Here is a 57,671-nt window from a genome sequence, read left to right on the forward strand (position 1 = left end):
TGGGGCGCTCTTCATTGCGTGCCCGGAACCCGTATGCGGCGTCTTGGAATATGCCGAATGTGCCAGCCCGCGCTGCGCGCCTACAATCGGCGGACACGGGTGGCCGCGCGGCCGCCGCAACACACTGGGGGCACGCATGATCGACCACCTGGACCATCTGGTCCTGACTTGCACCGACCCGGCCGCCACGGTCGATTTCTACACTCGCGTCCTGGGCATGCGCCTGGAAACGTTCGGCCAGGGCCGCCAGGCGCTGCGCTTCGGCAACCAGAAAATCAACCTGCATGTGCGCGGCAGCGAATTCGAACCCAAGGCGCACCTGCCGGTGCCCGGCGCGCTCGACCTCTGCTTCATCGCCGACCGCCCGCTGGACCAGGCCATCGAGCATCTCGCAGCCGCCGGCGCGCGCATCATCGAAGGCCCTGTGGCGCGCACGGGCGCCACAGGCAAGATCCGCTCAGTGTACTTGCGCGATCCCGACCTGAACCTGATCGAAATCTCCGAGCTGCAGGCTTGATCGCAAGCCGGCCCGCGGCGGAATCTTGATACGATCGCAGGCATGAACCGCCACTTCCCTCATCGCAACCCGCCCCATCTGTTGCTGTGTGCGCGCGAGGCCCTGATGGCGCATTTCCGGCCCATCCTGAACCAGGCCGGCGGCACCGAACAGCAGTGGCGCGTGCTGCGCACGCTAAGCGACCAGGAGCCCATGAAACCCAACCGGATCGCCGCCCGCTCGCGCCAGATCGATCCCGACAGCAGGCGTCCGCGCAAGGTGTTCGACACCGCCGACAATGCGGCCAACGCGGGCGTGGCGCTGGACGGACGCCCGGTGCGCATCCATGAAGTAGACCTGCGCTGGGTGGGCGCCATTCTGTCGCGCAACGCGGTGGTCAAAGAAACCGACCTGGCCGCGGGCGTACTCCACCATCCCGCCAACGGCGTGGTGTGGCTCGCCAGCAAGCTGGGGCCGCTCGCGCGGCGCATGCTGAACCATTGACACCGATCAACATGGATATCCTGACCAATCAATTCAAGCGCGCGCTGCGCGCCGGGCAACCGCAGATCGGCCTGTGGGCCGGGCTGGCCCACCCCTACACGGCGGAAATCTGCGCCGGCGCCGGCTTCGACTGGCTGCTCATCGACGGCGAGCATGCGCCCAATACGCTGCAGACCATGCTCGGCCAGTTGCAGGCCGTGGCGGCCTACCCGGTCGCACCCGTCGTGCGGCCGGCCTGGAATGACTTCGTCCAGATCAAGCAGATTCTCGACGCGGGCGCGCAAACCCTGTTGGTGCCCATGATCCAGTCCGCCGAAGAAGCCGCGGCGGCGGTGTCGGCCATGCGCTATCCGCCGCATGGCGTGCGCGGTCTGGGCAGCGCCCTGGCGCGCGCGTCGCGCTGGAATCGCATTCCCGACTACGCGCAGCGCGCCAACGACGAAATGTGCCTGCTGGTGCAGATCGAAACGCCCCGGGGCCTGCAGGCGCTCGATGAGATCCTCGCGCTGGAAGGCGTGGACGGCGTCTTCATCGGGCCGGCCGATCTGTCGGCCAGCATGGGGTACCTGAGCAATCCGGACCACCCCGACGTATGCGCCGCCATCGACGACGCCATCGTGCGCATCGCGCGCGCCGGCAAGGCCGCCGGCATCCTGCATGGCGACCCCGCGCAGGCGCGCCATTACCTGGACCTGGGCGCCACCTTCGTGGCCGTCGGCGTCGACGCCACGCTGCTGGCCCGCGCCGCCGAGAAACTGGCCCAGTCGTTCAAAGACCAGCCCGCCGCGCAGGCCAGGCCTGGCGGGCCCTATTGATATTGATATCGGCCCCGGGCCAGGTGTCTGACTCCCGCAGGGTGTCAGACACCGTATACGTTGAGACAGTCCCGGCACACTTCGGTGTCTGACACCCTGCGGGAGTCAGACACCAGACCTGCAACAGGCGCGCCCTGCCCGATCAGGAATCGCCGCTGGTGCGCGGCATGGCAGTAGTGGCGGCCGCCTCGCTCGATTGCATCAGCTTGCTCGCGCACAGGTCGGCGGCGCCATCAACCGGCGCCTTGGCGTCGGCGAACGTCACCCAGCCGCCCTTTTCTATTATCGAGTCGCGCTTCCAGGAATCGGCGCTCTTTAACGCCGCCAGCTTGGCCTGCGCATCAGGGGCGGCCATGAAGCGGTGCACGCAAATGCCCGCCGCCAATTGCGCCACGGCGGCGCTGGTGGAAGCCTCGGCCTGTTTGGCTGCGGTGTTTTGCGTCACCCAGCCTCCGGCCGTGAAACCGACGATCATGGTCAAGACCGCCGCGCCCACGCACGACCACAGCCAGATGGTTTTGCTTGGTTTGTAATCGCTCCATGCCTTCATAGGGCTATTGGACATATTCTGCTCTCCTTGGTGGTTGCGCCGTGAACAACACGCACGGCGCAATTCACTGTAGTGCAGTCGGCCAGCCAAAGTAGGACGGAATTACCCTTACTTGATGTAACCGAACACAGCGCACCGTAAGCGCGCCGAGGCATGGCAGATCGTCACGGCCGCAGCCACGCACGCGCGCTTCTTATCTTGCATCAACAGAACATCATCTCGGCCTTGTCCGGGCCGATGCGTCGGAGTCTGATGACTTTTTAGACTCATCCAAACCCAAGGAGACCGCGCATGACCGCCATGATGAAAGCCGCCATATTCGTCGAACCCGGCCGCATCGAACTTGCCGACAAGCCCATTCCCGAGGTGGGCCCCAACGACGCCTTGCTGCGCATTACCACCACCACGATCTGCGGCACCGACATCCATATTCTCAAGGGCGAATACCCGGTGGCCGCCGGCCTGACGATAGGCCACGAGCCGGTCGGCATCATCGAGAAACTGGGCAGCGAAGTGGCGGGATACCAGGAAGGCCAGCGCGCGATCGCCGGCGCCATCTGCCCCAACTTCAATTCATACGCGGCGCAAGACGGCCGGGCCTCGCAAGACGGCAGCTACCTGATCCCGCGCGGCCTGTGCGGCTGCCATGGCTACAAGGCCACGGCGGGCTGGCGCTTTGGCAACATCATCGACGGCACGCAGGCCGAATACGTGCTCGTGCCCGATGCGCAGGCCAACCTAGCGCCGGTTCCCGACGGCCTCACCGACGAGCAAGTGCTGATGTGCCCCGACATCATGTCCACCGGATTCAAAGGCGCCGAGAACGCCGGCATCCGCATCGGCGATACCGTTGCGGTCTTCGCCCAGGGTCCCATCGGCCTGTGCGCCACTGCCGGCGCCCGGCTGTCGGGCGCCACCACCATTATCGCCATCGACGGCAACGATCACCGGCTGGACATCGCGCGCAAAATGGGTGCCGACGTCACCTTGAACTTCCGCCAATGCGACGTGGTGCAGGAAATCATGAAGCTCACGCGCGGGCGCGGCGTCGATGCGGCCATCGAGGCGCTGGGCACCCAGGCAACGTTCGAATCGGCCCTGCGCGCGCTGAAGCCGGGCGGCACCCTGTCGAGCCTGGGCGTGTATTCCGAAGACCTGCGCATTCCCATCGACGCCTTTGCCGCGGGCCTGGGCGACCACAAGATCGTCACCGCGTTGTGCCCAGGGGGCAAAGAGCGCATGCGGCGCCTGCTCAATGTGGTCGAGGCAGGACGGGTCGATCTGGAATTGCTGGTCACGCACGAATACCGGCTCGACGACATCGTGGCAGCCTACGACCTGTTCGCGAACCAGCGCGACAACGTGCTCAAGATTGCGGTCAAGCCGTAGCGCAAACAGGGCCTGAAATTGAAAAGGCCGTTAGTGATTGCTATCACTAACGGCCTTGGAACTACTGGTCGGGACGGCGGGATTCGAACTCGCGACCCCTTGCACCCCATGCAAGTGCGCTACCAGGCTGCGCTACGCCCCGAAAGAAAAAGAGTATATCAGAACAAAAAAAAACCTGCACCGGATGGGGCAGGTTTTTTGATGTGGCAGACGACTTTTTTCAGCGCGCCGGGTCTGCCGATGGCGGCGTGCCCAAGGCCTCGGCCAGCATGGCCGACACATTGCCCAGTTCGGCGCGCAGCGCCTGGATTTCGGCGCCGGAAAGGCGCACGGCCGCATCCTGGTCGTGCGGCGTATCGCGCGCGTCGCCCAACCGGTTACGCGCGCCGCTGATGGTAAAGCCCTGTTCGTAAAGCAGCGAGCGGATGCGGCGGATCAGCAGGACTTCGTGATGCTGGTAATAGCGGCGGTTGCCGCGGCGCTTCACCGGCTTGAGCTGGGTGAATTCCTGTTCCCAGTAGCGCAGCACATGCGGCTTGACTCCGCAGAGGTCACTGACTTCGCCAATGGTGAAATAGCGTTTGGCGGGAATAGGCGGAAGCGCAACGGTGGATTCGGGACGAGTCATGGAAGGATTTTATGCCGTGAGGCGTCATGAGCCGATAACAATTGCCGACAAAGCGTATCACTCCCCGCTATTGTTCGCACTGTCGGCCTGCTCGACCACGCTCTTGAGCTTCTGGCTGGCGTGGAAAGTGACCACGCGCCGAGCCGCAATGGGAATGGTCTCGCCCGTTTTAGGGTTGCGACCCGGCCGCGGCGGCTTGTTGCGCACCTGGAAATTGCCGAAGCCCGACAGCTTCACCGAATCGCCGCGCGCCAGGGCATCGCGGATTTCCTCGAAAAAAGTATCGACGATATCTTTGGCTTCGCGCTTGTTCAGCCCTACCCGCTCGAACAGCAATTCGGCGAGTTCGGCCTTGGTCAGGGTACGCGGCTCGGCAAGCATAGTAGTCCCCATGGTCAGGTGCGCTGGCGTGCGCCGTGGGCGCTGGCCAGCGCCTGGTTGATGCGGGCCAGGCAGTCGGCAACGCGGACTTCGTCCAGCGTGACCTCAGTGTCCTGTAGCCAGAAACGGAACGCAAGGCTTTTTTCCGTGACCGGCCGGCCGTCCTGGGGTCGGTCGCGCCATACGTCGAACAGGCGAACGTCTTGCACCACCGCCAGTTGCGGATCGGCCGCGATGGTGGCCGCCACCGTGTCCAGCATGGCCTGCGCGTTGACCGACAGGTCGACCCACAGCGCCAGGTCGCGCACCACCACCGGCTGGCGCGACAACTCGCCCACCTGCGGCAGGCTGGCCTGCGACAAGGCCTGGACATCGACTTCGAACACCACGGGCGCGTGCGGCAGGTCGGCCTGCTGCGCCCAGCGCGGATGCAGCTCGCCGATCCAGCCCACCGGCTGCCCGTCGAGGTCGATGCGCGCGCTGCGGCCCGGGTGCAGCGCCGGGTGCGCGGCCGGCTCGAAGCGCAGCTGGGCCGCGCGCGCGCCAAACAGCGCCTGCACGTCCATCTTGACGTCGTAGAAGTCCACCTGCCGCGTCGGCACGCCCCACTGCTCTTCGACCGCCGGCCCCCAGGCCGCCCCGGCCAGGCGCAGCGGCTGGCGCACGCCCGCGACTTCGAGCGGGCCATCCTGGTGCGCGGCGTCGCGCAGGAACACGCGCCCAAGCTCGAAGACACGCACGCGCGCCTGCTTGCGGTTGGCGTTATAGCGGATGTTGGCGACCAGGCCGGCGATCAGGCTGGAACGCATCACCGACAAATGGCTGGCGATGGGGTTCAGCAGGCGCACGGGGTTGTCGTTGCCGGCGTAGTCGCGCTCCCAGTCGGCCTCGACGAAGCTGTAGTTGACGACCTCTTGGTAATCTTGCGCGGCGGCCAGGCGGCGCAGCGCGTGCGGGCCGCGCCGCACTTCCGGATGCGAGAACATCTGCGCGCGCGCCATGGGCGGCACGTCGGGCAGGCGCTCGAATCCATGGATGCGCGCCACTTCTTCGATCAGGTCTTCTTCGATCGACAGGTCGAAGCGGTACGACGGCGGCTCGACGATGAAATCGTCGCCCTGCACTTGGTACGGCAGGCCCAGGCGGGTGAATATCTGCGCGACTTCGGCCTGGGGCACGGGCACGCCCAGCACGCGGTGGCAACGCGACAGGCGCATGCGCACCGGCTCGCGGCTCGGCAGGTTGACTGCCTGGTCGTCCACGGGGCCTGCCTGGCCGCCACAGATGTCGATAATCAGGCCCGTGATGAATTCCAGGTGCTCGGGGATGCTGGCGTAGTCGACGCCGCGCTCAAAGCGGTGGCTGGCCTCGGAACTGAACTTGTAGCGGCGCGCGCGGCCGGCGATGGCTTCGGGCCACCAGAAGGCCGCCTCGACGTAAATGTTGGTGGTGTCCAGCGTGACGGCGGTTGCCTCGCCGCCCATGATGCCGGCCAGGCTTTCGACCTGGTCGCCGGCGGCCACGACCCCCACCTTGCTGTTGAGTTCGACCGTCTGGCCGTTGAGCAGCTCCAGGCTTTCGCCCTCGCGCGCCCAGCGCACTTCGATGTTGCCCCGGATTTTGTCGAGGTCGAACACGTGGGACGGGCGGCCCAGTTCGAGCATGACGTAGTTGGAAATGTCGACCAGTGCCGACACCGAACGCTGGCCGGCGCGTTCCAGGCGCGCCGTCATCCAGGCCGGCGTGGCGGCGCGCGCATTGACGCCGCGGATGACGCGGCCGGCAAAGCGGCCGCACAGCTCGGGCGCCTGGATGGCGACCGGAATGCGATCGTCGAGGGTCACGGGCACCGCCTTGGCGGTGGGCACCGACAGCGGCGCCCCGGTCAGGGCGGCCACTTCGCGCGCCACGCCCAGGATGGACAGGCAATCGGCGCGATTGGGCGTGAGCTTCAGGGTGAAAAGCGTGTCGTCGAGATCGAGCGCCTCGCGCAGCGACTGGCCGGGCGTCAGCGTGCCAGGCAGTTCGAGCAGGCCGGCGTGGTCTTGCGACAGGCCCAGTTCGCGCGCCGAGCACAGCATGCCGGCCGATTGCACGCCGCGCATCTTGGCCACGCCGATCTTCATGCCGCCGGGCAGTTCGGCGCCCACGCGCGCCAGGGGAACCGTCAGGCCTTGCGCGGCGTTGGGCGCGCCGCAGACGATCTGCAGCGGTTCGCCCGAGCCGTCATCGACCTGGCAAACACGCAGCTTGTCGGCGTCGGGATGCGGGGCGATGGCGGTGATGCGCGCCACCACCACGCCGGTGAACGGCGGCGCGACGGGCGCGGTTTCTTCGACTTCCAGGCCGGCCATGGTGAGCCGGTGCGCCAGTTCGTCGGTTGCGATCGGAGGATTGACCAGGGCGCGCAGCCAGGATTCGGGAAATTGCATGATCAGCCGTCGGTTATTCGTTGAACTGGCGCAGGAAGCGCAGGTCGCCTTCGTAGAACTGGCGCAGGTCGTTGACGCCATAGCGCAGCATGGTCAGGCGCTCGAGGCCGGAGCCGAACGCGAAGCCGATGTAGCGTTCTGGGTCGAGGCCAAAATTGCGCACTACTTGCGGGTGCACCTGGCCCGAGCCGGAGATTTCCAGCCAGCGGCCGCGATTGGGGCCGGAGGTGAACATCATGTCGATCTCGGCCGACGGCTCGGTGAACGGGAAGAACGACGGGCGGAAACGAACGACCAGGTCGTCGCTTTCGAAGAAGCGGCGCAGGAAATCGGTGTAGACGCCTTTCAGGTCGGCAAACGAGATGTCTTCGGCGATCCACAGCCCTTCCACTTGGTGGAACATGGGCGAATGGGTGGCGTCGCTGTCGACGCGGTAGGTGCGGCCCGGGGCGATGACCTTGATGGGCGGCTGGTGCATGCGCGCATAGCGCACCTGCATGGGGCTGGTGTGCGTGCGCAGCAGCAGCGGCAGGCCGTCGCCGTCCTGCAGGTCTACATAGAAGGTGTCTTGCATGGACCGCGCCGGGTGGTCCAGCGGATTGTTCAGCGCGGTGAAATTGGTCCAGTCGTCTTCGATCTCGGGGCCGTCGGCCACGTCGAACCCGATGGAGCGGAAGATTTCCTCGACGCGTTCCCAGCTGCGCGCGATGGGATGGATGCCGGCCGGAGCGCGGCCGCGGCCGGGCAAGGTGACGTCGATGGTTTCAGCGGCCAGGCGGGCGTCGAGCTCGGCCTGGGCCAATTGCGCGCGGCGCTCGTTCAGCAGGGCCTCGATGCGCTGCTTGGCCTGGTTGATGCGCGCGCCGAGTTCGCGCTTCTGGTCGGGGTCGAGCTTGGCCAGCCCCTTGAGCAGCATGGTCAGCGCACCCTCTTTGCCCAGGAAGCGCGCCTTGGCGTTTTCCAGGGCAACGGCATCGGGCGCCGCGGCGAAGCGTTCTTGGGCCTGGGAAACCAGGTCGTCTGCCAGTAGATTCATGGAATCTCACAACCTAAAAACAATACCCCCGCATTCTGCCTTGGGGGCGAACCCTACGCCAAAACGCAAACGGGGCCTACAGCCCCGTTTGCAGCGATGCGCGATGCGACCTGCGCTATCAGGCGGACAACGCCGCCTTGGCCTGCTGCACGATGGCAGCGAAGCCGGCCTTGTCGCGCACGGCCAGGTCGGCCAGCACCTTGCGGTCGAGGTCGATCGAGGCCTTCTTCAGGCCGGCGATGAACACGCTGTAGCTCATGCCCTGCTCACGCACGGCGGCGTTGATGCGGGTGATCCACAGGGCGCGGAAGGTGCGCTTCTTGTTGCGGCGATCGCGGTAGGCATATTGCCCGGCGCGCATGACCGCCTGCTTGGCGATGCGGAATACATTGCCGCGGCGGCCACGGTAACCCTTGGCGGCAGCGATGACTTTCTTATGACGAGCACGGGCGGTAACGCCGCGTTTGACGCGAGGCATGGTGGATCTCCTTTATCAAGCGAAAGGCATCATGGCCTTGACAGAGGCCACGTTGGTTTCATGGACCGCCGCCGAACCGCGCAGCTGGCGCTTGTTCTTGGTGGTTTTCTTGGTCAGGATGTGGCGCTTGAAAGCCTGGCCACGCTTGATGGATCCGCTGCCGCGAACCTGAAAGCGCTTCGACGCGCTTTTCTTGGTCTTCATCTTGGGCATGATGATTCCTACGTTGAATTTAAGTACATGAACCACAGGTGCTTGGCCCTTTTCCCCCAGGCCCCCATGCGGCAAAGCAAGGCTTCGGCGCAAGGCTCGGGTTCAGGACAAGGCTTGATGTACCTGGATCCACTTCTGGTTTACTTCTGGTTTACTTCTGGTCTTTTCCCAGCAACCTTCCGGCAAACCTTCTGGCGAACCGGGAAAAGCCCTTGATTATATGGTGATTTCGGGTTTTTTGTCGAATCGGCCGAAAGCCTCGCTTCAGCGCAGCGTGCAGCGGTATTGCAGGGCCTCGGCCACATGGCGCGCCTGGACGCGATCCTGGCCGTCCAGGTCGGCCACCGTGCGCGCCACCCGCAAGGTCCGGTGGGTGGCGCGAGCCGAGCCGTGCAGCCGCTGCATGGCCTGCCGCAGCAGCGCCTGCCCCTCTGCATCGAGGGCGCAGCTGGCATCGAGATCCGCCCCCTGCAGCCCGGCGTTCGGGCCGCCCTGGCGCTGCTGCTGGCGCTCGCGGCAGCGGGCCACGCGGGCGCGCACCGCCTCGGAGGGCTCGCCGGGCGGCGCATCGAGCCAGTCGGGCGCGACGGCTGGCAACTCTATCGCCAGGTCCAGACGGTCCAGCAGCGGCCCCGACAGCTTGCCGACGTAGCGCGCCACCTGGTCGGGCGTGCAGCTGCAGGGGCGCGCCGGGTGCCCGCGCCAGCCGCACGGGCACGGGTTCATGGCGGCAACCAGCTGGAACCGCGCAGGATACTGCACACTATGCCGGGCCCGCGCGATGGCCACGCGGCCTGTTTCCAGGGGTTCACGCAGCGCCTCCAGCGCCCGCCGGTCGAATTCCGGCAACTCGTCCAGGAACAGCACGCCGTGATGCGCCAGGGTCGCCTCCCCCGGACGCGGGCGGGCCCCGCCCCCCACCAGCGCGGCCGCCGACGCCCCGTGGTGCGGCGCACGGAACGGCGGCTGGCCCTGCAGCGCCGCAGCCATGCCCGCAGGCCCGGCCAGCCCGGCCAGCGCGGCGGCCTCGAGCGCCTGGGTGCGCGACAGCGGCGGCAGCAGTCCCGGCAGGCGCTGGGCCAGCATGCTCTTGCCGGCGCCGGGCGGCCCCACCATCAGCAGGCTGTGCGCCCCGGCCGCGGCCACCTCGAGCGCGCGGCGCGCCATGGGCTGGCCGCGCACGTCCGACAGACAGGGCGACGCAGCCGCGGCAGGCCAGGCGCCAGGCTCGGCGCGCGGCAGCGGCGCCGCGCCGGACAGGTGCGCGGCCACCTCGGCCAGGGCGCCGGCGGCCAGCACCTGCAGCCCCGGCACCCAGGCGGCCACCGTCGCGCTGTCGGCCGGCAACACCAGCGTGGCGTCGGGCTGCTCGCGCGCCACCGCCAGGGCCAAGGCCAGCGGCGCTCCCACGGGAACCAGGGCGCCCGTCAGCGACAGCTCTCCGGCCAGCACCAGGGCCTGCAGGCCCGGCGGCGCCACGCCGCCCCCGGGGCCGGGCGCGGCCACCTGGCCAGAGGCCAGCAGCACGCCCAGCGCAATAGGCAGGTCAAACCGGGCCGAGGCTTTGGGCAGATCGGCTGGCGACAGGTTGACGGTAATGCGGCCGTTGGGAAACTCGAAACCGCTGCTCAGGATGGCCGCCCGCACCCGCTCGCGGCTTTCGCGCACCTCCGTATCCGGCAAGCCCACCACGGTAAAGGCCGGCAACCCCGGCCCGAGATGTGTCTCGACGCGCACGGCGGGCGCATCCGCGCCCGACAGGGCGCGGCTGGCAAGAATGGCGAGTGTCATGGCGGCCCCAGGAATGGATCAGCCGCCAGTATGCGGGCAGCCGGCGCGCCTCGAAGAGCGCCGGTGCGATGGGAATGTCGCGCCGCGCGCGCGCGCGCCGGCCTACTGCCTGGTTTCCAGCGCGGCTACGCGCGCCTCGAGCTGGCGGACCTGCGCGTCGAGCTGCTCGACCCGCTCGCGCGCGCGCGCCAGCAAGTCGGCCTGCACGTCGAATTCTTCGCGCGTGATCAGATCCATTTTCGTGAACGCCTGGCCCATCATGGCCTTCACGTTGCGCTCGAGATCGGCCGCAGGGCTGCGAGCGATCAGGTCGGACAGGTTTTTCTGGAAATCTTCAAGCCATTGCGTGCGGTTCATGACATCCTCGCATTCGTGTTCGATGCCCACAGTGTAGACGCTGTAGACGCACACGCGCGCGTTCGCCACGCACAAAAAAAATGGGCGGGCCGCACGCGGCACCGCCTCAAAGCACAGGAGAAAACCGAATCGCCACCTGGCGACTCCCAGAAGCATTCGCACCCGGGGGGGTGCTGGCCGCACGCATGTACGGCATGGCTTGATTCTTCCTGAGCCGGCGACGTGTCACAAGCGGCTGCATGTAATGCCGCGTTTCAGACGACTCGATACATTTATGTCGAAAATTGGCTGAATTCTGACGCACATGAAATGGGCTGAATGGCTGCTCCCCCTTGCATGCAGCACGCGCAAGCGCTCGCCGGTTTTTTCAGGCCGGGCCGGGCAGTGACGGCGCGCACGCCTTGGGGGCGGGCGACGCGCTGCAATTAGATACAACAAGCGCGCGGACAAAATATTCTGTTGCAACCCTCCCCGTCCCGGTGCCGCGCACCATCACGGGGACTCACGCACGAGTTCATGCACCTATATGGCGCATGCAGGCACGATAACGGCGCACCGCCCTGCCCGCTGCCCACGCGGGCCAGCGTGCGCGAAATTTGGCATGGATATTGCTTGATTGGGCATGCCTGAGTGCAACCACGAGAGGAATTGCCATGAAACTCATCATCGCCATCATCAAGCCCTTCAAGCTCGACGAGGTGCGGGTGGCTCTGTCCGGTATCGGCGTCCAGGGCCTGACCGTTACCGAAGTAAAAGGCTTCGGCCGCCAGAAGGGCCACACCGAACTGTACCGGGGCGCGGAATACGCCGTCGACTTCCTGCCCAAGCTGCGCGTCGAAGCCGCCGTGCCCGATCACCTGGTCGACCAAGTCATCGACGTCATCGAACAAGCGGCGCGCACCGGCAAGATCGGTGACGGCAAGATTTTCACCGCGCCGCTGGAGCAAGTGATCCGCATCCGGACCGGCGAGTCCGGCGAAGCTGCGCTGTAACGACAACGATAAAGAAAGATGCATTGGAGCTTGAAAAATGGATAAAGCGGATATCTCCTGGTTGCTTGTTTCCACCCTGCTGGTGCTGATGATGGCAGTGCCGGGCCTGGCGCTGTTCTACGGCGGCCTGGTGCGCAGCAAGAACGTGCTGTCGGTGCTGATGCAGGTGCTGTGCACCTTCGCGCTGGGCCTGGTGCTGTGGTTCATCTATGGCTACTCGCTGGCGTTCACCGAAGGCAACGCCTTCTTCGGCGGCCTGTCGCGCGCCTTCTTCGCGGGCATGTTCACCCCGGCCGACGGCTCGTACGCGCTGTCCGGCTCGTTGACCGAACTGCTGTTCGCGTCGTTCCAGGCCACTTTCGCGGGCATCACCTGCGCGCTGATCGTGGGCAGCTTCGCCGAGCGCGCGCGCTTTTCGGCGGTGCTGGTGTTCACGGTGATCTGGTTCACGTTCGCCTACGTTCCCATCGCCCACATGGTCTGGTTCGCTTCGGAAACGGCGCCCGGCCTGCTCAATGCGCGCGGCGCGCTGGACTTCGCCGGCGGCACGGTGGTGCACATCAACGCCGGCGTGGCCGGCCTGGTGGGCGCCTATGTGGTGGGCAAGCGCGTGGGCTACGGCCGCGAAGCCATGCAGCCGCACAACCTGCCCATGACCTTCATCGGCGCCGCCCTGCTGTGGACCGGCTGGTTCGGCTTTAACGCGGGTTCGGCGCTGGCCGCCAACGAAGGCGCGACCCTGGCCTTCTTCAACACCATGATCGCCACCGCGGCCGCGGTGCTGGCCTGGCTGTTCACCGAATGGGCGCTGAAGGGTAAGCCCTCGATGCTGGGCGCTGCGTCGGGCGCCGTGGCCGGCCTGGTCGGCATCACTCCGGCCGCCGGCCTGGTGGGTCCCGGCGGCGCGCTGGTCATCGGCGTCGCGGCCGGCATCGTGTGCGTATGGGGCGTCAACGGCCTGAAGCGGCTGCTGCGCGCCGACGACGCACTGGACGTGTTCGGCGTGCACGGCGTGGGCGGCATCATCGGCGCCCTGCTGACCGGCGTGTTCAACGCCCAGGCGCTGGGCGGGCCGGGCCTGGCCGATGCGGGCGAGATCCTGGCCCAGGTGTGGGTGCAGCTTGAAGGCGTGCTGCTGACCATCGTGTGGTCGGGCGTGGTGGCCTGGGTGGCCTACAAGATCGCCAACGCCCTGTGCGGCCTGCGCGTGCCGGAAGACCAGGAACGCGAAGGACTGGATGTGACCAGCCACGGCGAATCGGCCTACCACAGCTGATCGCGCTACAAGGGCAAACAAGCGCCTGGCACCCGATGGGTGCCGGGCGCTTGTGCATTGCGGGATCCAGGCAGGCTTGCGCTTCAGGCGCTTTTCTTGCCGCCCGCGCGCCGCCGCACGCTGGCGTCGATCAGCCGGCCGGCGGCCTCGGGCAAATGGCGCGCCGGGCCGCCACGGCCGAACAGCTGGCCCGACACGAACGCGCCTTCCAGCAGCAGCAGCAAACCGTCGGCCAGCATGTCGGCGTCGTCGGCATCCATGGCGCGCGCCAGCTCTACCATGCGCGCGCGCAATAGCGCCTTGTGCTCCACTGCCACCAGGCGGGCCGGATGGTCGGACTCGGGGTATTCCACCGCCGCGTTGGTCAACCCACAGCCGCGGTAGCCGTCACTGCTGGCGGCGCGCTGGGCCAGGCTCCCGAAGTACACCATCAGCGCGGCGCGCGGATCGTCGGGATGCTGCTGCCAGCCAGCCTCGAACTTGCTCCAGAACTCGGCCTCGTAGTCGCGCAGATACGACGCGGCCAGTTCGTCTTTGGACGAGAAACTGCGGTACAGGCTCGGCTTGGTCACGCCGGCTTCGGCCACCAGCGCGTCGACCCCCACGGCCCGGATGCCATCCTGGTAGAACATGCGGCGCGCGGTTTCACGGATGCGGTCGGCCGCCAGCTTGGGCGGCACGGCCGGCCGGACGGGCGGCGTGGCGGTGGAAGGGGTCTTGCGGGCCATGGCGGTGCTCCTGACATCGAATCAAAATTTCACTTGACGATGTTACTGACCGGTACGTAGCATACGAGTTCCTTTTACGTACCGGTCAGTAACATGAGTATATCCCAGCTTCCCCGCCCCTTCCGGCGCAGCGGCCAGGCATACGCCTTCGTGGTTGTTGCCGTGATTTTCCTGGCGCTGCTAGTGTCCGCCGGATTGCGCTCCACCCCCAGTGTGCTGCTGGTGCCCCTGGAAGAATCGTTCGGCTGGAGCCGGGCCACCACTTCGTTCTCGGCGGCAATCGGCATCTTCCTGTACGGGCTGGTGGGCCCGTTCGCCGCGGCCGCCATGGAGCGCTTCGGCCTGCGCCGCGTGCTTATCGGCGCGCTGGCGCTGATGGCCGCGTCGACCTTCGCCAGCAGCTTCATGACAGAGCCCTGGCACCTGTTGCTGACCTGGGGCGTGTTCTCGGGCATTGGCTCGGGCGCCGTGGCCGTGGTGCTGGGGGCAACCGTGGTCAACCGCTGGTTCGCCACGCGCCGCGGCCTGATGATGGGCCTGCTGACCGCCAGCACCGCCACCGGCACCCTGCTGTTCCTGCCCGGCCTGGCGGCACTGGCCTCATCGGGCGACTGGCGCCGCGCGGTATGGGCGGTGGCCGCGGGCGCGGCGGCGCTGGTGCCGCTGACCTGGTGGCTGGTGCCCGACCGCCCTGCCAGCGTCGGCCTGGCGCCCTATGGCACGCCGCCCGGCACCCCGGCGCCCCCGCCGGCGCCGCGCACCGGCTTGCTGGCGGCCACGTTCGGCACGCTGAACCGCGCCATTCGCACGCGCACGTTCTGGTTCCTGTTCGCCACCTTTTTTGTGTGCGGCTTCACCACCAATGGCCTGGTGGGCACGCACCTGATCGCGCTTTGCGGCGACCACGGCATTCCTGAAGTCCGCGCGGCAGGCCTGCTGGCCGTCATGGGCATCTTCGACCTGATCGGCACCACCGCCTCGGGCTGGCTGACCGACCGCTACGACCCGCGCAAGCTGCTGTTCATGTACTACGGCCTGCGCGGGCTGGCGCTGATGTATCTGCCCTATTCCGACTTCTCGTTCTACAGCTTGTCCATCTTCGCGATTTTCTTCGGCCTGGACTGGATCGCCACCGTGCCGCCCACCTTGCGGCTGACCACCGAGGCATTCGGCGACCGCAACGCGCCCATCGTGTTCGGCTGGATCGTCGCGGGCCACCAGGTGGGCGCCGCCACCGCGGCCTGGATGGCCGGGTATGTGCGCGAGACCCAGGGCAGCTACCTGGTGGCCTTCGTGCTGGCGGGCGCCACCGGCTTGCTGGCGGCGGTGATCGCGCTGCTGATCCGTCGCAAGCCGGCGGTGCAGGCAGCCCCCGCCGCGGCCTGAGCCGCGCGCGCAACGCGGGCGCGCCGCATGCGCGCCCCGTTGCTTTCAAGCCGCGTCTTCGACTTCGCCCAGGTAGGCGGCGCGCACCTTGGGGTCGGTAAGCAGGTCGCGCGCCGGCCCCGACAAGGTCAGTTCGCCCGACTCCATCACGTAGCCGCGATGGCTGTGCTCGAGCGCCAGCTTGGCGTTCTGCTCGATCAGCAGGATGGTGACGCCTTCGGCGGCGATGGCGCGCACCACTTCGAACACTTTCTCCACCATCAGCGGCGCCAGGCCCATTGACGGCTCGTCGAGCAGCAGCAACTTGGGCCGTGCGATCATCGCCCGGCCCATCGCCACCATCTGCTGTTCGCCGCCCGACAGGGTACCGGCGGCCTGCTTGCGCCGCTCGGCCAGGCGCGGAAACAGCGTGAACACGCGTTCGGTATCCTGGCGCACCTGGGCGGCATCGCGCCGCACATAGGCGCCCATGGCCAGGTTTTCTTCGATGGTCAGCTGGCCGAAGATGCCGCGGCCTTCAGGCACCATGACCAGGCCGCGCCGCACCAGCTCGAACGACTTGCGACCGTTGATGGACTGCCCGTCATAGACGATGTCGCCGCCGGCCAGCGGCACCAGGCCGCAGATGGCCCGCAGCGTCGTGCTTTTGCCGGCGCCGTTGGCGCCGATCAGGCAGACCAGTTCGCCGCTGTCGACCCGCAGGTCGATGCCGCGCACCGCGCGGATGCCGCCGTAGGCCACTTCGAGCCCGCGCAGTTCCAGTAAGGGTTGGGATGCGCTCATGATGACGCTTGCTCCGATGAATGCGCGGGGGTGTCGTGGGCCGCGCCCGCGCCCAGGTAGGCCTCGATCACTTTGGGATCGCGCTGCACCTGGGCCGGCTTGCCCATCGCCAGCACCTTGCCGTACTCCAGCACCAGCACACGGTCGCACAGCCCCATGACCAGTTTCATGTCGTGTTCGATCAGCAGCACCGTAATGCCGTCGGCGCGGATCTTTTCGATGAGCTGGCGCAACACGACGGTTTCCGAGGCGTTCATGCCCGCGGCGGGCTCGTCCAGCGCCAGCAGCTTGGGCTCGGTGGCCAGCGCGCGGGCGATTTCCAGGCGCCGCTGGTCGCCATACGACAGCGAACGGGCCACGTCGTTGGCGCGCGCGCCTATACCCACGTAGTCGAGCAGCTCGTGCGCGCGGCGCTCGATGGCGGCCTCTTCGGCGCGCGCGGCCGGCGTGCGCAGCACCGCGCCCAGCACGCCCGCGCGGGTGCGCAAATGGCGGCCGATCATGACGTTCTCGATGGCGCTCAGGTTGGCGAACAGCCGGATGTTCTGGAACGTGCGGGCCAACCCGGCCTGCGCCACCTGATGCGGCTTCAGGCCGGTGAGCGGCGCGCCGGCGAAGGTGCAGCGCCCTTCTTCCGGGATGTACAGGCCGGTCAGCACGTTGAACAGCGTGGTCTTGCCCGCGCCGTTGGGGCCGATCAGCCCGTAGATTTCGCCGGCGCGGATATCGAAGCTGACGTCGGACAGCGCCCGCAGGCCGCCAAACCGCTTGCCGAGGCCTTCTGCTTGAAGAATGATGCTCATGCCTGGCCTCCCGCGGCGCCCGCCAGTTCGCGCTTGCGCACCGCCGACGGCCACAGCCCCGCCGGGCGGAACAGCATCACGCACACCATTGCCAGGCCGAACAGCAACATGCGGATGCCCTCGGGATCGAGCACCACTTCGCCAAACACCAGGCGTTGCAGCGGTTCGACGGTCGCGCGCAGGAACTCGGGCAATGCCGCCAGCAGAATGGCGCCCAGGATCACGCCGGGGATATTGCCCATGCCGCCCAACACCACCATGCACAGCACCGAGATGGATTCGGTCAGGCTGAAGCTCTCGGGGCTGACGAAACCCTGCATGGCGGCGAACAGCGCGCCCGCCACGCCGCCGAACGACGCGCCCATGGCGAACGCCAGCAGCTTCACGTTGCGGGTGTTGATGCCCATGGCCTTGGCCGCGATCTCGTCTTCGCGGATCGCCTCCCAGGCGCGCCCGATGCGCGAGTTTTGCAGGCGCACGCAGACCAGCACGATCAGCAGCGTGATGCCCAGCAGCAGGTAGTAGTACTTTTCGGGACCGGTCACGCGCAGGCCCAGCAGGGTCTCGGTGCGGCCGAACATGAACTCGCCGACCTTGAACCCGTCGATGCGGTTGATGCCCTGCGGACCGTTCGTGATGTTGACCGGCGCATTCAGGTTGTTGAGGAATATGCGGATGATCTCGCCGAAGCCCAGCGTGACGATGGCCAGGTAGTCGCCGCGCAGCTTCAGCGTGGGCGCGCCCAGCAACACGCCGAACACGCAGGCCAGCCCCAGGCTGATCGGCAGGATGGCCCAGAACGGCAGGTGCAGGCCGAAGTGCGGCGACGCCAGCAGCGCCCATGCGTAGGCGCCTACCGCATAGAAAGCGATGTAGCCCAGGTCCAGCAGCCCGGCAAAGCCCACCACGATGTTCAGGCCCAGCGCCAGCATTACATAGAGCAGCGCGAAATTCAGTATGCGCACCCAGCTCTGCCCGGCCAGGCCCAGCGCGAAGGGCAGCACGGCCAGTGCCACGCCAATCAGCACGATGCCGAACAGGTTGCGGCGCGACAGGCCGCGATTCTTGATGGCGGTATTCATGCGCGGTCTCCTACGCGTTCGCCCAACAGCCCGGACGGACGGAAGATCAGCACCAGCACCAGCACCACGAACGCGAACACGTCCTGGTAGTGGCTGCCCAGGAACCCGCCGGTGAGATCGCCGATGTAGCCGGCGCCCAGCGATTCGATGATGCCCAGCAGCAGGCCGCCGGCCATTGCCCCGACCAGGTTGCCGATGCCGCCCAGCACCGCGGCCGTGAAGGCCTTCAGGCCCAGCATGAAGCCCATGGTGTACTGCGCCACGCCGTAATAGGTGGTGACCATCATGCCTGCCACGGCCGCCAGGGCCGAGCCGATCAGGAACGCGGCCGAGATCACGGTATTGATGTTCACGCCCATCAGGCCCGCCACCTCGCGGTTCTGCGCGGTGGCCCGCATGGCGGTGCCCAGGCGGGTCTTGTGCACCACCGCCAGCAGCCCGCCCATGATCAGCGCGGCGATCAGCACGATGGCCATCTGCAGCGAGCTCATGCGCGCGCCGGCCAGTTCGTACACCTGCGGCTCCAGCACCTGGGGAAAGTTCAGATAATTGCGGCCCCAGACCATCATGGCCAGGTTTTGCAGAATGATCGAAACGCCGATGGCGGTGATCAGCGCCGCCAGCCGCGGCGCGCGGCGCAGCGGGCGGTAGGCCATGCGCTCGGCCGTCCAGCCCACCGCCATGCACAGCGGCACCGATACCAGCAGCCCGGCGCCCAGCACCGCGAACGCCGATACGGTGGGATCGCCGCCCACCATGGCCGAAGCGATCATGGTGGCCGCCATGGCGCCGATCATGACGACGTCGCCATGCGCAAAATTGATCAACCCGATAATGCCGTACACCATCGTGTAGCCCAGCGCGACCAGCGCATAGACGCTGCCCAGCGTCAGGCCGTTGATGAGTTGTTGTATGAAGATGTCCATAGGGGCCGAGCCTGTCTGGTGCTCACAGAGGAAAAAACCGCGCCGCGCGGGCGCGATGCCGCGCGGCGGTCAGGAGGCGGCGCGGGCGCTGGCGCCCGCGCGTTGCCGGCCGGCTCAGTTGGCCTGGCTGACCATGGTTTCCACCATTTCCCACTTGCCGTTCTTGACTTCGTAGATGGTGACCGAAATTTCTTTCAGGTCGCCCTTGGCGTCGTAGGCAATGTGGTCGCTCGTTGCGCCCTTGCGCTCGAGCTTGGCGAGCTTGGGCAGGTAGTCGGCCGGATCGGCCGAATCGGCCTGCTCGATGGCGGTGATCATGTTCCAGGCGCCATCGTAGGCATACGGCGCATACACGCCGGGAGCCTTCTTGAAGCGGGCCTCGTAGCGCTGGGCGAAGTCTTTGCCCGCCGCCATTTTTTCCAGCGGCACGCCCGCCAGCGAGGCGTACGTGCCGTCGGCGGCGTCGCCGGCCAGCTTGATGAAGGTGTCGCTGCGGGTCATTTCTCCCGACACCAGCGGCGCCTTCAGGCCCAGCCGCACCAGCTGCCGCTTCATGGGGCCGGATTGCGCGTCGAGGCCGCCGTAGAAGATGGCATCGGGCTCGGAAGCCTTGATGTTGGTCAGGATGGACGTGAAGTCGTTGGCCTTGTCGGTGGTGTACTCGCGGCGCACGATCTCGCCGCCCGCCTTCTTGACCGCCTTCTCGACCTCGTCGGCCAGCCCCTGGCCGTAGGCGGTGCGGTCATCGATGATGGCGACCTTCTTGGCCTTCAGGTTCTCGACAATGAACTTGCCCACCGCGGCGCCCTGCTGGGTGTCGCTGGTCATCATGCGGAAGGTGGTGTCGTAGCCCTGGTTCGTGTATTCGGGCGAGGTCGCCATGGCGATCTGCGGCAGGCCGGCTTCGTTGTACACGCGCGAGGCGGGAATCGTGGTGCCCGAATTGAAGTGCCCCAGGATGCCGTCGACGTCTTCATCGACCAGCTGCTGCGCCACCTGCACGGCGGTGCGCGGGTCGGCCTGGTCGTCGCGCGACACCAGCACGAACTTGGCGGTTTCGCCGTCGATCTTGATGCCCTTCTTGTTGGCCTCTTCCAGGGCCAGGGTCAGCCCGTTCTGCATATCTTCGCCATAGTGCGACTGCGGACCGGTCAGAGGCGCGGCGAAGCCGAACTTGATGTCTTCGGCGTGAACGGCGCCAGCCATGCAGGCTGCTGCCAGTGCGGCCAGCAAGGCCGGGCGGGAAAACGCGGATTTCATATGAACCCTCCTGTGTGAATGGGGTGGCACAAAGGCCCGCCGCGGCTCGTGGCGCGGGAGACTTTTCTTATTGGCCGTCCGGCAGCGCCGGACGGACCTGGATGATGATCCGGCAACGGCTCGCGCCGGTTGCCGCCGAAAAAGTTGCACCGGATTGTCGGCCAGGTGCAACCCCGGGTGCTATTGGAGATAACCCGTGCTTGAACGAGGCATACCAGGGTTGCATGGCGGTTCCCCCTAGCCGATCGACATCAGGCTGGCGTTGCCGCCGGCCGCCGCCGTATTGACGCTGACCGAGCGTTCCGCCAGCAACTGCTCCAGCGCATAGGCCGCCCCTGCCGCCAGGGCGTCAGAGGTAAGCCCCTGCACGCCCAGGATCGGGCCTTCGCGGGCGGCGATGCGTTCGTTCCAGGCGCGCAGCGCATCGCCGTCGCCCTCGAACAGCACGCCATGGAACGTGGCGTCGTCCACTTCGGCGTCGGCCAGGAACGACACCTGCCCGCCGGCCGCGGCATGCCAGGCTCGCGCGGCGGGCGTATCCAGGAACAGCGCCGCGTTGCCGGTAGCCTGGGCAGCGGCATATTGGGCCCGCGCTCCGGCCTCGGTGGCCGCCACGCACAGCACCGCGCCGCGCGCCTGCAGGCAGTAGGTGTTCTGCTCGCCGGTCGGGCCGGGCAGCGTCAGCACGCGCGGCAGCGGGCCGGCGCCATCGACGCCCGGCGGCAGGCCCGCCGGCCGCGTGGCCAGCAGGCGGTACATGTACAGCGGCCCGCCCGCCTTGGGGCCGGTGCCGGACAGGCATTCGCCACCGAAGGGCTGCACGCCCACCACCGCGCCGACGATGTTGCGGTTGACGTACATGTTGCCGGCGTGCACGCGCTGCGTGACGCGGCCGATCGTTTCGTCAATGCGGCTGTGCACGCCGAAAGTCAGGCCATAGCCCGTGCCGTTGATCTGCTCCAGCACCTGGTCCAGCGCTTCGCGCGGGTAGCGCAGCACGTGCAGCACCGGCCCGAACACTTCGCGCGTCAGCTCGCTCACGCTGCTGATCTCGATGAGGGTGGGCGGCACGAAGGTGCCGTGACGGCAGCCGCTGCCGAGCTCGACCTGGTCGACGCGGTGCCCCGCCGCGCGCATGGCGTCGATGTGGCGCAGGATGTTGTCGCGCGCCTCGGCATCGATGACCGGCCCCACGTCGGTGGACAGCTGGTCGGGATTGCCCACGCGCAGTTCGCGCATGGCGCCGCGCAGCATGTGCAACACATGGTCGGCGCTGTCTTCTTGCAGGCACAGCACGCGCAACGCCGAACAGCGCTGCCCGGCCGAGTCGTAGGCGGAATTCAGCACGTCGAACACCACCTGCTCGGCCAGCGCCGAGGAGTCGACCACCATGGCGTTCTGCCCGCCCGTCTCGGCGATCAGCGGAATAGTATGGCCGCGGTCGTCCAGCCGGCCGGCCAGGGTGCGGGCGATCAGGCGCGCCACGTCGGTAGAGCCGGTGAACATGACGCCATCGATCGCCGGGCTGGCCACCAGCTGCGCGCCGACCGTCTCGCCGCGGCCCGGCAGCAACTGCACCGCGCCGGCAGGCACGCCGGCCGCGCGCAGCGCCTGCACCGCCTGCGCGGCGATCAGGCAGGTTTGCTCGGCCGGCTTGGCGATTACCGTGTTGCCCGCCACCAGCGCGGCGGCGACCTGACCCGTGAAAATGGCCAGCGGGAAATTCCAGGGGCTGATGCACAGCACCGTGCCCAGCGGCCGGTGCGTGTCGTTGTCGAACTCGCGCTCGGCCTGCTCGGCGTAATAGCGCAGGAAATCGACCGCTTCGCGCACTTCGGCAATGGCGTTGGGCAGCGACTTGCCCGCCTCGCGCACGATCAGGCCCAGCAGCGGCTGCATGCCCTCTTCCAGCAGCTGCGCGGCGCGGCGCAGGCACTGGGCGCGTTCGGCCACCGGCGTGGACTGCCAGATCGGCGCGGCGTTGTCGGCCACCTGCAGGGCGGCATCGACCTCATCGGGCCGGGCCTCGACCACCTGCCCCACCACGTCGCGATGGTCGGCCGGGTTTCGCACGTCCACGGCGCGCCCGGCATCCCAGGCCACGGCATCGTCGCCCAGCATCGGCGCGGCCCGCCAGGGCGTGGCCGCGCTGGCCAGCAAGGCCGCCGCAAGCGACCCCAGCCGATGCTCGTTGGTGAGGTCCAGGCCGGCGGAGTTCAGCCGCGCGCCGCTGCCGGGCGGGCCGTACAGGTCGCGCGGCAAGGGAATTTTCTCGTGCGGAGCGCCCAGCGGCGAAATCCGCGAGGCCACCTCGACCGGATCGGCCACCAGTTCGTCCACCGGGATGCTCTCGTCGCCGATCAGGTTCACAAACGAAGTGTTGGCGCCATTTTCGAGCAGGCGGCGCACCAGGTAGGCCAGCAGCGTCTCGTGGGTGCCCACGGGCGCATAGATGCGGCACGGGCGGTTCAGCTTGTTCTGCGCCACCGGCCCGACCACTTCTTCGTACAGCGGCTCGCCCATGCCGTGCAGGCACTGGAACTCGTATTGGCCGGGATAGTAGTTCTGGCCCGCCAGGTGGTACACGGCCGCCAGGGTGTAGGCGTTGTGCGTGGCGAACTGCGGATACACCGCCTCGGGCGCGCCCAGCAGCTTGCGCGCGCAGGCCAGGTATGCCACGTCGGTGTAGACCTTGCGGGTATAGACCGGGTAGCCCTCCAGCCCGTCGACCTGGGCCTGCTTGATTTCGCTGTCCCAGTAGGCGCCCTTGACCAGGCGCACCATGATGCGATGGCGGGTGCGCCGCGCCAGGTCGATCACGTAATCGATCACGAAGGGCGCGCGCTTCTGGTAGGCTTGCACCACGAAGCCGATGCCGTTCCAGCCGTCCAGCTCGGGCGCCAGGCACAGCGCTTCGAGCAGGTCGAGCGAGATTTCCAGGCGGTCGGCTTCTTCGGCGTCGATGTTCAGACCTATGTCGTAGCTGCGCGCAAGAACGGTCAGCGCCTTGACGCGCGGCAGCAGCTCTTCCATGACGCGCTCGCGCTGTGCGCGCGAGTACGTGGGATGCAGGGCCGACAGCTTGATGGAAATACCTGGGCCTTCGTAGATGCCGCGGCCCGCCGCCGCCTTGCCGATGGCATGGATGGCCTGCTCGTACGATGCGTAATAGCGGTCGGCGTCTTCGCTCGTGGTGGCCGCCTCGCCCAGCATGTCGTACGAATAGCGAAAGCCCTTGGCCTCGAGCTTGCGGTTGTTGGCCAGCGCCTCGGAAATGGTCTGGCCTGACACGAACTGCTCGCCCATCATGCGCATGGCCAGATTGACGCCCCTGCGCACCAGCGGCTCGCCGCCCTTGCCGATCAGGCGCGTCAGCGCCTTGGACAGCGACTGCTCGCTATTGACCGCCACCAGCTTGCCGGTCAGCATCAGGCCCCAGGTGGCCGCATTCACAAACAGCGATTGCGAACCGCCCATGTGCGCGCGCCAGTCGCCGCGCGAGATCTTGTCGCGGATCAGCGCGTCGCGCGTGGCGCGGTCGGGAATGCGCAGCAACGCCTCGGCCAGGCACATCAGCGCGACGCCTTCCTGGCTGGACAGCGAGAATTCCTGGATCAGCCCCTCTACCCCGCCGCCGCCGCGCTTGTCGCGCAGCGCCTGCACCAGGCGCGAGGCCATGGCGTGGATCTTCTCGGTATGGGGCATGCGCGCCTGGCCCAGCAACAACGGCACGCATTCCGGCTCGGGGCGGCGATACGCCGCCGTGATGGCCGCGCGCAGCACCGACTGGGGCTGCACGTCCTGGCCGAACTCGAAGAACGGCGGCGTGGCGGGCTGCGCGCCCGTGTCGGCGTCTTCGAGGTCGGCTTCGTCTTGCGACAGATGGGTGATTTCCGCTGGCAACTGGCCGCGTTCGATCTTGTCGAGGTACGCCAGGAGCGCCTGCTTATGCAGCCAGTGCGGGGTGCAGCTCAGTTTCCGCGCGGCGGCCTTCAGGCGGTCGCGCAAGGTGTCATCCACCTTGACGCCCAGTGTGGTGCTGGCCATGATGAATTCGGTTCCTCAGCTTATGCGGCAATACCCACGGCCCAGCCGGGCCGCGCCTTGCCGATTCCGGTCAAACCCGGATACTAAGGAAGATGCAACCCACTTTGAATTATGGTTAACCTTTAAGGGTTTACCCCTGCAAACACACCCTTATCAGGTGCAACCCCAGAGCTGGATCTGGGGGCCGGCCGGCGTGGCGCGCGCGCCACCCGAGTCGATCGCCGAGGCGATGGTCTGCGCCAACAGCGCCACCGCCTGCTGCTGGGCCTGCACCAGGGCCGGGATGCCCAGGCCATCGGCTGGCATCTGCACCGTGGCGCGGCAAATCAGGGCCCGGGCGCCCTTGAGTTTGATGGGCCGCACGCGCCAGGTGGCGTCCAGCCGCGCCGGCCCGCCCGACACCATGTCGAAGCGCTGCACGTCGACCTGTACGCGCCACACCGGCGTGTCCTCGGCCGGTTGCAGGGCCTGGACATCGAGCGCGCCCAGGGCATGCGTCAGGCCATCGGATAGCGCGGCGCCGATCTCGTCGGACAACGGCGCTGCCCAGCGATGCGAATACAGCGGCGTCAGCGCTCCGTCGCCCTCGGACTTGGCCAGCATGATCTGCGGCTGGTCGGCCTGCAGGGGCACCGACACGGGAGCCACCTCGATCTGGAAGGCGGCCCGCTGCGCGGCGGCCGGCGCCGCCTGAGGAGCCGGTTGCAGCGTGTAGAAGCGCGCCGGCGGCGACATGGCGCAGCCGGCCAGCGCGGCCGCCAGGGCCAGCGCGGACAGTGAAAGCCGGAGGTATCGGGAAAAGGACATGGGTCAGTTCCTGGTAGCGCCGGGCAGCGGATCATCACCGCGACCGCGAATCAGGGCTTCTGGATTGGCCTGCAGGTAATCGGCCAGGGTGCGCAGCGAACGGGCGGCCCGGGCCAGCTCTTGCATGGCGCGCTCGGCATTGGCCGGCAGCGCCGCGTCGTTGGCCAGCAACTGGTTGATGTTGTCGATCGACTTGCGCGCGGCACGCAGGGTTTCGCGCGCTTCGGGCGCCAGCGTCTTGTCCAGGCTGGACATCAGCCTGGAGGTGCTCGACAGGGTCGTGCGCAGATCGCGGCCGATCTGGTCGAACGGGATCTTGTCGATACGGTCGACGATGTTGGTGATCTGCTGCTGCAGTTGTTCCAGGTTGCCCGGGATAGTGGGGATGACGACCGGATCGGTAATGTGGAACTCGACCGGATCGGCCTTGGGGAAATGCGCCAGCACGATGTAGAGCTGGCCGGTCAGCAGGTTGGCGGTACGCAACTGTGCGCGCAGGCCGTGCTTGATCATGGAGGCCAGCAGCTTGCCTTCGGTGTCGTCGCCAGACTCGAGGGCGCGCTCGTGCACCCGGTCGTAGACCGATCCCAGGCGTTCGGGATACAGCGACGCATCGACCATGGCGAAGAAGCGTTTCTTGTTGGAATCGAAGTCGACGGTGATGCGCGTGACTTCACCCAGCGCGATGCCCTGGAAGTCGATCGTGGCGCCCACGCTCAGGCCGCGCACCGACTGGTCGAAACGCATGCGGATAGGCACGGGGTCGCCATCGGGGTTCGCCTTGGCGTCGGTCTCGCTGGCATACAGCTGGAACTCGCTGCCGGCCTCGGCGGCGCCCGAATCGTTGAGGTTGATCGGCGCGAACGCGACCCCGCCCAGCGCGAGCGACACCAGAGACTGGGTATGCAGCTTCAGCCCGTTGCCGTCGACCGACAGGTCGACGCCGCTGGCATTCCAGAAGCGCGCGCCGCGCGTCACGAATTTGTCGTTGGGAGAATCGATGAAGACTTCGACATTGACGGCGTTGCCGCTTTCGTCGAGCTCGTAGCCGATGACCCGGCCGACATTGATGCGGCGAAAGTAAACCGGCGAGCCGATGTCCAGCGACCCCAGGTCATGGGCCTTCAGGACGAAGCGCTTGCCGTCGCGGTCGTGCGTGACGGGCGGCGGCGTTTCCAGGCCCACGAACTCGAACTTGGTGGCGCTGGTCGCGGCCCCTGCCCCATCGACCGCATCCACGCCAATGTAGGCGCCGGAAAGCAGCGTGCCCAGGCCCGACACGCCGCTGATGCCCAGCCGCGGCCGTACCACCCAGAAGTTGGTGCCCTCGGTGGCCAGGCCGGCGGCGTCTTTGACGAGCTCCGCCTGCACGATGACCTTGGAGCGGTCGTCGTTGAAGCGAATGCTGTGCACCGTGCCCACTACCACGTCTTTGTAGCGCACCTGGGTCTTGCCGACCTCGATGCCCTCGGCGGTGTTGAACTGGATGGAGATTTCCGGACCGGTTTGCATCCAGGTGCGAACCACCAGCGACAGGCCGGCCAGCAAGGCCACGATGGGCACCAGCCATATCCAGGAAATGCGCCGCTGCTTCTTGCGGGTGACTTCCGGGGCGTCGACGCCGTTGCTGGAAGGTGGAGGTGTCTGCTCGGCCATATAGAGTGTGGATGTGCGAGGCTATGCCGTATTTTGCCCGGGCGCCGCGGGCATGTCGCCCCCCGCGGGCCGGTCGGCGCCGGCCTCGCCGCGCGGCGCCTGGTCCCAGGCAGTGCGCGGATCGAAGCTCATGGCCGCGAGCATGGTCAGGATGACCACCAGGCCGAACGCACCGGCCGCCGGGCCGGCCGAGATTTCGAACAGGCCCTGGAAATGCGCCAGGGCTGACAACAATATCACGACGAAGACGTCGAGCATCGACCATTGCCCGATGAACTCCACCAGTTCGTACAGCCGGGTGCGCTGGCGCAGGTTGAGCTGGCTGCGCAGCTGCACGGCGATGGCCAGCACCACCAGCGCGAGAATCTTGGTGAGCGGCACCACGATACTGGCCACGAACACGATCAGGGCGATGTCCCATGAGCCCGTATGCCAGAGCTCGACCACGCCGCCCAGGATGGTATGGCCGCTGTCGCCGAAGAACAGCGAATTGATGTTCATGATGGGCAGCACATTGGCGGGCACGTACAACACGGCCGCGGCCAGCAGCAGCGCCCAGGTGCGGGCCAGGCTGTCGGGTTTGCGGTAGTGCAGCACCGCCCGGCAGCGCATGCAGCGCGGCGCCGGTCCGTCGTGGTCATGGGCGGCCAGCGCCTGCACCTGGCCGCAGACATGACAGCCGGCCAATAGCTGGCCCGGTTGCGCGCGCGGCACATGCACCGGCGCCACGCCGCTTTCCTCGGCATAGCGCCATATCGCGTGCGGCGACAGACGGGAAAGCATAGTCAGCAGCACCGTCAGGACCGCAAAGGCATACAGGCCGGGCTCGGGCCCGACCCGGGCCATGCCGGCCAGCTTGACCACGGCCACCACCACTCCCAGCAGGAACACCGGCACCATGCACCATGGCCGCAGCATGCCCAGCAAGCGCATGGCCGGCCGCAAGCCGCGGGGTTCGCGGCCGCGGGTCAACGGCCACAGCACCCACGCCAGCAGGCACAACTGCAACAGCGGCAGGCCGAAGCCGGCCAGGCCGGTCATGGTGGCGGTCATGACGTAGCCCTGCTGCCAGGTCATGGCGACCGCGTCGAGCAGCGAGGCATCGCGGACCAGGCCGCGCACCGACATGGAAACGACCGGATAGCCGTTGGCCACCACGAATACGATCAGCGCGGTCAGCGTGAGCGCCAGCCAGCCCGACACGCTGAGGCCGCTATAGCGCCACAGGATGGTGCCGCAGCGCGAGCAAGTCGCGGTCTCGCCGCGCTGCAGTTCGTGGCGCCTGAAGATGCTGGCGCAGTGTTCGCACGAGATCAGGGGCTCACGGGCCAAAACCGGGCCTTAGTCGACCAGCTCGACTTCCTGCTTGTCTGGCGCGCCAGAACCCGGCGATTTGCCTGCGCCGTCGAAGCTGAGCCGCACCTTGCCGGCCTCGTCGAGATCCACCGTGACCGTGCCGCCGTCGGCCAGCTTGCCGAACAGCAGTTCGTCGGCCAGCGCCCGGCGGATGGTGTCCTGGATGAGCCGCTGCATGGGCCGGGCGCCCATGAGCGGGTCGAAGCCCTCTTTGGCCAGGTGCTCGCGCAACCCGTCGGTGAATACGGCCTCGACACGGCGCTCGTGCAATTGGTCTTCGAGCTGCATCAGGAACTTGTCGACCACGCGCAGGATGATCTCGCGCGACAGCGGCGCGAACGGAATGATGGCGTCGAGCCGGTTGCGGAATTCCGGCGTGAACATGCGCCGGATTTCGGCCATTTCGTCGCCCACCACCCGGCTGTTGGAAAAACCTATGGCCGGCCGGTTGAGGGTTTCCGCGCCCGCGTTGGTGGTCATGATGATGATGACGTTGCGGAAATCGGCCTTGCGCCCGTTGTTGTCGGTGAGCGTGCCGTGGTCCATCACCTGCAGCAGGATGTTGAACACATCGGGATGCGCTTTCTCGATTTCGTCGAGCAGCAGCACGCAATGCGGCTGTTTGGTGATGGCTTCGGTGAGCAGGCCGCCCTGGTCGAAGCCCACGTACCCCGGCGGCGCGCCGATAAGGCGCGACACGGCATGGCGTTCCATGTATTCGGACATGTCGAAACGCAGCAGCTCGACGCCCATGATGAAAGCCAGCTGGCGCGCCACTTCGGTCTTGCCCACGCCAGTGGGCCCCGAGAACAGGAACGAGCCGATCGGACGATCGGGCTTGCCCAGGCCGGAGCGCGCCATCTTGATGGCGGCTGACAAGGCTTCGATGGCGGTATCCTGGCCGAACACCACGGTCTTGAGGTCGCGGTCGAGCGTGGCCAGCTTGCTGCGGTCGTCGTTGGACACCGACTGCGGCGGGATGCGCGCGATTTTCGAGACGATGTTCTCGATGTCGATCTTGCCGATAAGCTTTTTCTGGCGCGAGCGCGGCAGCAGGCGCTGCGCGGCGCCCGCTTCGTCGATGACGTCGATGGCCTTGTCGGGCAGGTGGCGATCGTTGATATAGCGCGCCGACAGTTCGGCCGCTGCGCTGAGCGCGGCAGCCGAATAGCGCACGTTGTGGTGTTCTTCGAAGCGGCTCTTCAGGCCGCGCAGAATCTGCACCGTCTGCTCGACGCTGGGTTCGGAGACATCGATTTTCTGGAAGCGGCGCGACAGCGCGTGGTCTTTTTCGAAGACCCCGCGGAACTCGGTGTAGGTGGTGGCGCCGATGCACTTGAGCTGCCCGGACGACAGCGCCGGCTTGAGCAGGTTGGATGCATCGAGCGTGCCGCCCGAGGCCGAGCCCGCGCCGATGAGGGTATGGATTTCGTCGATGAACAGGATGGCGTCGGGATTGCCGCGGATCTGCTTGAGCACGCCCTTCAGGCGCTGTTCGAAATCGCCCCGGTACTTGGTGCCCGCCAGCAGCGCGCCCATGTCGAGCGCGTAGACGTGCGCGCCCTGCAGGATTTCGGGCACTTCGCCGCGCGTGATGCGCCAGGCCAGGCCTTCGGCGATGGCGGTCTTGCCCACGCCGGCCTCGCCCACCAGCAGCGGGTTGTTCTTGCGGCGCCGGCACAGCACCTGGATGACGCGCTCGACTTCATGCTCGCGGCCGATGAGCGGATCGATGCGGCCGGCCAGGGCCGCCGCGTTCAGGTCGTTGGCGTACTGGTCGAGCGGCGACTGGCGCGACTCGGACGGTTCTTCGAGGCCAGGCTGCTCTTTGGGGGCCGCCGCGGATTCTTCCTGCGGCTGCTTGGTGATGCCGTGCGACAGGAAATTGACCACGTCCAGGCGCGTGACGCCCTGCTGCTGCAGGTAGTACACCGCGTGCGAGTCTTTTTCGCCGAAAATGGCCACCAGCACGTTCGCGCCGGTAACCGGCTTCTTGCCGGTGCCGCCCGCCGAAACGTGCATGATGGCGCGCTGGATCACCCGCTGGAAACCCAGGGTGGGCTGGGTGTCGACCTCGGCCCCCGTGGGAATGACCGGCGTGTTCTCGGACACGAACTGACGCAGATTACGGCGCAAGTCATCCAGATTGGCAGCGCAGGCGCGCAGGACTTCCACCGCCGACGCGTTGTCGAGCAGCGACAGGAGCAGATGCTCGACGGTAATGAATTCATGGCGAGCCGAACGGGCCTCGACAAAAGCCATATGCAGGCTGACTTCAAGCTCTTGGGAAATCACGCTTCCTCCGTAACGCATCGAAGCGGTCGAAATACACGATTCATATTCTAAGCTGATCAGGGCGTAACGCCAGCGATTTCAAAAACCACACGGTCGTAACGGCCTTGTTCATCCATGGCGGTCAGGGTATAGCGGCCATTGTGCACCATCGACAGTGTCAGCGGCGCCGGCGCCGGGCCGCGCTCGCGCACGCGCCCGTCGAGCATCCACCACACCTGGCCGCGCGCGCCCTGCACGTTTACATCCAGTACTACCTCTTGCCGACCCGGCACCGGCCGCAACACCGATCCGTCGGCGACCCCCTGCACGCGCAGCGGGCCGCTGGCTGCGTCAGCATAGCCGGCGAAGCTGGGCGGCACCGTGTCGTCCAGCGCCCAGGCCGCGCGCGGCTGGGCGCACGACCCGGCCTGCGCGCTGCCCTGCCGCCAGCCGCCCGGCCAGCAGGTGACCACGGGCCGCACGCTGGCCGGCCGCGGCGCGCGAAGCGCGGCGCCGGCAGGCAGCACCGCGGCGATGTCGCGCAGCAACGGCGCAGCCACATTGGCGCCAAAAAAACCCGGATTAGGCGTGCCGTCGGGCCGCCCCACCCACACGCCGATGGTCCAGGCGTCGGTAACACCCACCGCCCAGGCATCGCGAAAGCCGAAACTGGTGCCGGTTTTCCAGGCCAGTTGTCGGCCGGCCTGCAGCAGGGGCCGGTCGGGGTGGCCGCCGCCTTCGAGAATATCGCGCACGATCCAGGCCGCCCCAGGGCTCATCATACGGGACTCGACCCGTGGCTGTCCCGGCGCCAGGCGCGGCCGCCCGGCCAGCCCCCCGCGCGCCAGCGCCCGATAGGCGCCGACCAGTTCTTCTAATGTGGTGCCGGCCCCGCCCAAAATCAAGCTCAGGTTGGGCACGGCGCCGTCCGGCATGCGCAGGCGCACGCCGCCGGCCAGCAGCATCGAGGCAAAGCGCGACGGCCCGACGCGGTCAAGCAGGTCGACCGCGGGCACGTTCAGCGAGCGCTGCAGCGCCTGCGCCACGCTTACCGGACCCGAGAACGCCGCCTGGAAGTTCCCCGGGGCATAGCCGCCGAACGACAGCGGCGCGTCCAGCAGCAGGCTTTCGGAATGCACCAGCCCCTCGTCCAGCGCCTGCGCGTACAGGAACGGCTTCAAGGTCGAACCCGGGGAGCGCACCCCGCGCACCATATCCACGTGCGAGTAGCGGCTGTCGTCCGAGAAATCGGCCGAGCCCGCATAGGCCTTGACGGCCAGCGTATCGTTGTCCATGACCAGCACGGCCATCGATACCTTCGGCGGCAAGGCATCGACCCGGTCGAGCAGCATGCGCTCGGCGGTGGCCTGGATGTTGGCGTCGAGCGTCGACGCCACGATGGCCGGCCGCCGGCCGGCGCTTTGCTGGCCGGCCAGCAGGCGCCGGGCCGCCAGCGGGGCCAGCCAGTGCGCCCGCAACGGCGGCGCCACCACGGTCTCGATCTTGGCGTCGGCCACGGCGGCGGCGCCCCAGCCGCGCGCCGTCATGCGGTCGAGCACCTTGTCGCGTGCTGCCTGGGCCGCCCGGGGGTGGCGGTCGGGACGCAGGCGCGACGGAGCCTGCGGCAAGGCGGTCAGCAAGGCTGCCTCGGCCGGGCTGAGATCGCGGGCGGACTTGCCCAGCCACAGGCGCGCGCCCATTTCCACGCCCTCGACAATGCCGCCCATGGGCGCGTGCGTCAGGTACATGGCCAGGATCTCGTCCTTGCCATAGTGCCATTCGAGCTGCAGCGCGCGGGCGATCTGGCGCAGCTTGGCGGCCAGCGACCGCGAGGGCTGGGCAGCCAGTCGCGTATCGACCAGGCGGGCCACCTGCATCGTCAGGGTCGAGCCGCCCGATACGATGCGCCCGTGCGCCAGCCATTGCCAGCCCGCGCGCGCCAACGCCACCGGATTCACCCCCGGATGCCAGTAGAACCAGCGGTCTTCGTAGCCCAGCAGGGTTTGCAGGTAAGCAGGCGCCACCTCGCCGGGCGCAACCGGATAGCGCCACATGCCGTCGCGGCTGGGATAGGCGCGCAGCGGCGTGCCGTCGGCCGCCACCACCACCGCCGCCCCGCCGCCGTCGATGGCGGGCAAGGGAAACAGGCGGTCGAGCGCGAGCAGCGCCGCCGCCCCCATGGCCAGCAGGCTGCCCAGCAACGCCAGCCGCCGGCGCGCGCGGCCGCCCTTTCTTATTGCGGCGCGGCGCCGCGGTCGCGGATCTCGATGGGGCTCCATCGTTCGCCTACGCCTCGCAATTCGGGCCGGTACATGTCTTCAGCCACGCTGGACGGCACGGCATAACGCCCCGGCGTGACGACCCGCGCCATGTAGAACACCTCGACAGTATTGCGGTCGAGGGCCACGGCAGCCACGTAGCGGTCGTCGCGGAATTCGCGGTGCTTGATGGCCGGGTTGGCCAGCGCGTCAGCCACCCGCGTCCCGCCGATTTGCCAATCTTGCATGTCGGGGCTTTGCGACAGGTTCAGGTTTTCGACTTCCAGGCCGGCCGGCACGCGATCGACCACCAGCGCGTCGGGCAATACCTGGTTGGCCGACACGCGCAGCTTCACCACCAGCAGGTCGCCCGTATGCAGCACGCCACCGTCCCAGGGCCGGCCGTCTGGCGTGTACCAGCTGCGCTGCAGGCGGATAGCGTCGCTGCGCGGCGCGGGCGGTTCCTGCCGGGTGGCCTGCAGGTCGAGCTCGACGAACAGCGGCTGCGTGCCGGTATTCGTGAGCTGCAGGGCAGCCACGTCGGCGCCGCGCAAGGCCACGCTGCGATCGGCGGCGCCGGTCAGCTCCTGGCGCCCGGCGGCGGTAGCCAGCGATGCCGCCCAGGGTTGGCCCGCGTCGCCGCCTGCCGCGCCGGCGGCCAGCACCAGCGCCATCTGCTCCTGGGTCGACAGGTAGGAACGCCCCTGCAGGCGGCTGTCGAGCTGCGCCAGCCAGGTTTCACGGCCCTGCTCAGCCAATTGGTATTTCGCCGCCAGCGCGTAGGCCAGCGCGTAATCGCGCACCGCGCTGCCGTAATCGCCCAGCCATTCGTCCCAGTAGCCGCTGCCCCCATGGCGCTGATAGCCATAGCCGCGCGCCTGCGCCAGCTCGACAGCCTGCTCCATGCGCGCCGCATCGCCCATGAGCTGGAATGCCGCGGCCAGCTGGATCAAGGGCAACGGCGACAAGGCGCGTTCCTGGTAGCGGTCGAACAACTGGCGCACCGTCGACAGCGGGGCCTGGCGATCGCGCGCGAGCACCAGCGCCGCGGCCGCAAAACCGGCAAAGCGGCGGTGATCGTTGCGCAGCGTGGTGGCGTAGTCGCTGTCGACGCGTCCGCTTTGCAGTTGGCGGCGCAGCCTGTCGGGCCAGGTGCCGAAGCTGCCGGCGCTTTGCTGCACTTGCTCCAGCAACCACCGCTTCGGGCGCTCCAGCGCGTCGTCGGGCACCGCGAACTGGCGGTCGCGCGCGTCCTGCATGAAGCCGGTGGCATACGCCGTCAGCCAGACGTCGCGCGCCGAGGCATCGCCCCACAGCGAATACGCGCCCGACGCGTTACGCATGCCGGCCAGGCGGCCCAGCGCCCCGGCGACCTTCTCGGCGCGGGCTTCGCGGCTGCGCACTGGCAGGCCGAAGCGCTGCGCGTCGGCATCGTCGATCAGCACCCAGGGCAAGGTGGCGCTGATGGTCTGCTCGGTGCATCCATACGGATAGCTGAGCAAGCGCTGTACCAGGCGCCCCACGTTGATGGGCGGCCGGTTCGACAGGCTGAGGCTCGCACTGACCGAATCGGGGTAATAGCCCGCCACCAGCGCCGCGCCGGGCGCGAAGCTGGCGCCCGGCGCCAGCCGCACGCGCCGCAGCTGGTTTTCGGGGGCATGGGCCGGCTGCACCTGCAGCACCGATTCGCGCACGATGTGCACCGGCTTGGCGCCGCCCTTGCCGTCGATCTGCAGCCGCAGCTGCCCCAACCCGTATGAGCCGGTCGCCGTGGCCACGAAACGCAAGGTAGTGCGCTGGCGGTCCTGCAGCGTGACCGTGCGCGTGCCATCGGCAATGGCCAGCGGATCGAGCGCGCGCAGGTCCACCGTGACCCGCTGCGTGGCGCCGCTGAGGTTGGTGACATCCAGCGCCACGGCGGCCTGGTCGCCCGGCGTGATGAAGCGCGGCGTGCTGAGTTCGGCCACGATGGGCGCGGCCACGACCATCTCGGCATCGGCGCTGCCGTATTTTTCGTCGCTGAAAGCCACCGCCATCAGGCGTAGCGTGCCGTTGAAGTCGGGCAGGTCAAGCGGGATGTCGGCCTGGCCCTGCGCATCGAGCGCCACCGGCCCCGAGAACAGGTCGACCAGCTTGACCTTGCGCGGCAGGCTGCGGCTGTCGCCGCGCAGCGCCGCGTCGCCGCCCCATTTCAGCCGGCCGCGGGTGCCGTCCATTTTTTCGATCAGTTTGCCGTACATGTCGCGCAGTTCGGCGGCATAGCGGTGCTTGCCGAAGAAGAAATCGAGCGGATCCGGCGTCGCGTACTGGTTGATGTTCAGGATGCCGACATCGACCGCCGACAGGGTGACCATGGCCTGCCCGCCCTGCGCGCCGTCGACCTTGACGCGGACGGTGGCGCGCTTTTCGGGCTCGACTTTGGCCGGGGCTTCGAGCGCCACGCCCAGCTTGCGCTCGGCGCTGCCGATGGGCAGGAATGCCAACCCCAGCGCACGGGCCGGCGTGACCCGGTCGCCGGCGCTGCCGGGGCGGAACACCACGGCCGACACGTACAGGTCGTGCCGCTTCCAGGCCGGGTCGACGGGAATCTCAAGAGGCGTGCCGGAAGCTTGCACCGGCACCCAGCGCGACCACAGCATGCGGTCGCCCTCGACCGTGACCAGTGCCTGCCCGTCGTGCGGCGGCGTAATGGTCAGCCTGACGGTATCCCCCGGCCGGGCGGGCACGCCTTCGAGCTTCATCTGCACCCGGTCGGGCCGGTTGCCCACGGCCTCGGCGTCTTGCGCGCCCCACCCTGCGTAGAAGCGGTAGCGCGCCACCTGGCCGGTCTGGGGGTCGGCGATCTCGAGCCGGTAGCGACCCCAGCCAACCGGCAGCGACAACGTCGTGCGATCGGGCAGCGCAATAACGCGCGATTCCACCAGTTCGTCGGTATCGGTGTAGCCGCTGTTCCAGCCGCGCTGATCGTCGTAACGCCAGTAATAGCGGCGGTTTTCACGGTACAGGCGCAATTGCGCCTCGGGCAGCGCCGCCACCTTGCCGGCGGTGTCTACGCGCACCACTTCAAAGCCGGCCGGCGCGCCTTCGCGGGTGACGTCGTCGTCAAACAGCGGGCGCACGGCAATCAGCTTGTCGGCCGGCCAGACGCTGCGCTCGATCGAGCGCACCACGGGCCGCCCGCCTGACTCCAGCAGGCTGGCGGACAACCGCACCCGCAGAGGCGAATTGGCCGCGCCCGCGCCTTGCGGGTCGACCGAAAGTTGCCCCGCGCCCTGGTCGTCGAGCTTGCCTTCGGGCAGTTCTTCGTAATGCCGCAGGGCGTCGTCATTGACGTCGCCGAACACGAAGCCCGGCCATTGCCGGGCCAGCGCGTAGCGGTCGCGCTTGACCTGGAAACTGGCCAGCAGGCGGTTGCCGGCAGCCGGCGCGCCGTACAGGTAATCGCCCTGCACATCGATCTGCCACGGCTCGCCCGGGGCCAGGACGGCCTGGGCGGACTCCAGCCGCAGTTTCATGCGCTCGGGCAGGAACTCCTCGACCTGGAACCACCACGAGGCGTCCGGCGTGCGAGCGGCCGGGTCGACCCGCAGCTCAAGCAACCATTTGCCGGTCTGGGCATCGACGGGCAGGCTGATCGCATGCTCGACATAGCCGGGCGTTTCTTCCGCGGACTGCCATAGTTCGCTGCGCACCAGCCGGCCATCGGGCCGCTTCAAGGTGGCGGTCAGCGGCGCGCGCGGCAACGGGCGGCCATCCGGATCGCGCGGCAATACCGACACCTGGAACGTTTCGCCGGGCCGGTACAGGTTGCGGCCCGCATAGACAAACAAATTGTTGTTGCGGGCGGGATGGCCGCCAATGTCGTATTCGGACAGGTCCAGCGCCGGTTCGCCCAGGGCCAGCACGGTCATTTCGGCGCCGCGCACGGCGCGCACCAGGCGCGCGCGGGCCGGATCGCCGTCAAAGCGCACGTGGCCGTCCTGGTCGGCATGGGCCCGCGCCAGCACTTTGCCGGCGCCGTCCACCAGTTCGACCTCGGCATCGGCCACTGGCTGGCCGCTCTTGAGCGACACGGCATAGGCCTCGATGCGGTCGGCGTAGCGGCGCGTGTGCAGGCCGATGTCGCTCACATAAAAATAGGTGACCTGGTATTCGTAGCGAAAGCGCCCCGGCTCGCTCATGACCGCCACGTAGATGCCGGGTTGCCGCAATTCGGCCAGGGTTTCTACCGGCAGGAACGTCACATGCCGCCGGTTGGGATGGTCGTCGGTAAGAAAGCGGCCCTGGTAGACGCTGGTGGTCAGGCGATGCAGCCGGTCGAGGTCCCAGTTACTGACCGAACCCTTCAGGCTGCGGTTGTCGGAATAGCGCCATTCGTCGTCATCGTCGTCGCCGGCATTGCCCAGGCCCAGCACGTCGTCGAAGAATTCGGCCATATGCTCGGGCGCCACGCGCAGGAACTGCACGTCCACCTCGGGCACATTGACCGTGGTGACGGGCAGGCCGCCGTTCTGCCCGGCCGGCAGCACCACGCCACGGCTGGCAAAGTAGAACGAAGGCGGCATGGCCGGCGTCTGCACGCTGCATTGCAGATCGGCGCCCAGTGTGGCGCCCGCCTGGGCGCCGGGCAGGGCCGCGCGCAGGCGCACGGCATAGCTGCGCTGCGGTTGCACATAAGGGAAATAGACCATGCGCGGGTTGTCGCCCACCACCCAGGCGCCCTGTACCGGTCGCCCCTGGGCTGCCGCAGCGCCGGCAGCCACCACCGACGCCTTGCTGGCCGCGGCGGCGTCCTGCCCGTCTTCGGACGCCTTGACCGCGCCAGTGTCGACGACGTTCAGGAAAGAATCGAGGCCGGCCTTTCGGTCTACCGGCTGAGTGAACGTGACCGCCAGGGCCAGTGTGTCGTTGTATTCGCGGGCCTGGCAATCCAGCACCGCGAACGGATCGGCCTGGCCGACCGTGGCGGCGGCGGGCTGGGCCGAAGCCGGCCGCTGCGGCCGGGATTGCGTCGTGTGATCAGACTGAGCCGATGGCTGGACGGCCGCGGCAGCCGTGTCAGGTGCAGATGGCGCCCCTCCCCGTCCAGCCCACCACCCCAGGCCCACGGCGATCGCCACCACCACCGCCAATATCGCGACAGCGCCCCCTCTTTGACTCATCACATGCCCCTGTACAGCGTGTACGAGCGCCGCGCGCCCTGGATAACCGCCGCCACGCGGCGGATACTAGACTGCTTGTTATACGGGTTCCATGACGCATTGCAACGGATGCTGGCGCGCGCGCGCATACTGGGCAACCTGCGCGATCCGCGTGGCGGCCACATCGCGCGGGTAAACGCCACAGGTGCCACGGCCTTCATGATGGACCTGCAGCATGATGCGGGTGGCATCTTCCTGGTTCTTGCCAAAGAACTTCTGCAGGACCTTCACTACGAATTCCATCGGCGTGTAATCGTCATTGAGCAGCACCACCTGGTACATGGGAGGCGGGGCGGTACGGGCCGGCGCCTTTTCCACAGCCACGTCATGCTGGGTATCCAAGGTCGAACTCATAGGGCGGGATTCTATTGAAACAAGGAACGGCAACGCCGGGACTTACGTAAAATTACACGCAGAAATGCGTAGTTTCCACACTTGACGCCGGAAAGAAAAGCAGAGCATTATCCACGCATTCGGGGGTCCTTGGCTGCATGGAGGCCCACCCGGAAGCCGGAAGGCAAGCAAGCCCAGGCCCAATGCCTTCTGTCAAACATACGATTCAATGAGGCAGTCCGCATGTCTGATACGACCGCAACCGCCGTCCAAGGGGACAATCCCAAATCGACGGGTACCGTCAAATGGTTCAACGATGCGAAGGGATTCGGCTTCATCACGCCCGATGACGGCGGTGAAGATCTGTTCGCGCATTTTTCATCCATCCAGATGAACGGCTTCAAAACCCTGAAAGAAGGCCAGAAAGTGGCGTTCGAAATCATCCAGGGTCCTAAAGGCAAACAGGCATTGAACATCACGTCGGCCTGACGCCCAGTATCTGTACAGCGCCGCCCGCAAGCCGGCCCATCCGGCATCGGGCGGCGTTATTGCCCGGGCGGGGCGCAATGCCCCGCCCTGTTATTTTCCGCCGTTTCCCCATTTCATGTCGACCCATCGCCCGCCGTCCTTCCCGCGCCTTTTCATTCACGCGGCCGTCGCCGTCGCCGCGCTGCTGGGGCTGCCCGCCGGCGCCACGGCCCAGCAGTCGCTCACCATTCCCCAGCGCGGCCTGCCAGTTGCCGAGCTGACCGCCGGCATTCATATCATCCGGGCCGAAGTGGCCAGCACCGAAGACACGCGACGCATCGGCCTGATGCAGCGCCAAAGCCTGCCCGACAACAACGGCATGCTGTTCGTGTTCGAAATGCCGGACCTGCAGTGCTTCTGGATGCGCAACACGCTTCTGCCCCTGTCGATCGCCTTCATTGCCGACGACGGCGCCATCGTGAACATCGCCGACATGGCGCCGCAGACCGACGACGCCCATTGCTCGGCCCGGCCGGTGCGCTACGCCCTGGAAATGGCGCAGGGCTGGTTCGCCACGCATGGCATCAAGGAAGGCAACCGCATCGACGGGCTGCCCTGAGCCTGGGTCAAAGCCCCAGCCCGCGCGGACAGACCTGCGAAGCAATGAAAAAGAGCCGGAAGTTCCGGCTCTTTTCGTTACGCGCGCCGCAAGGTCAGACGCGTTCGAGCACCACCGCGATGCCCTGGCCCACGCCGATGCACATGGTGCACAAGGCGTAGCGGCCGCCAGTGCGATGCAGCTGGTTGATGGCCGTGGTGGCCAGGCGGGCGCCGCTGGCGCCCAGCGGGTGCCCCAGGGCAATCGCGCCGCCATTGGGATTGACGCGCGCGTCGTCGTCGGCAATGCCGAGGTCGCGCAACACCGCCAGGCCCTGCGCGGCAAACGCCTCGTTCAGTTCAATGACGTCGATCTGGTCGAGCTTCAGTCCGGTAAGTTCGAGCACCTTGCGGGTAGCCGGAGCCGGACCCATGCCCATGATGCGCGGCGCCACGCCGGCCGTGGCCATGCCCACCACGCGCGCGCGCGGTGTCAGGCCGTGGCGGGCGGCGGCGCGCTCGTCGGCCAGCAGCAGCGCCGCGGCCCCGTCGTTCACGCCCGAGGCATTGCCGGCCGTCACCGAACCGCCTTCGCGCACCACGCCCTTCAGGCGGCCCAGCGCTTCCAGGCTGGTTTCGCGCGGATGCTCGTCCTTGGCCACCACGATCGGGTCGCCCTTTTTCTGCGGGATGGACACGGGCGTGATTTCGGCATCGAAGAAGCCTTCGCGCTGGGCGCGAGCGGTTTTTTCCTGGCTGGCCAACGCGAACTTGTCCTGGTCGGCGCGGCTGATGTTGAAGTCGTCGGCCACGTTCTCGGCGGTTTCGGGCATCGAGTCGACGCCGTACTGGGCCTTCATGAGCTTGTTGACAAAGCGCCAGCCGATAGTGGTGTCATAAATGGCGGCATTGCGCGAGAACGCGGTGTCGGCCTTGCCCATGACAAAGGGAGCGCGGCTCATGCTTTCGACGCCGCCAGCCAGCATCAGGCCTGCTTCGCCCGCGCGGATCGCGCGCGCCGCAGTGCCAATGGCATCGAGCCCCGATCCGCACAAGCGGTTCAGCGTGGCGCCCGGCACTTCGATGGGCAGCCCCGCCAGCAGCGACGCCATGCGGGCCACGTTGCGGTTGTCTTCGCCGGCCTGGTTGGCGCAACCCAGGATCACGTCGGCCAGTTCGTCCCAGTGCACACCGGCGTTGCGCGCCATCAGCGCCTTGATCGGCACGGCGGCCAGGTCGTCGGCGCGCACGGGCGCCAGGGCGCCGCCGTAGCGGCCGAAAGGTGTACGGATGGCATCGCAGATGTAAGCATGCACGGTCATGGATCGAAAACCCGAAGTAGTGTGACAAGGAAAAAAGCGGATTTTTCGATGTTACGCCAGCCACACGGTGGCCGGCGCAGCCCTGCCCCGACACGTCCACAAGACGGACAGTGTCTACGTGTTGGACATCTTGGTGGGGATACCCAGGGCGCTACGACGGATCGCCGCGCGCGGCCCGCCCTGCCTCGACCTGCGCCTGGCGGCGGTAGCGGCCCGCCGCGAAGTGGTAGAACGGCTGCGGGCAGAACTGGCGCGCCACCACCGATGCCGACAGGGCTCCCACCAGCAGCCAGAACAGCATGGGCTGGCTGCCGGTCATTTCCATCACGATCACGCTGGCGGTCAGCGGCGATTGTGTGGCCGCGGCCAGGAAGGCCGCCATGGAAATCAGCACCAGGACGCGGCGGTCGACCTCGCCGCCGGTCAATTCCCACAAATGCTGGCCAATGCCGGCCCCGGTGGTAAGGGCGGGCGTGAAAATCCCGCCCGGGATGCCCGCCCAGTACGACACGACCGTGGCGGCCAGCTTCGCCAGCCCGAACGCGGCCGGGCCTTCGGCCTCGCCCGACAGCAGGCCGCCGGCCACTGCATAGCCGGTGCCGTATACCGTGTGCTGGCTGAGAGCGCCCAGCACGGCCAGTGCCAGGCCCATGGCCGCCGCCGTGCAAACCGGATGCTGGCGGATCCAGCCGCGCCACGAAGCCGGCGCGACGCCCGCCGCGCCCTTGCTCAGCAGGCGGCTGAACACGCCGCCCAGCACGCCGTTGACGAGGCCGCACAGCAGCACCCACATGGCCATGTATTCGGGCAGCGCCTGCCCGCCGAATGTGCCGAAATATGGGTTGTTACCCGCCAGCGCGACCACCAGGAAACCCGCCGCCAGCACGCCGATCAGCACCAGGCGCTGCCACCGCAGCACCGTCCCGCGCCCCAGCTCCTCGATGGCAAAAATAACCCCCGCGAGCGGGGCATTGAAGGCGGCGGCCAACCCGCCGGCCGCGCCCGCGGCAATCAGTTCGTTGGCATGGAACCCGCGCAGCGGCACGCCCCGGCGCTGCCAGAAGCGTCCCCAGGCCAGCATGACCGCGGCGCCAACCTGCACCGAGGGGCCTTCGCGGCCGGCCGAGGCGCCTGCCGCCAGGCCCAGGAACGTCAGCGGGATCTTCCACACCGTCTGGCCGGGCGACACCAGGCTGGTCTGGGCCGGCCCGGGCGGCAGGCTCAACGAGCCTATTACCTGTGGAATGCCGCTGCCGGCGGCCTTGGGAGCCAGTCGCAAAGTCAGCCAGCGCAATATGGCGAACGCAGCGGGAATCAACACCAATGCCAGCCAGCCGTAGCGCGAGACCCAAGCGTGGTTCCATTCCAGCGCCAGGTCGGCCAGGCGGGCGAAACCCAGTGACACCAGGGCCACCAGGGCGGCGCCGCCCAGCAGCAACGCCAGTTGCAGGCTTTTGCGCGACAGGCGCCCCATTTGCCGTGCCTTGCGGTGGGAAAGCAGGCGCAGGCGGGTCGTCAGGCGGCGTATCAGTTGCATGGTCGGCGGGGCAGCGTGAAGAGAATGCGAACAATAGCGCGGTGGGCCCGCTACCTTACCATCGGATCGCCTTGGCCGGCCGCATCGGCGCGCACCCGCGCGCCGCAAAATGGAAACGCCCGGCCGAAGCCGGGCGTTTGCGTGGGCGGCGGACCGCTCAGGCGAAGTTCTTGGCCGCGAAGTCCCAGTTGACCAGCGCCCAGAAGTTTTCCAGGTACTTGGGGCGGGCGTTGCGGTAGTCGATGTAGTAGGCGTGTTCCCAGACATCACAGGTCAGCAGCGGCTTGTCGGCCGTGGTGAGCGGCGTGGCGGCATTGCTGGTGTTGACGATGTCGAGCGAACCATCGGCTTTCTTGACCAGCCAGGTCCAGCCCGAGCCGAAATTACCGGCGGCGGACTTGTTGAAGGCTTCTTTGAAGGCGTCGAAGCTGCCCCACTTGGCGTTGATGGCGTCGGCCAGTTTGCCGGACGGCGCGCCGCCCGCGTTGGGAGCCAGGCTGTTCCAGTAGAACGTGTGGTTCCAGATCTGGGCCGCGTTGTTGAACACGCCGCCGGACGACTTCTTGACGATGTCTTCGAGCGAGGCGTTTTCGAATTCGGTGCCGGGAATCAGATTATTCAGATTCGTGACGTAGGTCTGGTGGTGCTTGCCATAGTGAAACTCGAGCGTTTCCTTGGAGATGTGCGGAGCCAGAGCGTCCAGCGCGTAAGGCAGGGGGGGAAGAGTATGTGCCATGTGGGTTCCTTCTTTGTTGAGTGCACGATCAAGCGCGACCATTGTATCGGCTCTTGGAGCGGGCACGCCCGCTTAACCCTGTTTTGGCGCGGGGTTAACTGGAGCGCGGGTCCAGCACCTGCACCCGCGCGCCGCCCTGCGCGAAGGTCGCGTCCAGCTCCTGGGCGCGCGCCAGCGACGAGCCGTCGCGCACGATGCGGCCCTGCGCGTCGCGCACGATCGCGTAGCCGCGCGCCAGGGTGTGCTGGGGATCGAGCGCGCGCAGGTGCGCCGCCACCGCCTCGGCCCTGGCCTTGCGGACGGCCAGTTGGCGAGCCTGCGCCTGCCCCAGCCGGCGCGCCAGCGCGGCCAGCCGCTCAGAGGCGCGTCCGAGGTCGGGCGTGGCATGCGCCAGACGCTGCGCCAACAGGCCGATGCGCGCGTTGCGGCGGCCCTGCGGGCCGTTCCAGGCCCCGGCCAGACGGTGGCGCAAGGTGTTCAGCCGTTCGGCCTGGTGCGCCAGCCGGCGGGCGGGCGACACCAATTGCGCCGCCGCCCTGTCCAGCCGCTGGGCGGCCAATTCCAGCCGGCGCTGCTGTGCGCGCGCCAGGCGGCGGGCCGCCTGCTCCACCTGCCCCAGCAGGTCGGCGCGCGGCACACAGGCCAGCTCGGCCGCAGCGGTGGGCGTGGGGGCGCGCACGTCGGCCACAAAGTCCACAATGGTGAAGTCGGTCTCGTGCCCGACGCCACTGATCACCGGAATGGCGCTGGCAGCCACCAGCCGCGCCAGGGATTCGTCGTTGAAGCTCCACAAGTCTTCGATGCTGCCTCCGCCTCGCACCAGCAGAAGCGTATCGACTTCCTGGCGCGCATTGGCCACCTGCAGCTGAACGGCCAACCGGGCCGCGGCATCGGCGCCCTGCACCGGCGCCGGATACACCAACACCGGCACCTGGGGCGCGCGGCGCGCCAGCGCCGACAGCACGTCGCGCAGCGCGGCCGCGTGCAGCGAGGTAATGACCCCAATGGCGCGCGGCAAGGCCACGGGAGTGCGCTTGACGGCCGGATCGAACAGGCCCTCTTCGGCCAGTTGCGCCTTCAGCCGCAGAAATGCCTCGTACAGGTTGCCCAGGCCGGCGCGCCGCATGGCTTCGGCCTGCAATTGGTAGTCGCCGCGGGGCTCGTACAGCGACACGCGGGCGCGCACTTCTACCTGGTCGCCAGCGCGGGGGACAAAGCCCACGGCCGCCGCGCGGCCGCGGAACATCACCGCGCGCACCGCAGCCCGGCTGTCTTTCAAGGTGAAGTACCAGTGGCCCGACGCGGCCTGGGTGAAGTTGGAAATCTCGCCGCGAACCCACAATGACGGGATGTTGCGCTCCAACAATTGGCCCACTGCTTGGTTTAGCTGGGCAACCGTCATGATATCCCGCGTAAATACGTCGTTTCTTACGGGAAATTCAACTGTCATAAGGCTTTCCGAAGAGATAACTGTCCACAGGGCTTGCCCGGCGGGCACAGATGATATCGCAGGCCATTCCTTGGCGGCCGGCCCCCTGCAACGCCAATAAATTAGTAGCAACTTATTGTTTTCTATGGGAAAAATAGCTCAGGCCAACCTGGCACACCACCGCCGACCCAGTCCAAAACCAGCATTCATCCGCATTTCAGGGAAGTTCTGCACAGAATTATCCACAAAAACTGTGGATAGATTGGTCCTACGGCGGCGGCCTTGCCACCAGGCCCTTCCGCCCGTTACAGTTCGCCCTTGAATCGGGCTGCGCCGCCGGGCGCGGCCACCCCGGGAGCTCCGCCTTGCTGTCCATTTTTCGCGAAGCCGGTTGGCCGATCTGGCCGCTGCTTGCCACGTCCATATTGGGCCTGGCCCTGATCGTCGAACGCCTGCTGTCGCTCAGGCGCGGCCTGATCCTGCCGCGCGGGCTGCCCGAGCAAGTGCTGGAAATGCAGCGCAACGGCCAGGACACCCCGCAAGCGCTGGCCAGGCTCGAGCGCAATTCGCCCCTGGGCCGCGTGCTGGCCGAAGTGCTGCGCCAGCGGCACCAGCCGCACGATCTGCAGCGCGCAGCAATCGAAGACGTTGGCCGCGCGGTCGCCCACGACCTGAACCGCTACATCCCGGCCCTGGGCACGGTGGCGGTCATCGCTCCGCTGATGGGGCTGTTCGGCACCGTGGTGGGCATGATCGAAATCTTCGGCTCGTACACGCCTTCGGGGGGCGATCCGGCCCAACTGGCGCGCGGGATCTCCATCGCGCTCTATAACACCGCCTTCGGCATCCTCATTGCCATTCCCGCCATGATCGCGCACCGTTACCTGCGCGGCCGGGTCGACGGCCTGCTCAACGCCATGGAGCAGATCGCTGCCAGGGTGGCGCGGGCCAGCGCGCCGGATGCCCAGCCCGGGAACCAGCCATGAACTTCCGCGGCGGGCGCGGCGGGCGCGGCGAAGGCGACGAACTCGAGATCAACCTGATCCCGCTGATCGACGTGCTGCTGGTCATCCTGATTTTCCTGGCCGCCACGACCTCGTTCGCACGCTTCACCCAGTTGAAGGTCACCCTGCCCGAGGCCGCCATCGAACAGGAAACCCCGCCCGCCATCGAAGTAGCGATCAGCCGCGACGGCCGCTACGCTGTCAATGGCACGCTGGTCGACGCCGCCGGACCCGCCGACATGGCGCAGGCCCTGACGCTGGCCGCCGCCGGCAAGCCGCAGCCGCTGCTGCTGATCAACGCCGATGCGCAGGCCTCCCACCAGTCGGTAGTCAATGTCATGGAAGCGGCCCGCCTGGCAGGCATTGGGCGCGTCAATTTCGCCGCCCAGAACGCCCGGTGAAGCCCTCTTCTTCTCGCGCCTCCTTTGCGCAACGCCACTGGCAGCACGACGGCTGGCTGGCCACGCTGCTGCGCCCCCTGTCCGCCCTGACCGCCTGGCACGTCGCGCGCCGCCGCGCCCAGTACCAAACCGGCCGCCGCCCCGTATACCGCGCCCCCGTGCCGGTCATGGTCATCGGCAACATCTACGTCGGCGGCACCGGCAAGACGCCGGTGGTCATCGCCACCGTGCAGGCGCTGCGCGAACGCGGCTGGACACCCGGAGTGATCAGCCGCGGCTACGGCGCGCGCATCGGGCCGCAGCCGCGCGTCGGCCAGGGCCGGGAGCTGACCCCTGCCAGCCATGGCGACGAGCCGGCCCTCATCGCCCACGCGACGGGCGCGCCGGTCGCGGTGCATCCGCGCCGCGCCCTGGCGGCTCAGGCGCTGCTGAGCCAGTACCCTCAGGTGGACGTGATCGTCTCCGACGACGGACTGCAGCACCTGGCCATCGCGCGCGACATCGAAATCGCCGTGCAGGACGATCGGGGCATCGGCAACGGCCGCCTGCTGCCGGCCGGCCCCCTGCGCGAACCGGCCGCGCGCCTGGATACCGTCGACGCAATAATTACTAATCGCGCGCCGCAATCGTCCGCCACGCCCACGGCCGCCTCCGGCCAGGGGCCGCGGCGCGCCGACATGCGGCTCGAGCCGGAAGCGGCCCGGCACCTGCAAAGCGGCGCCCGCCGGCCGCTGGCCGATTTCGCCGATGCCCGGGCATTTCCAGCCGTGGCCGCCGCCGCCGGCATCGGCAACCCCGAACGCTATTTCGCCACCCTGCGCGCCGCGGGCCTGCACCCCGAACCCTGCCTGGCGCTGCCCGACCACTACGATTACCGGCGTTCGCCGTTCGAGGCCATCGTCGCCGACGCGATCCTGGTCACCTCGAAAGACGCCATCAAGTGCCGCGGGCTGGATGACCCGCGCCTGTGGGAAGTTCCGGTACAGGCTCGGCTTTCCGACCCCGGCCTGTTCGACTGGCTGGAGGCGCGCCTGCGCCAGGCGGCCGCCGCCATCGCGCGCTGAAGCTCGCTGCGCCGGCATCCCAAACTGCTTTAGAATCGCGGGATGGAATCCCGCCTTCTCGACACTCTCGTGTGCCCCGTCTGCAAGGGCCGCCTCGACTTTGACCGCGCCCGGGCCGAACTGCTCTGCCGCGCCGACCGCCTGGCCTATCCGGTGCGCGACGGCATTCCGGTCATGCTTGAATCCGAAGCCCGGCAGCTCGATGCCGCGCCCGCCGATACGGCCTGAGCCGTGAGCTTCGTCGCTCTCATCCCGGCGCGCATGGCGTCCACGCGCCTGCCCGACAAGCCGCTGGCCGACATCGCCGGCAAGCCCATGGTCGTGCGCGTGGCCGAGCGCGCGGCCCGCTCGGGCGCCACCGGCGTCTACATCGCCACCGACGACGCCCGCGTCGCGCAAGCCGCGGCGGCCCACGGCCACGCCGCCCTGCTCACCCGCGCCGACCACCCCACCGGCACCGACCGGCTGGCCGAGGCCGTCGAACAACTCGGCCTGGCCGACGACACGGTGGTGGTCAACGTACAAGGCGACGAACCCCTGATCGATCCGGCCCTGGTCGATGCCGTGGCCGCCACGCTGCAGGCCAGCCCCGACGCCGCCATCGCCACCTGCGCCTGTCCGCTGGCCGACGCCGAGGCACTGTTCAATCCCAATGTCGTCAAGGTTGTGTGCGGCGCTGGCGGGCGCGCCCTGTATTTCTCGCGCGCGCCCATCCCCTGGGCGCGCGACGCCCTGGCCGGCGGCACGCGCGTGCTGGCGCCCGGCCTGCCGGCCCTGCACCATATCGGCCTGTACGCATACCGCGCGGGCTTTCTGCGCCGCTTCCCGGCCCTGCCCCAGGGCGCGCTGGAACACTACGAGGCGCTGGAACAATTGCGCGCCCTGGAACACGGCCACGCCATCGTCGTGCATCGCACGCCGCAACCGCCCATGGCCGGCGTGGACACCCCCGCCGACCTCGAGCGCGTGCGGGCGCTGTACGCCGATGGGTTATAAGGGGTTTCCCTTGATACGCTCGGCCACAAGGGCTGCTGCATTGCGGCATAATCGTTCCCGGTCATAAAAACTCGCAATCAATCAGGAGCATCCATGCGTCTCATCCTGCTCGGACCGCCCGGCGCCGGCAAAGGCACCCAGGCCGCATTTGTCACCCAGCACTTCGCCATTCCGCAGATTTCAACCGGCGACATGCTGCGCGCGGCCGTCAAGCAAGGCACGCCGCTGGGCCAGGAAGCCAAGAAAGTCATGGATGCCGGCGGGCTGGTGTCCGACGAAATCATCATCGGCCTCGTCCAGGACCGCCTCAAGCAACCCGACTGCGCCAACGGTTATCTGTTCGACGGCTTTCCCCGCACCATTCCGCAGGCCGACGCGCTCAAGAGCGCAGGCGTGGCGCTCGACTACGTGGTCGAAATCGAAGTCCCCGAAGACGACATCATCGAACGCATGAGCGGCCGCCGCGTGCATCCGGCCAGCGGGCGCAGCTATCACGTGCGCTTCAACCCGCCCAAGCAGGAAGGCCTGGATGACGTCACCGGCGAACCCTTGGTTCAGCGCGACGACGACCGCGAAGACACCGTGCGCAACCGCTTGGCCGTCTACCAGAAACAGACGCGCCCCCTGGTCGACTACTACGCATCCTGGGCCCAGGCCGGCGACGGCAAGGCGCCCAAGTACCGCAAGATCTCCGGCGTAGGCGCCGTCGACGACATCAAGGCCCGCCTGTTCCAGGCGCTGGCCAGCTGAGCCGGCCCCACCGCCCTCTTCCATGCGCCGCGGCCCGCCGCGGCGCTTTGCTGAATCTATCTGTCTTCAAAGGCTTCACATGGAAATCTCGAACAAGGTATTCATCGTGACCGGCGGCGCATCCGGCCTGGGCGCCGGCACGGCGCGCATGCTGGTGGAAAACGGCGCAAAGGTCGTCATTGCCGACCTGCAGGACGAACCCGGCCAAGCCCTGGCCAACGAGCTGGGCCAGCGCTACGTGCATTGCGACGTCACCCAGGAAGCCGACGGCCAGCGCGCCGTGGCCGCCGCCCTCGAACTGGGCTCGCTGTTCGGCCTGGTGAACTGCGCCGGCGTGGCCCCGGCCGCCAAGATCGTCGGCAAGAACGGCGCGCACCCGCTCGACCTGTTCCAGAAAGTCATCTCCATCAACCTGATCGGCAGCTTCAACATGATGCGGCTGGCCGCCGAGGCCATGAGCGCCAACACGCCCGAGCCCACCGGCGAACGCGGGGTGCTGATCAACACCGCGTCGGTCGCGGCTTTCGACGGCCAGATCGGCCAGGCTGCCTACGCGGCTTCCAAGGCCGGCGTGGCCGGCATGACGCTGCCCATCGCGCGCGACCTCTCCAGGACCGGCATCCGCTGCATGACCATCGCTCCGGGCATTTTCGGCACGCCCATGATCTTCGGCATGCCCCAGGAAGTACAGGATTCGCTGGCCGCCAGCATTCCCTTCCCGCCGCGCCTGGGCCGTCCCGAAGACTACGCCCGGCTGGTGCACAGCATCATCACCAACGACATGCTCAACGGCGAAACGATCCGCCTCGACGGCGCGATCCGCATGCCGCCCAAGTAACCCTGGCTGCGCGCGCCGGCCCGCCCGCCGCGCGCTTCTTTCCTTTTCCACATGGGTCTGTTCCGTTCGGCCGCCACCGTCAGCAGCTTTACGCTGCTGTCGCGCATTACCGGCCTGATCCGCGACATCCTGATCGCGCGCGCGTTCGGCGCCGGCCCGCTGACGGACGCCTTCTGGGTGGCGTTCCGCATCCCCAACCTGCTGCGCCGCTTGTTCGCCGAAGGCGCGTTCGCGCAAGCCTTCGTGCCCATCCTGGGCGCCGCGCGCAACGAGCGCAGCGACGCCGAGGTGCGCACCCTGCTCGACCGCGTGGCGGTATTGCTTACCCTGGCGCTGATGGCCGTGACGCTGGCGGGCATCGTGGCCGCGCCCTGGGTGGTCACCGCCATGGCCAGCGGCCTGCGCGGCGATGCCCGCGCCGCGGAATTCGGCGCGGCCGTCTGGATGACGCGGATGATGTTCCCGTACATCCTGTGCATGTCGCTGGTGGCGTTTGCCTCGGGCGTGCTGAACACCTGGCGGCGCTTCGCCGTGCCGGCCTTCACGCCCATGCTGCTGAACCTGTCCATGATCGGCGCCTGCCTGTGGCTGGCGCCGCGCATGGACGTCCCCATCTACGCCCTGGCCATCGGCGTCATGGCCGGCGGCGTGGCGCAACTGGCCATGCAGTGGGCCGCGCTGGCGCGGCTGGGCCTGGTTCCGCGCCTGTTCACCAGCGCGCGGCTGGCGTGGCGCGACCCCACCGTGCAACGCATATTGCGCCAGATGGCGCCCGCCACCCTGGGCGTGTCGGTGGCCCAGATTTCCCTGCTCATCAACACCAACATCGCCACCTGGCTCGCGCCGGGCAGCGTCACCTGGCTGTCGTTCGCCGACCGCCTGATGGAATTTCCCACCGCGCTGCTGGGCGTGGCGCTGGGCACGGTGCTGCTGCCCAGCCTGTCGGCCGCCCACGCACGGCGCGACGCCGCCGCCTATTCCGCCCTGCTCGACTGGGGCCTGCGCCTGGTGCTGCTGCTGGGGCTGCCCGCCGCCCTCGGGCTGGCGCTGCTGTCCGACGGGCTGGTGGCCACCCTGTTTCACTATGGCGCGTTCCAGGCGCAGGACGTCGCCCAGACCCGCCTGGCGGTCATTGCCTATTCGGCCGGCCTGATCGGCATCCTGGGGGTCAAAATCCTGGCGCCAGGGTTTTACGCCCAGCAGGACATCCGCACGCCAGTGAAAATCGCCGTCATGGTGCTGGTCGCTACCCAATTGATGAACCTGGCGCTGGTGCCCGCCCTGGCCCATGCCGGCCTGGCGCTGGCCATCGGGCTGGGCGCCACCTTGAACGCGCTGGCCCTGCTCATCGGCCTGCGGCGGCGCGGAGCCTACCAGCCTGCCCCCGGATGGCCCCGGTTCCTGTTGCGTCTGCTGCCGGCGCTGGCCGCCCTGGCCCTGGTGCTGGTCTACGCCCAGCAGCGCCTCGACTGGGTGGCCCTGCAGGCCCACCCGGGCCAGCGGGCCTTGTGGCTGGCCGTGGTACTGGCCGCCAGTGGCGCCGTCTATTTCGCCTCCCTGTTCGCATGCGGGTTCCGGCTGCGCGATTTCGGGCGGCGGCGCACCGGGTAAACCCGCCCCTTTACCGCGCCCCGAACGCCAAACCTGTAAAAAAACAATAATTTACGAGGCGCACGATGTAATCTAAAGTAAAAAAAGCATTATTATTTAATGATGCAGCTGCTCGACAGTCATTCGGGTTCATTCATGGCACCGAATACCCCTTCCAGCCAGGCGTCGCCTCTCGCAGACCAGGTCATAGACTGGCTGCTGCTGCTACGCTCCGGCCAAGCTACGCAGCGCGACTATGCCAAATTCCTCGCGTGGCGCGATGCAAATCCGCAACACGACAGCGCCTGGCAACAACTGACCGGCACGCTGGGCGGCGCGGCGTTCGGCCGCCTGGGCGATTCCTACCCGGCCGGCTACGAGTCCGACCTGCCCTCACTCAACCTGCACCCGCCATCCCGTAGCCGGCGCCGCTTCCTGGGCGCCGTCGCACTGCTGGCGGCTGGCGGCGCATCGGCCGCCTACGTGGGCAACATGTTCTTCCCCCTCGGCAGCCTGACCTCCGACGCCGCCACGGGCACCGGCGAACGCCGCCGCTACATGCTGTCCGACGGCAGTGAATTGCTGCTGGACGCGCGCAGCCGCATCGATCTCACCTATACCGCCAACACCCGCAAGCTGAACTTGCTGGCGGGGGCCGTTACCGTGGCGGCCAGCGCCACCGACCACCGCCCCTTTACCGTCACCACCGCCGAAGGCACCATCCATTCGGCCGGCACGCGCTATATGGTGCGCCAGCAGCCGCACCGCACCCTGGTGGTGGCGCATGACGAACCCGTCACCATCGAAACCCTGGCCGGCGCCCGCGATGTGCTGCGCCCGGGCCTGGGGGTGCGCTTCGATTCCGTGCGCGTGGGTGTGCCGCGCGCGGAGCTCGCCGCCCAGGCCGCGTGGGAACACGGTCTCATCGATGCGCGTGGCCAGCCCTTGGGTGAAATTATCGGCGCGCTACGTCCCTATTATCCTGGCAGCCTGCGCGTCTCGATGGCCGCCGGCGGCCTGCCCGTCACGGGCGAATACTCGCTCGACGATGTCGATGCCACGCTGCGCAGCCTGCAGCAACGCATGCCCATCGAGGTGCGCCGCTTCACCCCCTGGATTATCTCCATAGGCGTGGCCTCGGCCTGACGCCCTGCTGCCCTCACGGGTAAAGATCTTGCAATCCCCGGCAGAGTTGCTACAATATTGGACTTTGCCGAATTCACTAAATATCGCAACATGGCCAATACCGCCCAAGCACGCAAACGCGCTCGTCAATCGGTCGAGCGCAACAAGCATAATTCCAGCCTGCGCTCGATGCTGCGCACCGCCATCAAGCGCGTACGCCAATCCATCGCTGCCGGCGACAAAGCGGCGGCCAGCGAAGTGTTCCAGAAAGCCACCAGCGTGATCGATCGCGTGGCCGACAAGAACATCATTCACAAGAACAAGGCCGCTCGTCACAAGAGCCGCCTGGCTGCCGCCATCAAGGCGCTGGCCTGATCATTCTGTCGCCTCTTCGGGGGCGGCACGAATACGGCAAGACAAGGGATGCCCTCGGGCATCCTTTTGTTTTGGGCGTTTCGGTGTTTGGGACGCGCCGACCGCACCGCCTCGACCGAGTGTGGCGGCCGCCCGGTCCCGCGCCGCGGGAACCCGGGCTGGTGGCCAGGCGCTCAGGTCGGAAAGGCCTCGCGCAACGCGAACGTGGCCTGCTTGAACACGCCCAGGTCGGTGCCGACCGCCACGAAGTGCATGCCCATGTCCAGGTAGCGGCGCGCGTCGGCGTGCACCGGCGCGAGAATGCCCACGGCCTTGCCTTGGGCGCTGACGCGCTGGTACAGGTGGCGGATGGCCTCCTGCACTTCCGGGTGGCCCGGGTTGCCCAGATGACCCAGCGCGGCCGCCAGGTCTGAGGGTCCGATGAAAACGCCGTCCACGCCCTCCACCGCCGCGATCTCGTCCACGGCCTCGATACCGGGACGGCTTTCGATCTGCAGCAGCACGCAGATGTTGTCATTGATGGTGTGCAGGTAATCGGGCGTAGTGCCATAGCGGTTGCTGCGCTGCATGCCCGCCACCCCGCGGATGCCCTGCGGTGGATAACGCGTGGCCGCCACGGCGCGGCGCGCATCGTCCTCCGACTCGATGAACGGGATCAGCAGGTTATAGAAGCCGATGTCGAGCAGGCGCTTGATCTCGACCGGATCGTTCCATGACGGCCGCCCCACGGGCGCGCTGGCGCTGCCTTGCAGGGCCTGCAGCTGCTGCAGGAACATCGGCACCTCGTTGGGCGAATGCTCACCGTCGAGCAGCAGCCAGTCGTAGTTGGCCAACCCGACCAGCTCGGCGGTAATGTGGCTGGACATGCACATCCAGAAGCCGATCAGCCGCTCGCGCGCCAGGATGCGCTGGCGGAAGCGGTTGGGTAGCGGAGAAATGTTGGGTAGCGGAGAAATCATGGAAACTCCTTTGCAGTGACGGATTCGGCCGGTTCGGCGGGCTCGCGCCTTAGTGAATCTCGGGTTCGCCGGCCGCCTGCTCGCGCTGCCCGGTTTGCAGGAAGTCGAAATCGCAACCGCTGTCGGCCTGGCTGATGTGCTTCAGGTATAGCACGCCGTAACCGCGCTCGAAGCGGGGCGGCGGCGCCTGCCAGGCCGCGCGGCGCTCGGCCAGCTCGGCATCCGACAGCCGCACGTCCAGCCGCCGGTTGGGCACGTCCAGGGTAATGAGGTCGCCGTCGCGCACCAGCGCCAGCGGCCCGCCCACATACGATTCCGGCGCCACGTGCAGCACACACGCGCCATAGCTGGTGCCGCTCATGCGCGCATCGGAAATGCGCAGCATGTCGCGCACGCCCTGTTTCAGCAATTTCTGCGGAATCGGCAACTGGCCCCATTCGGGCATGCCGGGCGCGCCCTGCGGCCCGGCGTTCTGCAACACGATCACGCTGTCGGCGTCCACGTCCAGGTTGGGATCGTCGATGCGCGCGGCCATGTCGTTGTAGTCTTTGAACACCACGGCGCGGCCCGTGTGCGTCTGCAGGCGCGCCTCCATGGCCGGCGGCTTGATCACCGCACCGTCGGGCGCAAGGTTGCCGCGCAGCACCGCCAGGCCGTCGCACGGCACCAGCGCCTGCTCGCGGCTGCGGATCACGTCTTCATGGAACACGCGCGCGCCCGCGATGTTCTCGCCCAGCGTGCGGCCATCGACCGTCTGCTGGGTGGTGTCGAGCAGGTCGCCCAATTGCACCATCAGGGCGCGCAGCCCGCCGGCGTAGTAGAAATCTTCCATCAGGTACTTGCCCGAAGGACGCAGGTTGGCCAGCACGGGCGTGCTGCGCGCCAGGTTGTCGAAGCGGTCGAGGTCCAGCGGGAAGCCGCAGCGCCGCGCCATGGCAATCAGGTGCACCACCGCGTTGGTGGACCCCGACAGCGCCAGCACCGTGCGCACCGCATTGTCGAACGAGGCCGCCGTCAGCAGGCTGGACGGCGTGATGTCTTGCCACACCATCTCGACGATGCGCTTGCCCGACAGAGTGGCCATCTGCGCGTGGCGCGAGTCGGGCGCCGGAATCGACGAATAGCCCGACAGGCACATGCCCAGCGCCTCGACCGCCGCCGTCATGGTCGAGGCGGTGCCCATGGTCATGCAGTGGCCGGGCGATCGGGCGATACCGTCTTCAACGCCCTGCCAGTCTTCTTCGGTGATGTTGCCGGCGCGCAGTTCGGCCCAGTATTTCCAGGTGTCCGACCCCGAGCCCAGTGTCTGGCCGTTCCAGTTGCCGCGCAGCATGGGGCCGGCCGGCACGAAGATGGTGGGCAGGTCCATCGAGGCAGCCCCCATCAGCAGAGCCGGCGTGGTCTTGTCGCAGCCGCCCATCAGTACGCAGCCATCGGCCGGATACGAACGCAGCAGCTCTTCGGTTTCCATGGCCAGCAGGTTGCGATACAGCATGGTGGTGGGCTTCTGGAACGGCTCGGACAGGCTCATGGCCGGCATTTCCACCGGGAAGCCGCCGGCCTGCCAGATGCCGCGCTTAACCTCTTCGACCCGTTGCTTGAAATGGCTGTGACAGGGGTTGATGTCGCTCCAGGTGTTAATGATGGCGATCACCGGCTTGCCGGCATAGTCGGAGCGGTGATAGCCCATCTGCGCCGTGCGCGAGCGGTGGCCGAAAGAACGCAGGTCTTTCACGCCGTACCAGCGATGGCTGCGCAGGTCTTCGGGACGCTTGCGCTTGGAATGGTCAGTCATGGAGAAGTCCTTCGATAAGTCGTCGGGATGCGGCACGGGCCGTGTCGTTTCGGAAAAGTCGTCAGGCGCCCAGCAGGTAGGGCACGCCGCAGCGTTCGCATAGCGCGCGCAGGCGCTGCTCGAGCGCGGCGGGAATGGGAATGCCGTCGCGCAGGCGGCGGTCGCGTTCGGCGGCCTCGGGGTCGCCAGCCACTAGCACCGGCCGGGCCGGATCGACAGGCGGCGTGTCGTGCAGCGTGTCGATCACGTCGTCGACCTCTTCCTCGAACGAACCCGAATCGCGAAACGCATCCGGATTCAGCGCCAGGAAGAAATGGCCGATGTCGTCGGGTTCGCCGGGCTGGCGTACGGCCGCGCGGCGCGCCGCCATGGCGCTGCCGCCCAGGGTGCCGCCCAGTATCTGCGCCATCACGGCCAGCCCATAGCCCTTGTGGCTGCTCATGGCGGCGGTGCCACCCAACGGAGTCAGGCCACCCTCGGGACGGTCGAAAATGTATTGCATGGCCTGCGCGGCATCGGTCACGCTGCCGCCCTGCCCGTCTACGGCCCAGCCCTCGGGCAAGGGCTTGTCGTGGAAGTCGTAGACCTTCACTTTGTTGGCCGCCACGGTGGTGGTGGCCATGTCGAGCACGAACGGCTCATTCTGCGCCGCCGGAGCGGCGAAGGCGATCGGGTTGGTGCCCAGCACCGGCGCGGCGCCATGGGTGGGCACCATGATCAGTGTCGTGGCGCTGCTTGTGACCAGACCCACCACGCCGCGTCGCACGGCCATGCGGGCGTAGACGCCGGCCGCGCCGAAATGATGCGAATTGCGCACCGCCACGGCGCCCACGCCGTGCTCCAGCGCCTTGTCCACCGCCAATTGCATGCCCTGCTCGGCCACCGGATAGCCCAGTCCGCCCATGCCGTCGAGCAGCGCTGTCGACGCGGCGTCGCGCACCAGGCGCGGCCGGGCGTCGATACGCAGCGTGCCGGCGCGCAGCTTGGCTTCGTACGAGGGCAGCATGGACACCCCATGCGAATCGACGCCCAGCAAGTCGGTTTCGGCCATGAGCCCGGCCGTGGCGCCGGCCAGGTCGGCCGGCATGCCCCAGGCGGTCAGCACCCGCAGAATCTGTTCGCGCACCTGTTCGGCCGCCGCCCTGACCACTTGCCCATCACTGCTGCCCTGCACTGCCTGTCTCCTTGGGACTTGCGCCCGTTGTTTTCATGATGCGCCCGGCCCGGGCGCAGGTTCAATCCCTTTCGCGGTCGACCAGGCGATGGCGCGCCTGCCCCAGGTGAAACTGCATGGCCACCCGGGCCCGCTCGCCATCTTGTTCACGGATGGCGCACAGGATCGCCGCATGCTCGTCGGCCACACGCTGCGCGCGCTGCCGCGAACCGGTGCGCGTCAGGCTGAGCGTCAGGCGCATGAAGCCGCTGATGGATTCGTGGATGGATTCCAGCACGCCCAGGTAATAGTCGTTGCCGGTGGCTTGCGCGATGCTGGCATGAAAGGCCAGATCGGCCTCGGGCGAGACGTGGCCGCGTTCGAGACCATCGATGAAAGCCGCGTGCGCGTCGGCGATAGCCTGCAGTTCTTCGTCGGTGCGCCGCAGCGCGGCCAGCCGGGCCGCGTCGCCCTCCAGCGCCATGCGGATTTCCTGCGCGCGCAAATAGGCGCCCACATTCTGTACATCGCTGAAGGTTTTCAGACGCGGCGCGGGCTGCTGGCTGACGAAAGTGCCCAGGCCCTGGTGCGCGGTGACCAGGCCATCGGCACGCAGGCGCAGCAGCGCCTCGCGCACCACCGGCCTCGACACGCCGAACCGCTCGCAGATTTCGTGTTCCGAAGGCAGCTTGTCGCCCACGTTCAGGCTGCCGCCCGCGATCTGTTCGAAAATCTGGCCGTACAGCTGATCGGCCAGGCGCACCCGCTGGCCGCGTTCCAGCACCAGTGTGCCGGTGCCGGTTTCCGCCGCCGCGGCCGGCGCGGGCGCCCCGGCCGATGTCTTGCGTCTCACCTTGCTCCCCTTTCTATGTGGCGAGACGCCGGCGCGCATCGCGCAGGCGTCTCGCGGGTGTACAACGCGCCCCCTCCGGGCGCCAGACACCTATATACCATTGTCGGGCGCCGGCTGCTCAACCGCCCGGCACTCCTTGTGTATTGACGTACAGGGCGTAGATGGAATGCGACGACGCCATGAACAGCCGGTTGCGCTGCGAGCCGCCGAAACACACGTTGGCGCAGCGCTCGGGCAAATGGATATGGCCCAGGCGCTTGCCCTGCGGCGACACCACCATCACGCCGTCCTTACCCTCGCCCATGCCCCAGCCACACCATAGGTTGCCGTCGACATCGCAGCGCATGCCGTCGATGGTGCCGCCCTGCGCGTCGAGAAACACCCGGCGATTGGACAGGCGAGCCCCCCCGTCGGCCACATCGTAAACGTGGATCAGGCGGT

At 67.7% G+C, this 57,671-nt stretch carries 50 protein-coding genes, 1 tRNA gene and 1 pseudogene (1 of these 52 cut by a window edge); 19 read left to right on the top strand and 33 right to left on the bottom strand.

Annotation, left to right across the window (positions count from 1 at the left end):
• Nucleotides 1-136 precede the first annotated feature (136 nt).
• The 3 genes and pseudogenes from BPET_RS13310 (at nt 137) to hpaI (ending at nt 1,815) form a co-directional block, all read left to right on the top strand.
• Entirely contained in the window at nt 137-517 is a 381-nt protein-coding gene (locus BPET_RS13310) for a VOC family protein (protein WP_012249541.1), read from the top strand.
• A gap of 207 nt (nt 518-724) precedes the next feature.
• Nucleotides 725-967, top strand: a pseudogene (locus tag BPET_RS26025) (2-oxo-hept-4-ene-1,7-dioate hydratase); the annotation flags it as partial.
• A 44-nt stretch (nt 968-1,011) separates the two neighbouring features.
• Nucleotides 1,012-1,815, top strand: a complete 804-nt coding sequence (gene hpaI, locus BPET_RS13320) for a 4-hydroxy-2-oxoheptanedioate aldolase (RefSeq protein ID WP_012249544.1) — start codon at nt 1,012-1,014, stop codon at nt 1,813-1,815.
• Between the two features lie 142 nt (nt 1,816-1,957).
• Here the strand turns inward: hpaI and BPET_RS13325 are convergent, their stop codons facing one another.
• Nucleotides 1,958-2,380, bottom strand: coding sequence for a hypothetical protein (locus BPET_RS13325; protein ID WP_012249545.1), 423 nt, complete (start codon nt 2,378-2,380; stop codon nt 1,958-1,960).
• A gap of 276 nt (nt 2,381-2,656) precedes the next feature.
• On the opposite strand from BPET_RS13325, the gene BPET_RS13330 reads away from it, so the two are divergent.
• Nucleotides 2,657-3,754: an NAD(P)-dependent alcohol dehydrogenase gene (locus BPET_RS13330; protein WP_012249546.1), complete on the top strand. Its 1,098-nt coding sequence runs from the start codon at nt 2,657-2,659 to the stop codon at nt 3,752-3,754.
• 65 nt (nt 3,755-3,819) lie between these two features.
• On the opposite strand, the gene BPET_RS13335 is transcribed toward BPET_RS13330, so the two are convergent.
• From BPET_RS13335 to BPET_RS13375, 9 genes are all read right to left on the bottom strand, one after another.
• Nucleotides 3,820-3,896 (bottom strand) — tRNA-Pro (locus BPET_RS13335).
• A 78-nt stretch (nt 3,897-3,974) separates the two neighbouring features.
• Nucleotides 3,975-4,382 carry a MerR family transcriptional regulator gene (locus BPET_RS13340; protein WP_012249547.1) on the bottom strand — a complete coding sequence of 136 codons (408 nt, stop codon included), beginning with the start codon at nt 4,380-4,382 and terminating at the stop codon, nt 3,975-3,977.
• A gap of 57 nt (nt 4,383-4,439) precedes the next feature.
• Nucleotides 4,440-4,775, bottom strand: coding sequence for an integration host factor subunit alpha (locus BPET_RS13345; protein WP_085970210.1), 336 nt, complete (start codon nt 4,773-4,775; stop codon nt 4,440-4,442).
• Between the two features lie 2 nt (nt 4,776-4,777).
• A complete protein-coding gene (gene pheT, locus BPET_RS13350; RefSeq protein WP_012249549.1) occupies nt 4,778-7,195 on the bottom strand; it encodes a phenylalanine--tRNA ligase subunit beta in 2,418 nt (805 codons plus the stop codon).
• 13 nt (nt 7,196-7,208) lie between these two features.
• A complete protein-coding gene (pheS, locus tag BPET_RS13355) occupies nt 7,209-8,231 on the bottom strand; it encodes a phenylalanine--tRNA ligase subunit alpha (protein WP_012249550.1) in 1,023 nt (340 codons plus the stop codon).
• A 118-nt stretch (nt 8,232-8,349) separates the two neighbouring features.
• Nucleotides 8,350-8,709, bottom strand: coding sequence for a 50S ribosomal protein L20 (gene rplT, locus BPET_RS13360; protein WP_012249551.1), 360 nt, complete (start codon nt 8,707-8,709; stop codon nt 8,350-8,352).
• A gap of 15 nt (nt 8,710-8,724) precedes the next feature.
• A complete protein-coding gene (gene rpmI, locus BPET_RS13365) occupies nt 8,725-8,922 on the bottom strand; it encodes a 50S ribosomal protein L35 (RefSeq protein WP_012249552.1) in 198 nt (65 codons plus the stop codon).
• A 264-nt stretch (nt 8,923-9,186) separates the two neighbouring features.
• Nucleotides 9,187-10,713 (bottom strand): YifB family Mg chelatase-like AAA ATPase, encoded by a 1,527-nt coding sequence (locus tag BPET_RS13370; RefSeq protein WP_012249553.1) that lies wholly within the window; start codon nt 10,711-10,713, stop codon nt 9,187-9,189.
• A 102-nt stretch (nt 10,714-10,815) separates the two neighbouring features.
• The gene (locus tag BPET_RS13375) at nt 10,816-11,070 is read right to left on the bottom strand and encodes an accessory factor UbiK family protein (protein WP_041863943.1); all 255 of its coding nucleotides are present in this window, start codon (nt 11,068-11,070) and stop codon (nt 10,816-10,818) included.
• A 653-nt stretch (nt 11,071-11,723) separates the two neighbouring features.
• Between BPET_RS13375 and glnK the strand changes: the two genes are divergently transcribed.
• Both glnK and amt read left to right on the top strand, forming a co-directional pair.
• Nucleotides 11,724-12,062, top strand: a complete 339-nt coding sequence (gene glnK / locus BPET_RS13380; RefSeq protein ID WP_012249555.1) for a P-II family nitrogen regulator — start codon at nt 11,724-11,726, stop codon at nt 12,060-12,062.
• Between the two features lie 37 nt (nt 12,063-12,099).
• Complete coding sequence (gene amt, locus BPET_RS13385) at nt 12,100-13,338, top strand: ammonium transporter (protein ID WP_012249556.1); 1,239 nt, start codon at nt 12,100-12,102, stop codon at nt 13,336-13,338.
• 83 nt (nt 13,339-13,421) lie between these two features.
• Here amt and BPET_RS13390 read toward each other — a convergent pair whose 3' ends face one another.
• Entirely contained in the window at nt 13,422-14,066 is a 645-nt protein-coding gene (locus BPET_RS13390; protein WP_012249557.1) for a TetR/AcrR family transcriptional regulator, read from the bottom strand.
• A 93-nt stretch (nt 14,067-14,159) separates the two neighbouring features.
• Between BPET_RS13390 and BPET_RS13395 the strand changes: the two genes are divergently transcribed.
• Nucleotides 14,160-15,452: an MFS transporter gene (locus BPET_RS13395; protein WP_012249558.1), complete on the top strand. Its 1,293-nt coding sequence runs from the start codon at nt 14,160-14,162 to the stop codon at nt 15,450-15,452.
• A 45-nt stretch (nt 15,453-15,497) separates the two neighbouring features.
• On the opposite strand, the gene BPET_RS13400 is transcribed toward BPET_RS13395, so the two are convergent.
• The 13 genes from BPET_RS13400 to clpS form a co-directional block, all read right to left on the bottom strand.
• Nucleotides 15,498-16,235 carry an ABC transporter ATP-binding protein gene (locus tag BPET_RS13400; RefSeq protein WP_012249559.1) on the bottom strand — a complete coding sequence of 246 codons (738 nt, stop codon included), beginning with the start codon at nt 16,233-16,235 and terminating at the stop codon, nt 15,498-15,500.
• Nucleotides 16,232-17,038, bottom strand: a complete 807-nt coding sequence (locus tag BPET_RS13405) for an ABC transporter ATP-binding protein (RefSeq protein WP_012249560.1) — start codon at nt 17,036-17,038, stop codon at nt 16,232-16,234. Before BPET_RS13405 ends, BPET_RS13400 begins: the two co-directional genes overlap by 4 nt.
• Nucleotides 17,035-18,120, bottom strand: coding sequence for an ABC transporter permease subunit (locus BPET_RS13410; RefSeq protein WP_012249561.1), 1,086 nt, complete (start codon nt 18,118-18,120; stop codon nt 17,035-17,037). The genes BPET_RS13405 and BPET_RS13410 overlap by 4 nt, the downstream gene beginning before the upstream one ends.
• Entirely contained in the window at nt 18,117-19,046 is a 930-nt protein-coding gene (locus BPET_RS13415; RefSeq protein WP_012249562.1) for a branched-chain amino acid ABC transporter permease, read from the bottom strand. The genes BPET_RS13410 and BPET_RS13415 overlap by 4 nt, the downstream gene beginning before the upstream one ends.
• Nucleotides 19,047-19,160: 114 nt before the next feature.
• A complete protein-coding gene (locus BPET_RS13420; protein ID WP_012249563.1) occupies nt 19,161-20,306 on the bottom strand; it encodes a branched-chain amino acid ABC transporter substrate-binding protein in 1,146 nt (381 codons plus the stop codon).
• Between the two features lie 237 nt (nt 20,307-20,543).
• Nucleotides 20,544-24,353, bottom strand: coding sequence for a trifunctional transcriptional regulator/proline dehydrogenase/L-glutamate gamma-semialdehyde dehydrogenase (putA, locus tag BPET_RS13425; protein WP_012249564.1), 3,810 nt, complete (start codon nt 24,351-24,353; stop codon nt 20,544-20,546).
• 153 nt (nt 24,354-24,506) lie between these two features.
• On the bottom strand, nt 24,507-25,160 hold the full coding sequence (locus BPET_RS13430; protein WP_012249565.1) for a PqiC family protein: 654 nt from the start codon (nt 25,158-25,160) through the stop codon (nt 24,507-24,509).
• Nucleotides 25,161-25,163: 3 nt separating this feature from the next.
• A complete protein-coding gene (locus BPET_RS13435) occupies nt 25,164-26,816 on the bottom strand; it encodes a PqiB family protein (RefSeq protein WP_012249566.1) in 1,653 nt (550 codons plus the stop codon).
• A 21-nt stretch (nt 26,817-26,837) separates the two neighbouring features.
• Entirely contained in the window at nt 26,838-28,148 is a 1,311-nt protein-coding gene (locus BPET_RS13440; protein ID WP_012249567.1) for a paraquat-inducible protein A, read from the bottom strand.
• A 9-nt stretch (nt 28,149-28,157) separates the two neighbouring features.
• On the bottom strand, nt 28,158-30,485 hold the full coding sequence (clpA, locus tag BPET_RS13445; protein WP_012249568.1) for an ATP-dependent Clp protease ATP-binding subunit ClpA: 2,328 nt from the start codon (nt 30,483-30,485) through the stop codon (nt 28,158-28,160).
• A 38-nt stretch (nt 30,486-30,523) separates the two neighbouring features.
• Nucleotides 30,524-32,626, bottom strand: coding sequence for a penicillin-binding protein 1C (pbpC, locus tag BPET_RS13450; RefSeq protein WP_041863946.1), 2,103 nt, complete (start codon nt 32,624-32,626; stop codon nt 30,524-30,526).
• Between the two features lie 53 nt (nt 32,627-32,679).
• Complete coding sequence (locus BPET_RS13455; protein WP_012249570.1) at nt 32,680-37,866, bottom strand: alpha-2-macroglobulin family protein; 5,187 nt, start codon at nt 37,864-37,866, stop codon at nt 32,680-32,682.
• A gap of 78 nt (nt 37,867-37,944) precedes the next feature.
• Nucleotides 37,945-38,259: an ATP-dependent Clp protease adapter ClpS gene (gene clpS, locus BPET_RS13460; protein WP_012249571.1), complete on the bottom strand. Its 315-nt coding sequence runs from the start codon at nt 38,257-38,259 to the stop codon at nt 37,945-37,947.
• A gap of 222 nt (nt 38,260-38,481) precedes the next feature.
• On the opposite strand from clpS, the gene BPET_RS13465 reads away from it, so the two are divergent.
• Nucleotides 38,482-38,727, top strand: coding sequence for a cold-shock protein (locus BPET_RS13465; protein WP_012249572.1), 246 nt, complete (start codon nt 38,482-38,484; stop codon nt 38,725-38,727).
• Nucleotides 38,728-38,842: 115 nt separating this feature from the next.
• Complete coding sequence (locus BPET_RS13470; protein ID WP_012249573.1) at nt 38,843-39,325, top strand: DUF192 domain-containing protein; 483 nt, start codon at nt 38,843-38,845, stop codon at nt 39,323-39,325.
• Nucleotides 39,326-39,419: 94 nt separating this feature from the next.
• Here the strand turns inward: BPET_RS13470 and pcaF are convergent, their stop codons facing one another.
• From pcaF to xseA, 4 genes are all read right to left on the bottom strand, one after another.
• A complete protein-coding gene (gene pcaF, locus BPET_RS13475; protein ID WP_012249574.1) occupies nt 39,420-40,625 on the bottom strand; it encodes a 3-oxoadipyl-CoA thiolase in 1,206 nt (401 codons plus the stop codon).
• 151 nt (nt 40,626-40,776) lie between these two features.
• On the bottom strand, nt 40,777-42,162 hold the full coding sequence (locus tag BPET_RS13480; RefSeq protein ID WP_041862893.1) for a chloride channel protein: 1,386 nt from the start codon (nt 42,160-42,162) through the stop codon (nt 40,777-40,779).
• A 157-nt stretch (nt 42,163-42,319) separates the two neighbouring features.
• A complete protein-coding gene (gene sodB, locus BPET_RS13485) occupies nt 42,320-42,898 on the bottom strand; it encodes a superoxide dismutase [Fe] (protein WP_012249576.1) in 579 nt (192 codons plus the stop codon).
• A gap of 94 nt (nt 42,899-42,992) precedes the next feature.
• Nucleotides 42,993-44,348 carry an exodeoxyribonuclease VII large subunit gene (xseA, locus tag BPET_RS13490; RefSeq protein ID WP_041862894.1) on the bottom strand — a complete coding sequence of 452 codons (1,356 nt, stop codon included), beginning with the start codon at nt 44,346-44,348 and terminating at the stop codon, nt 42,993-42,995.
• Between the two features lie 344 nt (nt 44,349-44,692).
• Here xseA and BPET_RS13495 point away from each other — a divergent pair, with 344 nt between their 5' ends.
• The 10 genes from BPET_RS13495 to rpsT all read left to right on the top strand — a co-directional run bounded on the left by BPET_RS13495 (nt 44,693) and on the right by rpsT (nt 52,470).
• A complete protein-coding gene (locus tag BPET_RS13495) occupies nt 44,693-45,313 on the top strand; it encodes a MotA/TolQ/ExbB proton channel family protein (RefSeq protein ID WP_012249578.1) in 621 nt (206 codons plus the stop codon).
• The gene (locus tag BPET_RS13500; protein ID WP_041862895.1) at nt 45,310-45,732 is read left to right on the top strand and encodes an ExbD/TolR family protein; all 423 of its coding nucleotides are present in this window, start codon (nt 45,310-45,312) and stop codon (nt 45,730-45,732) included. The genes BPET_RS13495 and BPET_RS13500 overlap by 4 nt, the downstream gene beginning before the upstream one ends.
• On the top strand, nt 45,729-46,796 hold the full coding sequence (gene lpxK, locus BPET_RS13505) for a tetraacyldisaccharide 4'-kinase (RefSeq protein ID WP_012249579.1): 1,068 nt from the start codon (nt 45,729-45,731) through the stop codon (nt 46,794-46,796). Before BPET_RS13500 ends, lpxK begins: the two co-directional genes overlap by 4 nt.
• 42 nt (nt 46,797-46,838) lie before the next feature.
• Entirely contained in the window at nt 46,839-47,024 is a 186-nt protein-coding gene (locus BPET_RS13510; RefSeq protein ID WP_012249580.1) for a Trm112 family protein, read from the top strand.
• 3 nt (nt 47,025-47,027) lie between these two features.
• Entirely contained in the window at nt 47,028-47,792 is a 765-nt protein-coding gene (kdsB, locus tag BPET_RS13515) for a 3-deoxy-manno-octulosonate cytidylyltransferase (protein WP_041862896.1), read from the top strand.
• 93 nt (nt 47,793-47,885) lie between these two features.
• Entirely contained in the window at nt 47,886-48,542 is a 657-nt protein-coding gene (adk, locus tag BPET_RS13520) for an adenylate kinase (protein WP_012249582.1), read from the top strand.
• 79 nt (nt 48,543-48,621) lie between these two features.
• Nucleotides 48,622-49,380, top strand: coding sequence for a 3-hydroxyacyl-CoA dehydrogenase (locus BPET_RS13525; RefSeq protein ID WP_041862897.1), 759 nt, complete (start codon nt 48,622-48,624; stop codon nt 49,378-49,380).
• A 51-nt stretch (nt 49,381-49,431) separates the two neighbouring features.
• Nucleotides 49,432-50,991 carry a murein biosynthesis integral membrane protein MurJ gene (murJ, locus tag BPET_RS13530; protein ID WP_012249584.1) on the top strand — a complete coding sequence of 520 codons (1,560 nt, stop codon included), beginning with the start codon at nt 49,432-49,434 and terminating at the stop codon, nt 50,989-50,991.
• Nucleotides 50,992-51,126: 135 nt separating this feature from the next.
• Complete coding sequence (locus tag BPET_RS13535) at nt 51,127-52,116, top strand: FecR family protein (protein WP_012249585.1); 990 nt, start codon at nt 51,127-51,129, stop codon at nt 52,114-52,116.
• 90 nt (nt 52,117-52,206) lie between these two features.
• A complete protein-coding gene (gene rpsT, locus BPET_RS13540; RefSeq protein ID WP_012249586.1) occupies nt 52,207-52,470 on the top strand; it encodes a 30S ribosomal protein S20 in 264 nt (87 codons plus the stop codon).
• 173 nt (nt 52,471-52,643) lie between these two features.
• On the opposite strand, the gene garL is transcribed toward rpsT, so the two are convergent.
• From garL to BPET_RS13565, 5 genes are all read right to left on the bottom strand, one after another.
• Nucleotides 52,644-53,429, bottom strand: a complete 786-nt coding sequence (gene garL / locus BPET_RS13545; RefSeq protein WP_012249587.1) for a 2-dehydro-3-deoxyglucarate aldolase — start codon at nt 53,427-53,429, stop codon at nt 52,644-52,646.
• Nucleotides 53,430-53,478: 49 nt separating this feature from the next.
• Nucleotides 53,479-55,224 (bottom strand): L-arabinonate dehydratase, encoded by a 1,746-nt coding sequence (araD, locus tag BPET_RS13550; RefSeq protein ID WP_012249588.1) that lies wholly within the window; start codon nt 55,222-55,224, stop codon nt 53,479-53,481.
• A gap of 61 nt (nt 55,225-55,285) precedes the next feature.
• Entirely contained in the window at nt 55,286-56,311 is a 1,026-nt protein-coding gene (locus BPET_RS13555; protein WP_231852707.1) for an Ldh family oxidoreductase, read from the bottom strand.
• 148 nt (nt 56,312-56,459) lie between these two features.
• Complete coding sequence (locus BPET_RS13560; protein ID WP_012249590.1) at nt 56,460-57,269, bottom strand: FadR/GntR family transcriptional regulator; 810 nt, start codon at nt 57,267-57,269, stop codon at nt 56,460-56,462.
• A gap of 79 nt (nt 57,270-57,348) precedes the next feature.
• Nucleotides 57,349-57,671, bottom strand: partial view of an SMP-30/gluconolactonase/LRE family protein gene (locus tag BPET_RS13565; RefSeq protein WP_012249591.1) — the 3' portion only. The gene runs 760 nt beyond the window's last position; only the last 323 of its 1,083 coding nucleotides appear in the window; the start codon falls outside the window, past its right edge; its stop codon occupies nt 57,349-57,351.

Source organism: Bordetella petrii (genome assembly GCF_000067205.1).
Lineage (GTDB): Bacteria > Pseudomonadota > Gammaproteobacteria > Burkholderiales > Burkholderiaceae_B > Bordetella_A > Bordetella_A petrii.

Coding starts and splice junctions, on each gene's coding strand:
- BPET_RS13310 (WP_012249541.1), top strand. CDS start 137: ATGATCGACCACCTGGACCATCTGGTCCTGACTTGCACCGACCCGGCC.
- hpaI (WP_012249544.1), top strand. CDS start 1,012: ATGGATATCCTGACCAATCAATTCAAGCGCGCGCTGCGCGCCGGGCAA.
- BPET_RS13325 (WP_012249545.1), bottom strand. CDS start 2,380: ATGTCCAATAGCCCTATGAAGGCATGGAGCGATTACAAACCAAGCAAA.
- BPET_RS13330 (WP_012249546.1), top strand. CDS start 2,657: ATGACCGCCATGATGAAAGCCGCCATATTCGTCGAACCCGGCCGCATC.
- BPET_RS13340 (WP_012249547.1), bottom strand. CDS start 4,382: ATGACTCGTCCCGAATCCACCGTTGCGCTTCCGCCTATTCCCGCCAAA.
- BPET_RS13345 (WP_085970210.1), bottom strand. CDS start 4,775: ATGGGGACTACTATGCTTGCCGAGCCGCGTACCCTGACCAAGGCCGAA.
- pheT (WP_012249549.1), bottom strand. CDS start 7,195: ATGCAATTTCCCGAATCCTGGCTGCGCGCCCTGGTCAATCCTCCGATC.
- pheS (WP_012249550.1), bottom strand. CDS start 8,231: ATGAATCTACTGGCAGACGACCTGGTTTCCCAGGCCCAAGAACGCTTC.
- rplT (WP_012249551.1), bottom strand. CDS start 8,709: ATGCCTCGCGTCAAACGCGGCGTTACCGCCCGTGCTCGTCATAAGAAA.
- rpmI (WP_012249552.1), bottom strand. CDS start 8,922: ATGCCCAAGATGAAGACCAAGAAAAGCGCGTCGAAGCGCTTTCAGGTT.
- BPET_RS13370 (WP_012249553.1), bottom strand. CDS start 10,713: ATGACACTCGCCATTCTTGCCAGCCGCGCCCTGTCGGGCGCGGATGCG.
- BPET_RS13375 (WP_041863943.1), bottom strand. CDS start 11,070: ATGAACCGCACGCAATGGCTTGAAGATTTCCAGAAAAACCTGTCCGAC.
- glnK (WP_012249555.1), top strand. CDS start 11,724: ATGAAACTCATCATCGCCATCATCAAGCCCTTCAAGCTCGACGAGGTG.
- amt (WP_012249556.1), top strand. CDS start 12,100: ATGGATAAAGCGGATATCTCCTGGTTGCTTGTTTCCACCCTGCTGGTG.
- BPET_RS13390 (WP_012249557.1), bottom strand. CDS start 14,066: ATGGCCCGCAAGACCCCTTCCACCGCCACGCCGCCCGTCCGGCCGGCC.
- BPET_RS13395 (WP_012249558.1), top strand. CDS start 14,160: ATGAGTATATCCCAGCTTCCCCGCCCCTTCCGGCGCAGCGGCCAGGCA.
- BPET_RS13400 (WP_012249559.1), bottom strand. CDS start 16,235: ATGAGCGCATCCCAACCCTTACTGGAACTGCGCGGGCTCGAAGTGGCC.
- BPET_RS13405 (WP_012249560.1), bottom strand. CDS start 17,038: ATGAGCATCATTCTTCAAGCAGAAGGCCTCGGCAAGCGGTTTGGCGGC.
- BPET_RS13410 (WP_012249561.1), bottom strand. CDS start 18,120: ATGAATACCGCCATCAAGAATCGCGGCCTGTCGCGCCGCAACCTGTTC.
- BPET_RS13415 (WP_012249562.1), bottom strand. CDS start 19,046: ATGGACATCTTCATACAACAACTCATCAACGGCCTGACGCTGGGCAGC.
- BPET_RS13420 (WP_012249563.1), bottom strand. CDS start 20,306: ATGAAATCCGCGTTTTCCCGCCCGGCCTTGCTGGCCGCACTGGCAGCA.
- putA (WP_012249564.1), bottom strand. CDS start 24,353: ATGGCCAGCACCACACTGGGCGTCAAGGTGGATGACACCTTGCGCGAC.
- BPET_RS13430 (WP_012249565.1), bottom strand. CDS start 25,160: ATGTCCTTTTCCCGATACCTCCGGCTTTCACTGTCCGCGCTGGCCCTG.
- BPET_RS13435 (WP_012249566.1), bottom strand. CDS start 26,816: ATGGCCGAGCAGACACCTCCACCTTCCAGCAACGGCGTCGACGCCCCG.
- clpA (WP_012249568.1), bottom strand. CDS start 30,485: ATGCGTTACGGAGGAAGCGTGATTTCCCAAGAGCTTGAAGTCAGCCTG.
- pbpC (WP_041863946.1), bottom strand. CDS start 32,626: ATGGGGGCGGCGGCGCTGCTCGCGCTCGACCGCCTGTTTCCCTTGCCC.
- BPET_RS13455 (WP_012249570.1), bottom strand. CDS start 37,866: ATGAGTCAAAGAGGGGGCGCTGTCGCGATATTGGCGGTGGTGGTGGCG.
- clpS (WP_012249571.1), bottom strand. CDS start 38,259: ATGAGTTCGACCTTGGATACCCAGCATGACGTGGCTGTGGAAAAGGCG.
- BPET_RS13465 (WP_012249572.1), top strand. CDS start 38,482: ATGTCTGATACGACCGCAACCGCCGTCCAAGGGGACAATCCCAAATCG.
- BPET_RS13470 (WP_012249573.1), top strand. CDS start 38,843: ATGTCGACCCATCGCCCGCCGTCCTTCCCGCGCCTTTTCATTCACGCG.
- pcaF (WP_012249574.1), bottom strand. CDS start 40,625: ATGACCGTGCATGCTTACATCTGCGATGCCATCCGTACACCTTTCGGC.
- BPET_RS13480 (WP_041862893.1), bottom strand. CDS start 42,162: ATGCAACTGATACGCCGCCTGACGACCCGCCTGCGCCTGCTTTCCCAC.
- sodB (WP_012249576.1), bottom strand. CDS start 42,898: ATGGCACATACTCTTCCCCCCCTGCCTTACGCGCTGGACGCTCTGGCT.
- xseA (WP_041862894.1), bottom strand. CDS start 44,348: ATGACAGTTGAATTTCCCGTAAGAAACGACGTATTTACGCGGGATATC.
- BPET_RS13500 (WP_041862895.1), top strand. CDS start 45,310: ATGAACTTCCGCGGCGGGCGCGGCGGGCGCGGCGAAGGCGACGAACTC.
- BPET_RS13510 (WP_012249580.1), top strand. CDS start 46,839: ATGGAATCCCGCCTTCTCGACACTCTCGTGTGCCCCGTCTGCAAGGGC.
- adk (WP_012249582.1), top strand. CDS start 47,886: ATGCGTCTCATCCTGCTCGGACCGCCCGGCGCCGGCAAAGGCACCCAG.
- BPET_RS13525 (WP_041862897.1), top strand. CDS start 48,622: ATGGAAATCTCGAACAAGGTATTCATCGTGACCGGCGGCGCATCCGGC.
- murJ (WP_012249584.1), top strand. CDS start 49,432: ATGGGTCTGTTCCGTTCGGCCGCCACCGTCAGCAGCTTTACGCTGCTG.
- BPET_RS13535 (WP_012249585.1), top strand. CDS start 51,127: ATGGCACCGAATACCCCTTCCAGCCAGGCGTCGCCTCTCGCAGACCAG.
- rpsT (WP_012249586.1), top strand. CDS start 52,207: ATGGCCAATACCGCCCAAGCACGCAAACGCGCTCGTCAATCGGTCGAG.
- garL (WP_012249587.1), bottom strand. CDS start 53,429: ATGATTTCTCCGCTACCCAACATTTCTCCGCTACCCAACCGCTTCCGC.
- araD (WP_012249588.1), bottom strand. CDS start 55,224: ATGACTGACCATTCCAAGCGCAAGCGTCCCGAAGACCTGCGCAGCCAT.
- BPET_RS13555 (WP_231852707.1), bottom strand. CDS start 56,311: ATGCCGGCCGACCTGGCCGGCGCCACGGCCGGGCTCATGGCCGAAACC.
- BPET_RS13560 (WP_012249590.1), bottom strand. CDS start 57,269: ATGCGCGCCGGCGTCTCGCCACATAGAAAGGGGAGCAAGGTGAGACGC.